At 72.5% G+C, this 51,542-nt stretch carries 46 protein-coding genes; 31 read left to right on the forward strand and 15 right to left on the reverse strand.

From position 1 onward, the window contains the following. A partial coding sequence (locus FXF52_RS26235) for an RNA-guided endonuclease TnpB family protein (protein WP_222870688.1) occupies positions 1 to 389 on the forward strand: 389 nt, incomplete at its 5' end. Positions 390 to 524: 135 nt separating this feature from the next. Here FXF52_RS26235 and FXF52_RS26240 read toward each other — a convergent pair. Continuing rightward, the gene (locus FXF52_RS26240) at positions 525 to 995 is read right to left on the reverse strand and encodes a hypothetical protein (RefSeq protein WP_148801003.1); all 471 of its coding nucleotides are present in this window, start codon (positions 993 to 995) and stop codon (positions 525 to 527) included. A gap of 91 nt (positions 996 to 1,086) precedes the next feature. Here FXF52_RS26240 and FXF52_RS26245 point away from each other — a divergent pair, with 91 nt between their 5' ends. Beyond that, complete coding sequence (locus tag FXF52_RS26245; protein ID WP_222870689.1) at positions 1,087 to 1,467, forward strand: hypothetical protein; 381 nt, start codon at positions 1,087 to 1,089, stop codon at positions 1,465 to 1,467. 12 nt (positions 1,468 to 1,479) lie between these two features. Here the strand turns inward: FXF52_RS26245 and FXF52_RS26250 are convergent, their stop codons facing one another. Then, positions 1,480 to 1,899, reverse strand: coding sequence for a hypothetical protein (locus FXF52_RS26250; protein ID WP_148801004.1), 420 nt, complete (start codon positions 1,897 to 1,899; stop codon positions 1,480 to 1,482). After that, a complete protein-coding gene (locus FXF52_RS26255; protein ID WP_148801005.1) occupies positions 1,896 to 2,081 on the reverse strand; it encodes a hypothetical protein in 186 nt (61 codons plus the stop codon). The genes FXF52_RS26250 and FXF52_RS26255 overlap by 4 nt, the downstream gene beginning before the upstream one ends. A gap of 250 nt (positions 2,082 to 2,331) precedes the next feature. Between FXF52_RS26255 and FXF52_RS26260 the strand changes: the two genes are divergently transcribed. The 3 genes from FXF52_RS26260 to FXF52_RS26270 all read left to right on the forward strand — a co-directional run bounded on the left by FXF52_RS26260 (position 2,332) and on the right by FXF52_RS26270 (position 13,753). Then, positions 2,332 to 5,139 (forward strand): family 78 glycoside hydrolase catalytic domain, encoded by a 2,808-nt coding sequence (locus FXF52_RS26260; RefSeq protein WP_222870690.1) that lies wholly within the window; start codon positions 2,332 to 2,334, stop codon positions 5,137 to 5,139. 81 nt (positions 5,140 to 5,220) lie between these two features. Beyond that, complete coding sequence (locus FXF52_RS26265; RefSeq protein ID WP_187413703.1) at positions 5,221 to 9,882, forward strand: family 78 glycoside hydrolase catalytic domain; 4,662 nt, start codon at positions 5,221 to 5,223, stop codon at positions 9,880 to 9,882. 22 nt (positions 9,883 to 9,904) lie between these two features. Continuing rightward, positions 9,905 to 13,753 carry a family 78 glycoside hydrolase catalytic domain gene (locus FXF52_RS26270; protein ID WP_222870691.1) on the forward strand — a complete coding sequence of 1,283 codons (3,849 nt, stop codon included), beginning with the start codon at positions 9,905 to 9,907 and terminating at the stop codon, positions 13,751 to 13,753. A gap of 66 nt (positions 13,754 to 13,819) precedes the next feature. On the opposite strand, the gene FXF52_RS26275 is transcribed toward FXF52_RS26270, so the two are convergent. Then, entirely contained in the window at positions 13,820 to 14,848 is a 1,029-nt protein-coding gene (locus FXF52_RS26275) for a LacI family DNA-binding transcriptional regulator (RefSeq protein ID WP_148801006.1), read from the reverse strand. Positions 14,849 to 15,174: 326 nt separating this feature from the next. On the opposite strand from FXF52_RS26275, the gene FXF52_RS26280 reads away from it, so the two are divergent. The 12 genes from FXF52_RS26280 (at position 15,175) to FXF52_RS26335 (ending at position 28,570) form a co-directional block, all read left to right on the forward strand. Continuing rightward, the gene (locus tag FXF52_RS26280) at positions 15,175 to 16,698 is read left to right on the forward strand and encodes a sugar ABC transporter ATP-binding protein (protein WP_148801007.1); all 1,524 of its coding nucleotides are present in this window, start codon (positions 15,175 to 15,177) and stop codon (positions 16,696 to 16,698) included. A 76-nt stretch (positions 16,699 to 16,774) separates the two neighbouring features. Continuing rightward, entirely contained in the window at positions 16,775 to 17,836 is a 1,062-nt protein-coding gene (locus tag FXF52_RS26285) for an ABC transporter permease (protein WP_148801008.1), read from the forward strand. Next, on the forward strand, positions 17,826 to 18,887 hold the full coding sequence (locus FXF52_RS26290; RefSeq protein ID WP_148801009.1) for an ABC transporter permease: 1,062 nt from the start codon (positions 17,826 to 17,828) through the stop codon (positions 18,885 to 18,887). Before FXF52_RS26285 ends, FXF52_RS26290 begins: the two co-directional genes overlap by 11 nt. Positions 18,888 to 18,922: 35 nt before the next feature. Continuing rightward, positions 18,923 to 20,005, forward strand: coding sequence for a rhamnose ABC transporter substrate-binding protein (rhaS, locus tag FXF52_RS26295; RefSeq protein ID WP_148801010.1), 1,083 nt, complete (start codon positions 18,923 to 18,925; stop codon positions 20,003 to 20,005). Positions 20,006 to 20,411: 406 nt separating this feature from the next. Beyond that, positions 20,412 to 20,765 (forward strand): L-rhamnose mutarotase, encoded by a 354-nt coding sequence (locus FXF52_RS26300; protein ID WP_148801011.1) that lies wholly within the window; start codon positions 20,412 to 20,414, stop codon positions 20,763 to 20,765. Beyond that, positions 20,762 to 21,943, forward strand: a complete 1,182-nt coding sequence (gene rhaI, locus FXF52_RS26305; RefSeq protein WP_148801012.1) for an L-rhamnose isomerase — start codon at positions 20,762 to 20,764, stop codon at positions 21,941 to 21,943. The genes FXF52_RS26300 and rhaI overlap by 4 nt, the downstream gene beginning before the upstream one ends. Positions 21,944 to 21,979: 36 nt before the next feature. Continuing rightward, positions 21,980 to 24,013: a bifunctional aldolase/short-chain dehydrogenase gene (locus FXF52_RS26310; protein WP_148801013.1), complete on the forward strand. Its 2,034-nt coding sequence runs from the start codon at positions 21,980 to 21,982 to the stop codon at positions 24,011 to 24,013. A 17-nt stretch (positions 24,014 to 24,030) separates the two neighbouring features. Further along, positions 24,031 to 24,249 carry a LuxR C-terminal-related transcriptional regulator gene (locus FXF52_RS26315; RefSeq protein WP_148801014.1) on the forward strand — a complete coding sequence of 73 codons (219 nt, stop codon included), beginning with the start codon at positions 24,031 to 24,033 and terminating at the stop codon, positions 24,247 to 24,249. A gap of 76 nt (positions 24,250 to 24,325) precedes the next feature. Next, positions 24,326 to 25,756 carry a rhamnulokinase family protein gene (locus FXF52_RS26320; protein WP_255472362.1) on the forward strand — a complete coding sequence of 477 codons (1,431 nt, stop codon included), beginning with the start codon at positions 24,326 to 24,328 and terminating at the stop codon, positions 25,754 to 25,756. 2 nt (positions 25,757 to 25,758) lie between these two features. Then, positions 25,759 to 26,532 carry a (Fe-S)-binding protein gene (locus FXF52_RS26325; RefSeq protein WP_148801015.1) on the forward strand — a complete coding sequence of 258 codons (774 nt, stop codon included), beginning with the start codon at positions 25,759 to 25,761 and terminating at the stop codon, positions 26,530 to 26,532. Between the two features lie 17 nt (positions 26,533 to 26,549). Continuing rightward, the gene (locus FXF52_RS26330) at positions 26,550 to 27,950 is read left to right on the forward strand and encodes a lactate utilization protein B (RefSeq protein WP_148801043.1); all 1,401 of its coding nucleotides are present in this window, start codon (positions 26,550 to 26,552) and stop codon (positions 27,948 to 27,950) included. After that, positions 27,947 to 28,570, forward strand: coding sequence for an LUD domain-containing protein (locus tag FXF52_RS26335; protein WP_148801016.1), 624 nt, complete (start codon positions 27,947 to 27,949; stop codon positions 28,568 to 28,570). The genes FXF52_RS26330 and FXF52_RS26335 overlap by 4 nt, the downstream gene beginning before the upstream one ends. A gap of 10 nt (positions 28,571 to 28,580) precedes the next feature. On the opposite strand, the gene FXF52_RS26340 is transcribed toward FXF52_RS26335, so the two are convergent. Continuing rightward, positions 28,581 to 29,510, reverse strand: coding sequence for an ion transporter (locus tag FXF52_RS26340; protein ID WP_255472364.1), 930 nt, complete (start codon positions 29,508 to 29,510; stop codon positions 28,581 to 28,583). A gap of 283 nt (positions 29,511 to 29,793) precedes the next feature. On the opposite strand from FXF52_RS26340, the gene FXF52_RS26345 reads away from it, so the two are divergent. Continuing rightward, entirely contained in the window at positions 29,794 to 30,150 is a 357-nt protein-coding gene (locus FXF52_RS26345) for a hypothetical protein (RefSeq protein ID WP_148801018.1), read from the forward strand. A gap of 100 nt (positions 30,151 to 30,250) precedes the next feature. Here FXF52_RS26345 and FXF52_RS26350 read toward each other — a convergent pair whose 3' ends face one another. Genes FXF52_RS26350 through FXF52_RS26365 form a run of 4 tightly spaced genes read right to left on the reverse strand, consistent with a single transcriptional unit; the run spans position 30,251 to position 31,962 of the window. Continuing rightward, the gene (locus FXF52_RS26350) at positions 30,251 to 30,559 is read right to left on the reverse strand and encodes a BON domain-containing protein (protein ID WP_187413704.1); all 309 of its coding nucleotides are present in this window, start codon (positions 30,557 to 30,559) and stop codon (positions 30,251 to 30,253) included. Next, a complete protein-coding gene (locus FXF52_RS26355) occupies positions 30,553 to 31,164 on the reverse strand; it encodes an STAS domain-containing protein (protein WP_148801019.1) in 612 nt (203 codons plus the stop codon). Before FXF52_RS26355 ends, FXF52_RS26350 begins: the two co-directional genes overlap by 7 nt. Further along, on the reverse strand, positions 31,161 to 31,520 hold the full coding sequence (locus tag FXF52_RS26360; RefSeq protein ID WP_187413705.1) for a GlsB/YeaQ/YmgE family stress response membrane protein: 360 nt from the start codon (positions 31,518 to 31,520) through the stop codon (positions 31,161 to 31,163). The genes FXF52_RS26355 and FXF52_RS26360 overlap by 4 nt, the downstream gene beginning before the upstream one ends. 19 nt (positions 31,521 to 31,539) lie before the next feature. Then, complete coding sequence (locus FXF52_RS26365) at positions 31,540 to 31,962, reverse strand: STAS domain-containing protein (protein ID WP_148801020.1); 423 nt, start codon at positions 31,960 to 31,962, stop codon at positions 31,540 to 31,542. A 152-nt stretch (positions 31,963 to 32,114) separates the two neighbouring features. Between FXF52_RS26365 and FXF52_RS26370 the strand changes: the two genes are divergently transcribed. From FXF52_RS26370 to FXF52_RS26385, 4 genes are all read left to right on the forward strand, one after another. Continuing rightward, a complete protein-coding gene (locus tag FXF52_RS26370) occupies positions 32,115 to 32,789 on the forward strand; it encodes a response regulator transcription factor (RefSeq protein ID WP_148801021.1) in 675 nt (224 codons plus the stop codon). Next, complete coding sequence (locus FXF52_RS26375; RefSeq protein WP_148801022.1) at positions 32,786 to 34,138, forward strand: cell wall metabolism sensor histidine kinase WalK; 1,353 nt, start codon at positions 32,786 to 32,788, stop codon at positions 34,136 to 34,138. The genes FXF52_RS26370 and FXF52_RS26375 overlap by 4 nt, the downstream gene beginning before the upstream one ends. Further along, a complete protein-coding gene (locus FXF52_RS26380; RefSeq protein ID WP_148801045.1) occupies positions 34,138 to 34,698 on the forward strand; it encodes a GerMN domain-containing protein in 561 nt (186 codons plus the stop codon). The genes FXF52_RS26375 and FXF52_RS26380 overlap by 1 nt, the downstream gene beginning before the upstream one ends. Positions 34,699 to 35,372: 674 nt before the next feature. Next, positions 35,373 to 36,959 (forward strand): DHA2 family efflux MFS transporter permease subunit, encoded by a 1,587-nt coding sequence (locus FXF52_RS26385; protein ID WP_148801023.1) that lies wholly within the window; start codon positions 35,373 to 35,375, stop codon positions 36,957 to 36,959. A 305-nt stretch (positions 36,960 to 37,264) separates the two neighbouring features. Here the strand turns inward: FXF52_RS26385 and FXF52_RS26390 are convergent, their stop codons facing one another. Together FXF52_RS26390 and FXF52_RS26395 are read right to left on the reverse strand one after the other, a co-directional pair. Next, on the reverse strand, positions 37,265 to 37,921 hold the full coding sequence (locus FXF52_RS26390) for a TMEM175 family protein (protein WP_148801024.1): 657 nt from the start codon (positions 37,919 to 37,921) through the stop codon (positions 37,265 to 37,267). A 173-nt stretch (positions 37,922 to 38,094) separates the two neighbouring features. Beyond that, the gene (locus tag FXF52_RS26395; protein ID WP_148801025.1) at positions 38,095 to 38,610 is read right to left on the reverse strand and encodes a DinB family protein; all 516 of its coding nucleotides are present in this window, start codon (positions 38,608 to 38,610) and stop codon (positions 38,095 to 38,097) included. Positions 38,611 to 38,848: 238 nt separating this feature from the next. On the opposite strand from FXF52_RS26395, the gene FXF52_RS26400 reads away from it, so the two are divergent. Further along, complete coding sequence (locus tag FXF52_RS26400) at positions 38,849 to 39,682, forward strand: alpha/beta fold hydrolase (protein WP_148801026.1); 834 nt, start codon at positions 38,849 to 38,851, stop codon at positions 39,680 to 39,682. 45 nt (positions 39,683 to 39,727) lie between these two features. Here FXF52_RS26400 and FXF52_RS26405 read toward each other — a convergent pair whose 3' ends face one another. Continuing rightward, positions 39,728 to 40,624, reverse strand: a complete 897-nt coding sequence (locus FXF52_RS26405) for a MarR family winged helix-turn-helix transcriptional regulator (RefSeq protein WP_148801027.1) — start codon at positions 40,622 to 40,624, stop codon at positions 39,728 to 39,730. A 128-nt stretch (positions 40,625 to 40,752) separates the two neighbouring features. Here FXF52_RS26405 and FXF52_RS26410 point away from each other — a divergent pair, with 128 nt between their 5' ends. After that, positions 40,753 to 41,646, forward strand: a complete 894-nt coding sequence (locus tag FXF52_RS26410; protein ID WP_148801028.1) for a sigma-70 family RNA polymerase sigma factor — start codon at positions 40,753 to 40,755, stop codon at positions 41,644 to 41,646. Between the two features lie 70 nt (positions 41,647 to 41,716). Here the strand turns inward: FXF52_RS26410 and FXF52_RS26415 are convergent, their stop codons facing one another. Both FXF52_RS26415 and FXF52_RS26420 read right to left on the reverse strand, forming a co-directional pair. Next, entirely contained in the window at positions 41,717 to 42,076 is a 360-nt protein-coding gene (locus FXF52_RS26415; RefSeq protein WP_148801029.1) for an ankyrin repeat domain-containing protein, read from the reverse strand. 290 nt (positions 42,077 to 42,366) lie between these two features. Continuing rightward, complete coding sequence (locus FXF52_RS26420) at positions 42,367 to 43,569, reverse strand: cytochrome P450 (protein ID WP_148801030.1); 1,203 nt, start codon at positions 43,567 to 43,569, stop codon at positions 42,367 to 42,369. Between the two features lie 165 nt (positions 43,570 to 43,734). On the opposite strand from FXF52_RS26420, the gene FXF52_RS26425 reads away from it, so the two are divergent. From FXF52_RS26425 to FXF52_RS26440, 4 genes are all read left to right on the forward strand, one after another. After that, complete coding sequence (locus FXF52_RS26425; protein ID WP_148801031.1) at positions 43,735 to 44,988, forward strand: hypothetical protein; 1,254 nt, start codon at positions 43,735 to 43,737, stop codon at positions 44,986 to 44,988. Between the two features lie 197 nt (positions 44,989 to 45,185). Continuing rightward, entirely contained in the window at positions 45,186 to 45,602 is a 417-nt protein-coding gene (locus tag FXF52_RS26430; protein ID WP_148801032.1) for a GntR family transcriptional regulator, read from the forward strand. Positions 45,603 to 45,613: 11 nt separating this feature from the next. Next, on the forward strand, positions 45,614 to 46,504 hold the full coding sequence (locus FXF52_RS26435) for an ABC transporter ATP-binding protein (protein WP_148801033.1): 891 nt from the start codon (positions 45,614 to 45,616) through the stop codon (positions 46,502 to 46,504). Continuing rightward, positions 46,501 to 47,490, forward strand: coding sequence for a transporter (locus FXF52_RS26440; protein WP_148801034.1), 990 nt, complete (start codon positions 46,501 to 46,503; stop codon positions 47,488 to 47,490). Before FXF52_RS26435 ends, FXF52_RS26440 begins: the two co-directional genes overlap by 4 nt. A gap of 82 nt (positions 47,491 to 47,572) precedes the next feature. Here the strand turns inward: FXF52_RS26440 and FXF52_RS26445 are convergent, their stop codons facing one another. Continuing rightward, positions 47,573 to 48,790, reverse strand: a complete 1,218-nt coding sequence (locus tag FXF52_RS26445; protein ID WP_255472365.1) for a YncE family protein — start codon at positions 48,788 to 48,790, stop codon at positions 47,573 to 47,575. 127 nt (positions 48,791 to 48,917) lie between these two features. On the opposite strand from FXF52_RS26445, the gene FXF52_RS26450 reads away from it, so the two are divergent. The 3 genes from FXF52_RS26450 (at position 48,918) to FXF52_RS26460 (ending at position 51,415) form a co-directional block, all read left to right on the forward strand. Further along, positions 48,918 to 49,478 (forward strand): RNA polymerase sigma factor, encoded by a 561-nt coding sequence (locus FXF52_RS26450; RefSeq protein ID WP_255472366.1) that lies wholly within the window; start codon positions 48,918 to 48,920, stop codon positions 49,476 to 49,478. After that, a complete protein-coding gene (locus FXF52_RS26455) occupies positions 49,471 to 50,190 on the forward strand; it encodes a hypothetical protein (RefSeq protein ID WP_148801036.1) in 720 nt (239 codons plus the stop codon). Before FXF52_RS26450 ends, FXF52_RS26455 begins: the two co-directional genes overlap by 8 nt. Before the next feature lie 193 nt (positions 50,191 to 50,383). Continuing rightward, positions 50,384 to 51,415 carry a M14 family zinc carboxypeptidase gene (locus FXF52_RS26460; protein ID WP_148801037.1) on the forward strand — a complete coding sequence of 344 codons (1,032 nt, stop codon included), beginning with the start codon at positions 50,384 to 50,386 and terminating at the stop codon, positions 51,413 to 51,415. The last annotated feature ends 127 nt before the right edge of the window (positions 51,416 to 51,542 follow it).

Below are 51,542 nucleotides of genomic sequence, written 5' to 3' on the forward strand. Positions count from 1 at the left end.
CGCGCATTCACGCCCGGATCGCTGACCGGCGTCGGGATCATTTGCACCAGCTGACCACTCGGCTCGTCCGTGAGACCCAAACGGTCGCGATCGAAGACCTCAGCGTGCGCAACATGCTCCGCAACCGCCGCCTGGCCCGCGTCATCTCCGACGCGGCCTGGTCCGAGCTGCGGAGCATGCTGGAGTACAAAGCCCAGTGGTACGGGCGGAAGGTCATCCCCGTCAACCGGTGGCTGCCCACGTCCAAAACCTGCTCCGGGTGCGGTTGGATCAACACCACCCTCGCCCTCAACGAGCGCTCCTGGACGTGCCCGGGTTGCGGGGCCGAGCACGACCGGGACATCAACGCCGCCAAGAACATCCTCGCCGCCGGGCTGGCGGAGAGGTAAAACGCCTGTGGAGCTGACAGAAGACCTCAAGGGAAAATCCTCCCGGAAAGGCAGCCGGCAATGAAACAGGAAACCTCACGGGCGACCGTGAGAATCCCGGCCCCTTCAGGGCCGGGAGGATGTCAACGCTTCCGGTCAGCCGACTGAGCGAAGATACCGGCCGGCGGCGACGAAGTCCTCGATGAGCGCGCTCACGGCGTCGCGGTGCCGCCGCAACTCCTCATGGCTGTCCGCGTCCGGGATGGCACTCGTGCCCTCGATGATCTCGCCCGCCGCAGCGGTCAGCCGGACGTCGTCCAGCAGCAGGCGCAGGTGGTAGTAGGTGCGCCACAACGCGGTGCGGTGCGCGTAGAAGTCGTCGGCGGCGGCGATGGTCTTGTCCTTGCGGCGTTCCTCGCGGCGGTGCCAGAGGTCGTTTCCGGAGCGACGCAGCTCCGTCGCGGCTGCCGCGACGTCCCGGCACGCCACCAGCTGCTCCTGACGCAGCTGCTCCGTCCGGGCCTGGGCGTGGCGGCGGTCCGCACCCCGCTGCGCCAACCCGTGACTGACGATGGCACCGGCCAACGTGCCCAGCACCGCGATGACGCTCGTCCACACCGGCTGCATCCGTCGATCGGATCATGGCGGCCGGCCGCGGTCCAGACCGCACCGCTCTGGAAGACTTTCGCCCTCTGCTGTCTGCGGCCCGGTGTCATGCGTGGAGCGCCTGATGGATTTCCCTGAACCACTGACCGACGAGGCACTTGCCCAGATCGAGGAGCTTGCCGCGGCGGCGACTCCGGGACCCTGGCACGTACGTCTACTCGACGATGACGACGCCATGAATCTGGTCGCGGTCAGCACAGTCGCCGACACCGGACGCGGCGAACGCTGGCCAGATTTCGACCATTCCGAGATCGTCGCCGCCACCCTCGTGCAGCAACCGCGCTACGTCGATGTCGCGGACGAACGCTGGGACGAGAACGCGCTCTTCATCGCCAGCGCACGTCGTGACGTCCCTCGCCTCATCGCCGAGATCCGACGGCTCCGCCACCTGCTCGCCGAGGAACCGGGGTGTCACGGCTGTGGCGGGAGGTGACATCTCACCGCATCAACAACAGTCGCCGTCAATGATCGCCGAGATGTTCTTCGTCTGGAGCCGCTGTGCCAGCAGCGCGAGCTCAGTCCGGGTGCCCTCGATGCCGGTGGTGACCGCGCGTTGAGCGGCCGCCGTCGCCTCCGGTAACGAGGCGCCGGCTTCGCGGAACACCTTCAACAACGCCACCCGGCTGTGTGTCGGCGTTCCCTCGACGGTGAGGCGTGCCAGTCCACGCTGAGCGATCAAGGCCTCGCGGATTTCGGCGGGCGTGTCGTCCCAGCCGCACGTCACCCAGGCCGCACCGCAGTGGGGGCAGTGACACTCGTCGGCCCAGTGCAGCCGGTCACCGACGATGCGCTGCGTCAGCTCGCCGGTCAGCTCTGCCCCGCAATCGTCACACGGACGGGCGACGCTCACATCGTCGGAGATCATGGCTGCCCGGGTTGGGCGGAGCCGACAGGCCGGTGGGCGGGGCGGCTGGTCGACACTGAATCGGTCGTCACGAGTTCGGCGAGGAGGGGGCGCAGCCAGCTGGCGCCGACCATGGCGAGAGCCTCCTCGGCCAGGTGCAGCAGCCGCTGCCGGACCACGTCGCGCTCCTCCACCGAGAACATCCGGACACGCTACCGTCGGGCTGCGCTGGACCGACAGGTCGCGCCGCCGTGGGCGCGTGTCGGTCCGGAGATCGTCGCCTCGTCGAACGTAGCCGAGGTGTGTCCGGCGTGGCTCGAACGATTCAACGGAACCGGCGGCACGAGGGGCTGCTGGACCTGCGCCGTGGCCGGATCCGGCCATGATGGATGTCTTCACAGGAGGGACACGAACACGTAGCCTGCCTGAAACGATTCATGGCCGGAGGCAGGCGTGGCACCTCAGACTCCCGGATCCCCACTGCTCGCCAGGCGCCGGACGGCGCTGATCGTGGCGGCGGCGACCGTCGTGGCGACCGTCGTCGCCGGGGCCCCACCAGCCGTGGCCGCCCGCGGCCACGCCCCGGACGCCCCCACCGCGCTGACCGTCGACGACCGGACCCGCCCGCTCAACGTCGAGGGCGCCCCGCGCTTCGGCTGGCTGCCGCAGGACGCCGACCCGGGGGAGACCCAGACGGCCTACCGGATCACCGTCGGCGAGGTCGGCGGCGACCTGGTGTGGGACTCCGGCAAGGTCGCCTCCGACCAGCAGTCCTACGTGCCCTACGGCGGGCCCGCTCTGCGCGCCGGCGCGGCGTACCGGTGGACGGTGCGCACCTGGGACCGCACCGACCAGCCGTCCCCGCCCGCCACCGGCGTCTTCGAGACCGGCATCTCCGACAGCCAGTGGGAGGGCGCCGCCTGGATCCGCCGCACCACCACCGAGGCCGACGACTACACCCTTGCTCGCACCGAGGTGCGTCCCACCGCCAGCCCGGTGGTCCGGGCCCGCGCCTACACCGCCGCCGACCACACCTACGAGCTGTACCTCAACGGCATCCGCGCCGACCGGGGCACCTCCTTCGGCTACCCGGGCGAGGACTACTACCAGGCCGCGGACGTCACCGACCTGGTGACCGCCGGCGAGCCGTTGGCCATCGGCGTGCGCTACCACTGGTACGGCAGCGGCCAGGGTCGCCCCGCCGGCGCCCGTGGGCTGCTCATGAAGCTGGTGGTCGAGCACGCCGACGGCACCCCGGAGGTGTTCGTCACCGACGGATCGTGGCGGGTCGCCCGGGACACCCAGTTCGTCGCGAACGCCGAGCGCCGCAACGGCGAGGGCGACCGGGTCGAGCGGCAGGACGCCCGCGCCGAGGTGATCGGCTGGATGCGACCCGGCTACGACGACAGCGTTGCCCCGTTCACCGCCGCCGAGGTGGTCGGTCAGCATCCCCACGCCGCGTACCCGCACCTGATCGGGCAGGAGACCCGGCTGGCCGAGACCACGGTGGCCCCGGTCGCGCTGCGTACCGCCGGCGACGGCACGGTGGTCGCGGACTTCGGGGTGGTCATCCCGGCCCGCCCGGCCGTCCGGTTCGACGCCGGCGTGGCTGGTCGCACGGTCACCGTGCGGGCCGGCTACACCCTCACCGACACCGGCCGGGTCGCCACGTCCACCCTGCAGTCGCAGGGCACCAACATGAGCTTCCCGTACCTGCAGAAGGACGGCCCGCAGCAGTTCCGGGCCTTCACCCACCTCGGGTTCCGCTACCTGGAAATCCCGGACGCGGGTGAGGACATCGCGCTCGACGACGTTTCCGCAGTGGTGGTGCACACCGACGTGCCCGCCGGCGGGGAGGCCAGCTTCACCAGCTCGGACGCCACCCTCGACGCGGTGTGGACGATGATGAAGCGGTCCGCGCTCTATTCGGTGCAGGAGGGCTTCGTCGACACGCCCACTCGGGAGAAGGGGCAGTTCCTCGGCGACGCCGCCAACATCTCCTACGCCACGATGGGCGCCTTCGGCGAGCGCGACGCCACCCAGCAGGCCATCCGCGAGTTTCTCCGCTCCGCCGCCCGCTATTGGAACACCGGCAACGACCGGGGCCGCTACAACGCTGTCTACCCCAACGGCGACGGCAAGCGGGACATCCCCGACTACTCGCTGATGTTCGTCGACTGGGTGTGGCGGTACTGGACCGAGACCGGCGACCGGGCGTTGCTGGCCGAGGCGTACCCGGCGATCCGGGACACCGCTGACTACGTGCTGCGCCACATCCCGGCCACCGGCCCGACCGCCGGCCTGGTCACCGAACTGGCCGGCGGCAGCGGCGCCTACCGCTACGGCATCATCGACTGGCCGGAGCCCGGCCGGTTCGGGTACGACATGTCCGCCGCCGCCCGTACCACCATCAACGCCCAGGGCGTGGACGTGCTGCGCACCACCGCCCGGATGGCCGAGGCGCTCGGCCGGCCCGCCGCCGAGGTCGCCTCCTACGACGGCCAGGCCGCCGACCTCGCCGCGGCGATGAACGCCAAGCTGCGCCGCGCCGACGGCAGCTACGTCGACGGGTTGTCGGCCACCGGCGCGCAGAGCGGCCATGCCGGCCAGCACGCCACCTCGTACGCGATCGCCCACGGCGTGGCCCCGGAGGCCGACCTGCCGGCGCTCGCCGACCACCTCGCGGCGATGGGCATGAAGCAGGGACCGATGACCGCCCACTGGCTGCTGCGGGCGCTTGCCGACGCCGGCCGGCCCGACGCGGTGCTGCGGCTGATGACCAACCCCGACGACCTGGGCTGGGCGAACATCCTTGCCCAGGGCGGTACCTTCACCTGGGAGGCCTGGACCCTCGACGCGGGCACCAACTTCAGCCAGTCCCACGGCTGGGGCGCGCAGGCCGTGGTCGACGTGCAGGAGACGCTGCTCGGCGTCCGCACCGCCGCCCCGGGCGCCGCCGTGGTCGAGGTGGCGCCGCCCGCTGTCGGGCTCGACCACGCGTCCGGCGTGGTGCCCACCCAGCGCGGCGCGGTGCGGCTCGACTGGCGGCGTACCGGCGCCGGCCTGCTGGTCGACCTCGAGGTGCCGGTCAACGTCACCGCCCGGGTGGCGCTACCGCTCACCGACGGCAGGTCCTACCGGGCCGCCGGTCCGAGCAAGGCCACCTTCATCGGTATCGAGAACGGCCGCGTCGTGTTCGAGGTGGGCTCCGGCCGGTCCAGCTTCCGCCCGGTCGCCGAGTCGGCCGCCCAGCCCCGCTGACCCCCCGTTGCGGGCCGCCCACCGGCCCGCCCGTCCCCCCAACGACGTCGGTGCGGACCGCCGCACAGAAGGGCGAGAACCATGAAGCTCACGACGCGGCGCCGACCCGTGCTCACCGCGGTGGTCGCGCTGCTGCTCGGGCTGACCCCGGCGGTGGTGCCGGCCGGCCCGGCGGTCGCCGCCGCACCGGAGGCCCCTCAGCTGGCGGTGGCCGGCCTGACCACCGAGCGGGCGACCGACCCGGTCGGCCTCGACGTGGCGCAGCCCCGCCTCGGCTGGCGGATCGAATCCGCCGCCCGGGGCGTGCTCCAGGAGTCCTACCAGGTCCGCGTCGCCACCAGCCAGGCCCGCCTCGACGACGCCGACGTCTGGGACAGTGGCCGGGTCACCTCCCGGCGCAGCAGCCTCGTCCCGTACGCCGGCCCGGCGCTGCAACCGCGCACCCGCTACCTGTGGCAGGTCCGGGTGTGGGACACCGCGGGCCGCGCCTCCGGATGGAGCGCGCCCGCCTCGTGGGAGACCGGCGTCGGTGGCGCCGCGGGCTGGCGGGCCGACTGGATCGGGCTGCCCTCGCCCACCGAGTCGTGGCGGGACTACACCGTGCAGACCACGGTGCGGCTCGAGCGGGACGCGGCCGGGATCTACCTGCGCGCCCACGGCCCGACCAACGCCTACATGTGGCAGTTCTCCATCACCGGCGGCACCGCGAAGCTGCGCCCGCACGTGCGGGTCAACGGCGCCTGGACGGTGCTCAAGGAGGTGCCGCTCGGCGCGGTCGTGCCGGCCGACAAGCTGACCACCCCGCACACCCTGCGCATCACCTTGGCCGGCGACACCATCACCACCTGGGTCGACGGCACCCAGGTCGACGTCACCCGCGACACCCGGCACCAGGGCGGCTCGGTCGGCCTGCGCACCGACGGAGCGGAGACCGGCGTCTTCTCCGACTTCTCCGTGACCAGCGGCGAGGACACCCTCTTCGCGGCCGCGCTCACCGACGGCGAGAACCCGTTCGGCGGCGGCACCCTCACGTCGAGCGGGCTGCGGGTCACCGGCAGCACCGAGGCCATGCTCACCGCGCTGGACGCGAACCCGCTGCTGCGCCGGGGCTTCCGGGTCGACGGCGAGGTGGCCCGCGCCCGGATCTACGCCACCGCCCTCGGCGTCTACCAGCTGTCGGTCAACGGTCAGCGGGTCGGCGACCACGAGTTGGCGCCCGGCTGGACCGACTACGGCAAGCGGGTGCAGTACCAGACGTACGACGCGACCCGCCAGCTCCGCCAGGGCGACAACGCGCTCGGTGCCATGCTCGGTGACGGCTGGTACTCCGGCACCATCGCCTCCTTCGGCACCGACCACTACGGCTCCCGCCCGCACCTGGGCGCACAACTGGTCATCGACTACGCCGACGGGCGCACCGAGACCGTCCGCACCGACGGCTCCTGGCGCGCCACGCCCGGGCCGTTCCTGCTGAGCGACCTGATCCACGGCGAGACCTACGACGCGCGCCGGCTGCCGGCCGGCTGGGACCGGCCCGGCTTCGACGACGCCGGCTGGTCACCCGCCACCGTCGACGACCCCGGTGCGACCGGCCCGGTCGTCGCCCAGGCCGACCCGCCCGTGCGGGTGGTGCAGGAGCTGCCGGCCCGGGCGTTGACCCAGCCCACCCCCGGCACGTGGATCTTCGACCTCGGCCAGAACATGGTGGGCAAGGTGCGGCTGAAGGTCGACGGGCCGGCCGGCACCACCGTGCGGATCCGGCACGCCGAGGTGCTCAACCCCGACGGCACCGCCTACACCGCCAACCTGCGCTCGGCCCGGGCCACCGACCACTACACCCTGCGCGGCGGCGGCGCCGAGGTCTACGAGCCCACGTTCACCTTCCACGGCTTCCGCTACGTCGAGCTGACCGGCTACCCGGGCACCCCCGACCTGTCGACGGTCACCGGCCTGGTCATGCACACCGACGGGGAGCTGACCAGCGAGTTCGAGACCTCCAACGCGATGGTCAACCAGCTGCACAGCAACATCACCTGGGGGCAGCGCGGCAACTTCCTGTCCATCCCCACCGACACCCCCGCCCGCGACGAGCGGCTCGGCTGGACCGGCGACATCAACGTCTTCGCCGAGACCGCGACGTTCAACATGGACAGCCTGACGTTCCTCAGCAAGTGGCTGCAGGACCTGCGCGACGGCCAGTCGGCCAACGGGGCGTACCCGGACGTGGCGCCGCGCGCCTGCTGCGGCGACGGGGCGACCGGCTGGGGCGACGCCGGCATCACCGTCCCGTACACGCTCTGGCAGCGCTACGGGGACACCCGGGTGGTCGAGGAGCACTACGCGTCGATGGTGCGCTACGCGTCCTGGCTGCAGAGCACCAGCTCCGGCAACCGGCGCACCAACGCCGGCCCGTACCTCGACTGGCTGAACCTGGACGACCCGACGCCCGCCGGTGTCATCGGCACCGCCTACTACGCGCACAGCATCCGGTTGCTGGGGGAGATGGCCGCCGCCATCGGCCGGGACGCCGACGCGGCCCGCTACGCGGCGCTGGCCAAGAACATCGCCAAGGCCTTCGTCGACACGTACGTCGCCGCCGACGGCACCGTCCAGGGCGACAGCCAGACCGGGTACGTGCTGGCCATCGGCATGAACCTGCTGCCCGAGCCGCTGCGCGGCAAGGCCGCCGACAAGCTGGTGGACAACGTCCGCCGGCACGACTGGCACCTGTCCACCGGCTTCCTCGGCACCCCGGACCTGCTGCCGGCGCTCAGCGACACCGGCCACCTCGACGTCGCCTACCGGCTGCTGCTCAACGACACCTACCCGTCCTGGGGCTACGAGATCGCCAGGGGCGCGACCACGGTCTGGGAGCGGTGGAACTCGATCATGCCGGACGGCAGCTTCGGCGACGTGTCGATGAACTCGTTCAACCACTACGCCTACGGCGCCGTCGGTGACTGGATGTACCGCACCGTCGCCGGTATCCAGCCCGACTCCGGCAACCCCGGCTACACCCACCTCACCTTCGCGCCCCAGCCCGGCGGGGGCCTCACCTCGGCCCGCGCCTCGTACCGGGCGGCACAGGGCGTGATCGGCAGCGACTGGAACCGCGACGCCCGGGGTGACCTGCGGCTGAAGGTCACCGTCCCGGCGAACGTCACGGCGACCGTGCGCATCCCGGCACCCGGACGGCACGCGGTCACCGAGGGCGGCCGGCCGGCGGATCAGGCCGACAGCGTGCGGTTCGTCCGGATGGACGGCTCGACCGCCGTCTACGAGATCGGCTCCGGCTCCTACTCCTTCGCCGTCGACCGGGTGCTGGGCGACCTGGGCGACACCGCCGACACCGTGCAGGCGCTGTCGACGCTGACCGACGAGCGCGCCGACGACCTGGGCCGGCCGGTGGTCGCGCACCTGCGCGCCCAGCTCGGGAAGCTCGCCGACGAGACGACTGCGGCGCGGACCGCGTACCTGGCCGGCGACAGCGCTGCCGCCGTCGGCGAGGTGCACCACGCCCTGGCCACCGCGGCCGACCTGGACCGGTGGCTGCGTACCCAGGTCGGCGTCGGCCGGGTCGCCGCGGCCCACGCCGACCGGTTCACCGCGCTGCTCACTCAGGTCGACCAGCGGCTCTCCGCGGCGTCGTCGACCCTGGTCGGCGCGGTGGTCAAGCTCGACCTGCCGGTGGGGGAGCGGTTGCCCGGCGACGTCGTCCACGCCACCGTCGTCGTCACGAATGGCGGCAGCACACCGATGACCGGGGTGACCTCCACCCTCCGCGCGCCTGGCGGCTGGGCGGTGACGCCGGTCGGCGACCGCCCCGGCACCGTCGCCCCGGGCACCAGCGTCAGTCACCGCTACGACCTGCGGGTCCCCGCGGACCAGTCGCCGGCGTCGGTCTCCCTCGACGGGTCGGCCAGCTACCGACACCAGGACGGCACGGCCACCCTGCCCGTCGCCGGCACGATCACCACCGCACCCGCCGTGCTCATCGAGTCGGCCTCCGCCACCCCCACCGCCGTGACGCCCGGCGCCACCACGACGGTCAGCGCCGTGCTGCGCAACCGGGCCACCGTGCCGATGACCGGGCAGCTCACCACCACGGCCCCCGACGGCTGGCGGGTGCCCTCCGCCACCGCCCGGTACGACCTCGCACCTGGCGCGCAGACCACGGTGTCGACCGTCCTCACCGCACCGGTGGCGGTGACCGAAGGACCGGCCGCGATCACCGTGGCCACCGGCGACACCGACGCCGAACGGCGCGCACTCGCGGTCCCGGTCCGGTTCACCAACCCGCCGGCCGGCGCGTACGACCACGTCGACCTCGGCGACGCGGCGTCGGAACAGGCGCACCACCTGACCGCCTCGGCCCACTCGGGCACCAACACCGAGGCCGGGCTGACCCGCCGCTACACCAACGTCAGCTACCCCGACGGCTGGTTCGAGTTCGACCTCGCCGTCGCACCCGGCGCACCGTTCGTGCTGCGCGCCGTCGAGACGTACGACCAGGCGCAGCTGAAGGACTACGAGATCGTCGTCGACGGGGTGGTGGCGCACACCCGCTCCTTCCGGCGCACCGCGGGCGGGGCCGGCACGGTCAGCTACCAGTTCGTCGTCGACCTGCCCGACGCGACCCGCGACGGGGTGGTGCGGGTGCGCTTCCGCGACAGCGGCGACGGCTACGACCCGTCGATCGCCGACGTCTGGTCGGCACCCCTGCCCGCCGGCTCGCCGTCCTGACCGACATCGAGGAGTAGATCCCATGGCCCAGACACCACCGGTCCCGCCACAGGGGACCGAGCTCAGCCGCCGATCCCTGCTCGGTTGGGGCGTCGCCGGCGCGGGAGCCGTCGCGCTCGGCGCGGGCACCGCCGCGCCGGCGGCGGCCGCCCCGCCCCCGGGCGCCGGCGCCGGTCCCCTCTCGGTCGGCCGCCCCCGCACCGAGTACGCCGACCAGCTCCTCGGCACCGACGTCACGCAGCCCCGCTTCTCCTGGACCGGCACCGCCCCCGGCCACGGCACCACGCAGAGCGCGTACCAGGTGCTGGTGGCCACCCGCGCCGACCGGCTCACCCCGGACGCGGCCGACGTCTGGGACTCCGGCCGGGTGGCGTCCGCGCGCGCCGTCGGCGTGCCGTACGCCGGCCCGGCGCTGGCCCCGCGCACCCGCTACCACTGGACGGTGCGGCTGTGGGACGGCGCCGGCCGGGAGACCGGGTGGAGCACGCCGACCTGGTTCGAGACCGGTCTGCTAGACGAGGGCTTCGGCGCGGCGAAGTGGGTCGGCGCGCAGCCGGACGTCGCGCAGGCCCCGCTCGACTTCGCCGGGGCGTCGTGGATCTGGTCGCCCGGGGCCAGCGCCAGCAACGCCCCGGCCGGCACCCGCTGGTTCCGGGGCCGGCTCGCGGTGCCCGCCGGGGTCGAGATCGCCGCCGCGCACCTCGTCGTCACCGCCGACGACGACTACACCGCCTACCTCGACGGGCGGCAGGTGCTGTACGCGCCGCAGCAGAGCGATGGCTGGAAGAGCGCCGAGCTCGCCGACGTCACCGAACTGGCGCGCGCCGCCGCCGGGCGCGCGCTCACCCTGGCCGTGGTGGCCACCAACCGGCCCGGCCCGTCGGTGAACCCGGCCGGCCTGCTGGCCAAGCTGGTGCTGGTGACCGCCGCCGGGGAGCGGCTCGTGCTGGTCACCGACGGCGCCTGGCGCAGCACGGACACCGAGCAGCCGGGCTGGCAGGAGGCCGGGTACGACGACGCCGGCTGGGCCGGCGTGGCCGTGCTCGCCCCGTACGGGCAGGGGCCGTGGGGCGGCAACGTCACCGTGCCCCAGCCCCGGTCCCTGGACCTGGCCGGCACGTCGTGGGTCTGGGGTCCGGGCGCGACGGTGAACAACGCGCCGGCCGGCCCGCGCTGGTTCCGCGGCCGGCTGGCCCTGCCCGCGGGGCTCGACGTGACCTCCGCCCGGCTGATCATGAGCGCCGACGACGACTTCACCGCGTACCTGGCCGGCCGGCTCACGCTGTCGGCGCCCCAGCAGACCGACGGCTGGCGCACCGCCCGGGTCGCGGACGTCACCGAACTGGCCCGCCAGGCCGTCGGCGGTGACCTGGTGCTCGCCGCGATCGCCACCAACCGGCCCGGCGCGTCGGTCAACCCCGGCGGCCTCATCGCGAAGCTCGTCGTACGCACCGCAGACAGCCGGGAACTGGTGCTGGTCACCGACGCCGGCTGGCGGACCACCGGCACCGTCGAGTCCGGCTGGGAGCAGCCGGGCCACGACGACTCGGGCTGGACGCCGGTGGTGGTGCTCGCCCCGTACGGGCAGGGACCGTGGGGCAGCGGCGTCGAGCCGGCCGTGGAGGAGCGGCCCGCCCCGCTGCTGCGGTGCGCGTTCCGGCTGACCAAGCCGGTGGCCCGCGCTCGGCTGTACGCCAGCGGCCTCGCCTACCAGGTGCTGCACGTCAACGGCGAGCGGGTCGGCACCGCCGTGCTGGACCCCGGGTTCACCGACTACGACGACACCGTCCTGTACGTGACGCACGACGTCACCGACCTGCTCGCCGAGGGTCAGAACGTCCTCGGCGCCGAGCTGGGCCGCGGCTTCTACGGCATGACCACCCGCAACGTGTGGCGCTGGCAGCAGCCGCCCTGGCACGGCGAGCCCCGGCTGCTCGCCCGCCTCGTGGTGGAGCACCCGGACGGGTCGCGCACCGAGATCGTCAGCGACGACGCCTGGCGGATCACCGCCGGCCCCACCCTGTCCAACTCCCTGTACGCGGGGGAGACCTACGACGCCCGGCAGGAGCCGGCGGGCTGGTCGACGGCCGGGTTCGACGACTCCGGCTGGGATCGGGCCAGCGTGCTGGACGCCCCGGCCGGCGCCCTGCGCGCCCAGGAGCACGAGCCGATCCGGGTGGTCGAGTCCGTCGCCCCGGTCGCCCTCACCTCGCCGCGTGCCGGTGTCTGGGTGGCCGACTTCGGCCGCACCACCGCCGGCTGGGTGCGGCTGCGCGTCACCGCCCCGGCCGGCACCACGATCCGCATCCTCTACGGCGAGAAGCTGCGCGCCGACGGCACCGTCGAGGCGTCCAACGGCAACGTGCAGAGCGCCCGGTTCCAGCAGGACGAGTACGTCGCCCGGGGCGGCGGCGAGGAGGTGTGGGAGCCGCAGTTCTCGTACAAGGGCTTCCGCTACGTGCAGCTCGACGGGCTGCCCGCGGCGGCCACCACCGGCACCGTCACCATGCGGGTGGTGCACTCCGATGTCCGCGACGTCGGCGAGTTCCGGTGCAGCGAGCCACTGTTCGAGCAGTTCGAGCGGATGATGCGCCGTACGGTGCGCAACAACCTGCACGGCATCCCCACCGACACCCCGATGTACGAGAAGAACGGCTGGACCGGTGACGCGCAGGTGGCCGCGCCCACCATGGCGGGCCTGCTCGACCTGTCCCGGTTCTTCACCAAGTGGCTCGGCGACCTGCGCGACAGCCAGGTCTCCTCGGGGCAGGTGCCGGTGATCGTGCCCAGCGGCGGCTGGGGCTACCAGGAGCTCGCCCCGGCGCCGGAGTGGACGACGGTCTACCCGTTCGTGCTGCGCGAGATGCACCGCTGGTACGGCGACGACCGGTTGCTGCACCAGCACTGGCAGCCGGTGGTCGACTATCTGGAGTGGGAGCTGGGCCGGCTGCGCGACGGGCTGGCGGTGACCGCGCTCGGGGACTATCTGTCGCCGGGCACCGGCGGCAACCCGCCGGAGGACACCCGGCTCACCGCGACCGCGTACCTGCACCGGGCGCTGGTGGCCACGGCCGAGGTCGGCGAGCTGACCGGGCAGGACGCGCAGGCCGCCCGGTTCCGGACCGCCGCGGCCGGGCTTCGGAACCGGCTGAACGAGACGTTCCTCGACCGTACGCGCGGGCTGTACCGCACCGACCGGGACCCCGGCTACCGGCAGACCTCCAACGCGGTGCCGCTGGCGTTCGGGCTGGTGCCCGACGACCTGGTGGGGAGGGTGGTGGACAACCTGGTCGCCGACATCCGCGAGCGGGGCTGGCACCTCAACACCGGCTGCCTCGGCACCAGCGTCCTGCTGCCGGTGCTGACCGAGCACGGCCACGCCGACGTGGCGGCCCGGGTGGCCCGGCAGCGGACCTACCCGAGCTGGGGCTACTGGGTGGACAACGGCGCCGACACCATGTGGGAGATGTGGCCGACGTCCACCCGCTCGCGCCAGCACTACTTCCACGGCACGGTCGTGCAGTGGCTGTACGAGCACGTGGCCGGCCTGCGGGGTGTCGCCGACGGCTGGGCGCGCATCGTGGTGCGGCCGGACGCCCGCGTCGAGGTGTCCGCCGCGTCGGCGGCGGTGGAGACGGTCCGCGGCCGGGCGTCGTCGGCCTGGCGGCTCCAGGACGGCCAGTTCGAGCTGACCGTGCAGGTGCCGGTGGGGGCCACCGCCGAGGTGCACGTGCCCGCGGCACGGGCCGAGGACGTCGAGGCGTCACCGGGCGGGCTGGTGACCGCCCGGCGGATGGTGGGTGGCTACCTGGTGCACACGGTGGGCGCGGGCACCTGGCGGTTCGTCAGCAGTTCCGCGCCGACCGCCTGAGGACGGCGACGGCGCCGGTCGCGCGGGGGAGCGCGGGCCGGCGCCGTCGCGCGTGTGCGGGCCGGGTCAGCGCCGGGCGCGCCGGGTCTGCTCGCTGGAGCGGCGGACGACCAGCTCCGGCTGGAACACCACGTGCCGGTGCTGGTGCGTCTCGCCGGACTGCGCCTCCTCCAGCAGCAGCTGGGCCGCGGTGCGGCCGAGCTGCTCGCGGGGTTGCCGCACCGACGACAGCGGCACCGCCGCCGCGCCGGCGAACTCGATGTCGTCGTAGCCGACGATGGCCACGTCGGCGGGCACCCGCAGGCCGCGCGCGGTGACCTCCTGCAGCACGCCGAGCGCGATCAGGTCGTTGGCGCAGAAGACGGCGGTGGGCCGCTGCCGGGTGGGCAGGGCCAGCAGGTCCTCGGCGGCGCGGCGTCCGGCGGCGACGGTCAGGCTGCTGGTGGTCGCCACCCGCAGTTCGGCGCCGCCGCGCTCCTCCAGCGCGGCCGCGGCCCCGGCGTGCCGTTCGGCGACCTGGGCGATGGAGAACGGGCCGCCGAGGTACGCGATGCGGCGGTGGCCCTGGTCCAGCAGATGGTCCATGGCCAGCCGGCCGCCGAGCACGTCGTCGACGGCCACCGAGCAGCGGCTGGCCCGGCCCGAACCACGGTCGACGAGCACCACCGGGATGCCCCGGTCGATGAGCTTGTCCAGGTTGGGTTGGGGGCCGTGGCCGACCGGGGTGATGAGCACCCCACGGACCCGCTGCTCCTCCAGCAGCTCCAGGTGCCGGCGTTCCCGGGCGCTGTCCTCGCCGCTGTTGCACACGACGAGCATCGCGCCGGCCTCCTCGACCACCTGCTCGGCGCCGCGCACCACGTCGGTGAAGAACGGGTTGGCCACGTCCAGCACCACGATGGCGACGGTCCGGCTGTGCCCGGCGCGCAGCTGGCGGGCGGAGTCGTTGCGGACGTAGCCGAGTTCGGTGATGGCGTCGAGCACCCGCTGCCGGGTGGCGGGGGCGACCGTGTCGGGCCGGTTGAGCACGTTGCTCACCGTGCCGAGGGAAACGCCGGCGTGCCGGGCCACCTCCTTGATGTTCGCCGCTGCCATGGCTCCCCTGATGATCGGTGCGGTGGGTGGTTGCGGCCCGCGGTCGGGTGCGGGCGCCGCGGTCGCGATGCTGCCGCGGCCGTACGGGGCGCGCGGCCGGAACGGGCCGGCCGGGCGATGACGGGCAGTCTATAGCGTCTAAAACGTTTCATCCAGTCGGCCGACCTGGCCGGCGCGCCTCCGTCGCAGCCGCAGAAGGCGTTGCTGCGCCTGCTGATCCCCTCTGCGCGAAACAGCCGAGAAATCGCCGGGAAACTCTTGACGGTCACGAATGCCGGCCCCTACCGTCCATGCACAACCCGTGAAACGATTCAGGAGGGGATCGGATGAGCCCCGGCGCACCGGGCGCGGAGAGCGCTCCGCTGCTGGAACTGGACGGCGTGACGAAGTCCTTCGGGGCCGTCGCCGCGCTGCGGGGAGTGCACCTGGCGCTGCACCCCGGAGAGGCCCACGCCCTGGTCGGAGAGAACGGGGCCGGCAAGTCCACCCTGGTGAAAACCCTCGCCGGGGCCCACGCCCCGGACTCCGGCCGAATGACCCTCGACGGCCGGCCGCTGCAGCTGCGCGGCCCCGCCGACGCCCGCGCCGCCGGCATCGCCGTCATCTACCAGGAGCCGACCCTGTTCCCGGACCTCACGGTCGCGGAGAACATCTTCATGGGCCGGCAACCGCTGCGCGGCCTGCGCCGCATCGACACCCGGGCGATGAACCGCGACGCCGAGCGGCTGTTCGAACGCCTCGGCGTCCGGATCGACCCCGCCCGCCCCGCGCGCGGACTGTCCATCGCCGACCAGCAGCTCGTCGAGATCGCCAAGGCGCTCTCCTTCGACGCCCGCGTGCTGATCATGGACGAGCCCACCGCCGCGCTCTCCGGCGTCGAGGTGGAACGCCTCTTCGCGGTCGCCCGGTCGCTGTGCGAGCGCGGCGCGGCCGTGCTGTTCATCTCGCACCGCTTCGACGAGGTCTTCGACCTGTGCCAGCGGATCACCGTGCTGCGCGACGGCGCCTGGGTCTCCAGCGACCGCACCGCCGACCTCACCGTCGACGAGGTGGTGCGGCGCATGGTCGGCCGTGAGGTGTCCTCGCTCTACCCGAAACAGGACGCACCACTGCGCGACACCCTGCTGGAGGTACGCGGGCTCAGCCGCGCCGGCGTCTTCTCCGACGTGTCCTTCTCCGTCCGAGGTGGCGAGATCGTCGCCCTGGCCGGGCTGGTCGGCGCCGGACGCAGCGAGGTGGCCCGTGCCGTCTTCGGCGTCGACCGCTACGACACCGGCGAGGTCCGCGTCGCCGGCCGCGTCCTCCCACCCGGCAACCCGGGCAAGGCGATCGCCGCCGGCATGGCCCTGGTGCCCGAGGACCGCCGCCAGCAGGGCCTGGTCATGGAGCTGTCGGTGGAGCGCAACGCCACCCTGGCCCGCCGCCGCGCGCTGAGCCGGCTGGGCCTGCTCCTCGGTGGCGCCGAGCGGGCCGAGGCCCGCCGCTGGACCCGCCGGCTGCAGGTCAAGACCGCCCGGCTCGCCGCGCCGGTGGCCACCCTGTCCGGCGGCAACCAGCAGAAGGTCGTGCTCGCCAAGTGGCTCGCCACCGAGCCCCGCATCCTGATCATCGACGAACCCACCCGCGGCATCGACGTCGGCACCAAGGCCGAGGTCCACCGGCTGCTGTCCGAACTGGCCGGCGAGGGGCTGGCCATCCTGATGATCAGCAGCGAGCTGCCCGAAGTGCTCGGCATGGCCGACCGGGTCCTCGTCATGCACGAGGGGCGCGTGGTCCGCGAGCTGCCCCGCGGCGAGGCCGACGAGACCTCCGTGATGTACGCCGCCACCGGCCAAGGAGCGACGGCATGAGCGAGCGTCAGCGAGCGAATCATCAGCACAGTGCCGTGGTGCCTCATGACGGCACGGAGCGAAGCGGAGTGCCGGCATGAGCCTCACCGATACCGGCGCGAGCGTGCAGGCCGCGGACAACCCGCCACCCGGCCCCGGCCGGGCACGGCGCGGCCTCACCGAGCGGCTGCTCGCCGTCCGCGAACTCAGCCTGCTGATCGCCCTCGCCGCGCTGATCCTGGTCACCACGCTGCGCAACGACCGGTTCCTGAGCGGGCAGAGCATCAAGGACCTGCTGCTCGGCTGCGCCATCCTGGTGATCCTCGCGGTCGGCCAGACCCTGGTGATCGTCACCCGCAACGTCGACCTGTCCGTCGGATCGATCCTCGGGCTGGTCGCCTTCGCCACCGGCGAACTCTTCCTCGCCGCACCCGGCACCCCCTGGCCGCTCGCCCTCCTGCTCGGCGTCGCGCTCGGCGCGGTCTGCGGGGTGGTCAACGGCGGCCTGATCGCGGTGGCCAAGGTCCCGGCCCTGGTCATCACCCTCGGCACCCTCTACGCCTTCCGCGGCGTCGACTACTACTGGGCGGCCGGCCGGCAGATCAACGCCGCCGACATGCCCCGGTCGTTCCTGCGCCTGGGCAACCAGACGGTGCTCGGCGTACCCGTGCTCTTCCTGGTCGCGCTCATCGTGGTCGCCGCCGTCGGGTTCTACCTGCGCTCCTACCGCAGCGGCCGGGAGTTGTACGCCATCGGCTCCGAGCCGGCCGCCGCCCGGCTGTCCGGCATTCCGGTCGGCCGGCGGGTCTTCGCGGTCTTCGTCGCCAACGGCGCGCTCGCCGGTCTGGCCGGCGTGCTCTACGCCGCCCGGTTCGGCACCCTCGACGCGGCCGCCGGCACCGGCCTGGAACTGCAGGTCGTCGCCGCCGCGGTGGTCGGCGGGGTGGCCATCTTCGGCGGCAGCGGCAGCGCGTACGGCGCGGCGCTCGGCGCCGTCCTGCTCACCACCATCGGCAGCTCGCTGGCCGTCCTGCGCATCGACCCGTTCTGGCAGCAGGCCGTGGTCGGCGCGCTCATCCTCGCCGCCATCGGCCTGGACCGGCTCCTGGCCCTCCGGATGGCGGCCCGGCTCCGAGGGAGAAGCGCCCATGGCGCATGACAGCCTGTATGCCGCACCGCCGTCCCTCGCGGACACCGAGCCGGAGGCGGGCCGCCTGGCGGGCCTGCGCGGCGCGCTCGGCTCCTGGGACGCGGCGATCGTGGCCGCCCTGGTGGTGGCCGTACTGCTGGCCGGCCTGTCGGTGCCGAACTTCGCCACCGGCCGCAACGCCCAGTTCCTGCTGCTCGACCTGGTGCCGCTGGCCCTGCTGGCGCTGCCCATGACGCTGATCGTCATCACCGGCGAGATCGACCTGTCGGTGGCCAGCATGGTCGGCCTGTGCAGCACCCTGATGGGGCAGCTGTGGTTGTCCAGCGGGCTGTCGCTGGAGCTGATCTGCGTGCTGGTGGTGCTGCTCGGCGCCGCGCTCGGCGCGGTCAACGGCCTGTTCGTCACCGGGTTCGGGCTGCCGTCGCTGGCCGTGACCATCGGCACCCTCGCCCTGTACCGGGGGCTGTCCTTCGTGGTGCTCGGCGACCAGGCGGTGGCCGACTTCCCGGCCAGCTGGACGGCCGCCGCGGTGCAGACCCTCCCGGGCACGTCGATCCCCGCCGCCGTCGTCCCGGTGCTGCTGCTGGCGGTGGTGTTCGGCATCGTGCTGCACGCCACTCCGGTCGGCCGGGCGCTGTACGCGATGGGCAACAACGACGAGGCCGCCACGTTCGCCGGCGTGTCGGTGCCCCGGACCAAGTTCTGGCTGTTCGTGGTCTCCGGGGCGGTGTGCGGCCTGGTCGGCGTCTTCTGGACCCTGCGCTACGCCAGCGCCCGCGGCGACAACGCCACCGGCCTGGAGCTCACCGTGGTGACCGCGGTGCTGCTCGGCGGCGTGTCCATCTTCGGCGGTCGCGGTGGGCTGCTCGGCGTGGTGGCCGGCGTCCTGCTCCTCGGTGTCCTGCGCAACGCCCTGCAGCTCGCCGACGTCGACGCCAACGCGCTGACCATCGTCACCGGGACCCTGCTCATCGTCTCCGTGGTACTGCCCAACGCCGTCGCGGACGTCCGCGCCCGGCTGCACCGCCGACGGCAACGCGCGCGCCTCACCGCGTCGTGACCGTCTCCGCACCCCACCTCCCTGGAAGGATAACGATGTCCACGTACAGACGGCTCCGCGCCGGGGCCACCGCCCTCACCCTCGCCACGCTGCTGCTCGGCTCCGCCGCCTGCGGCGGCACCACGCGGGAGAACTCCGGCACCGACAGCGGTGCCGGCGCGCAGGCCAGCGGCGCCGCCAACCCGGACGCCAAGCTCAAGGAGGGCCTCAAGATCGCCTTCCTGCCCAAGCAGGTGAACAACCCTTACTTCACCACCAGCGACAACGGTGGCAAGGACGCGGTCACCGAGATCAAGGGCGAGTTCAAGGAGGTCGGCCCCTCCGAGGCCAGCGCCTCGTCCCAGGTCAGCTACATCAACACCCTGTCCCAGCAGGGCATGGACGTGATCGTCACCTCGGCCAACGACCCCAACGCCATCTGCGGCGCGCTGAACCAGGCGAAGGCCGCCGGCGCCAAGATCGTGACCTTCGACTCGGACACCAAGCCGGAGTGCCGCCAGATCTTCGTCAACCAGGTGACCGCCGAAGGCATCGCGGAGAGCCAGGTCAAGCTCATCTCCCAGCAGATCGGCGGCGAGGGCGAGATCGCCATCCTGTCCGCCACCGCCAACGCGACCAACCAGAACGCCTGGATCGCGCTGATGAAGGAGGAGCTGAAGAAGCCCGAGTACAGCAAGATCAAGCTGGTCACGGTGGCCTACGGCAACGACGACGACCAGAAGTCCTTCCAGGAGACCCAGGGCCTGCTGCAGTCGTACCCCAACCTGAAGGGCATCATCTCCCCGACCACGGTCGGCGTGGCCGCCGCCGCCCGCTACCTCAGCGGATCGCAGTACAAGGGCAAGGTCAAGCTGACCGGCCTGGGCACCCCCAACCAGATGCGCGAGTACGTCAAGGACGGCACAGTCGACGCGTTCGCCCTCTGGAACCCCGCCGACCTCGGCTACCTCGCCGCGTACGCCGGCGCGGCGCTCGCCTCGGGCCAGATCACCGGCGCCGAGGGCGACAAGTTCACAGCCGGCAAGCTCGGCGAGTTCGCCGTCGGCAAGGACGGGGTCGTCGTCCTCGGCCCGCCCACCGTGTTCGACAAGAACAACATCGACCAGTTCCAGTTCTGACCGCCGCAGGTGGGTGCCGGCGCCGGCCGCGCCGGCATCACCCGAGGGCGCCGACGGGAGGACTGACTAGTAGTCGGTTTCTCGACTACAGCTAGACACAACTGGACAGCGCGAGTAGGTTCTTCGCGGTCGGAAGGTTTCCGGCAACACCAAGAGGTTCTTGGTGACGGCCCGTCAAGGGCCTGGAGTTGACATGTCGAGGCTTCGGCTGAGGCATCACCGAGGATTCGGGCTACTCCAGGAATCGGCGGCGTCGTAGTCATCTCCGCTGGTAGCGGCAGATGACCGTTTGGCTGAGACTGCCCAGCCTGGACTTCAGCCACACCCTCACAAGGTGGTGGCGAAGAGCGAATTGTCCTACTCGTGCTAACTGACCAACAGTGAGCAACGAGAAGGAAGCAGAACCATGCCCCGCATCTGCTTCACCCTGCAGGTCGACCCGGCCCGCCTCGACGAGTACCGCGCCCGGCACGAGCGGGTCTGGCCGGAGGTGCTCGCCGCCCTGGCCGACAGCGGCTGGCGCGACTATTCGCTGTTCCTCCGCGAGGACGGCCTGGTCGTGGGGTTCCTGGTGACCGACGACTTCGCGGCGGCCCAGGCCGCCATGCAGGCCCGCGACGTCAACGCCCGCTGGCAGGCGGAGATGGCGTCCTTCTTCCTCGACCTCGACCAGGGCACGGCCGACCGGTCGATGCGGCCGCTGGTCGAGGTCTTCCACCTCGAGGCGCAGCTCGCCGCCCAGACGGGAGATTCACGATGAGCCAGTCCGACGCGCAGACCCGCGACCGGGTCAAGCAGGCCCTGCGCACCCAGCGCATCGAAACCCCGTCCTGGGCGTACGCGAACTCCGGCACCCGGTTCAAGGTCTTCGCGCAGGAGGGTGTGCCGCGCAACCCGTACGAGAAGATCGCCGACGCGGCGGTGGTGCACCGGCTCACCGGGGTGGCGCCGACGGTGGCCCTGCACATCCCGTGGGACCGGGTCGACGACTACGCCGACCTGGCGAAGTACGCCGCGGACCAGGGCGTCGCCCTCGGCGCGATCAACGCCAACGTGTTCCAGGACAACGACTACAAGCTCGGCAGCGTCACCAACCCGGATCCGGGGGTGCGCCGAAAGGCGATCGACCACCTGCTCGAGTGCGTGGACATCATGGACCGCACCGGCTCCCGCGACCTCAAGCTCTGGTTCTCCGACGGCACCAACTATCCCGGCCAGGACGACATCCGCGCCCGGCAGGACCGGCTCGCCGCCGCGCTGCGCGAGACGTACGACCGGCTCGGCGACCACCAGCGGCTGCGGCTGGAGTACAAGCTGTTCGAGCCGGCCTTCTACACCACCGACGTGCCGGACTGGGGCACCGCGTACGCGCACTGCCTGGAACTCGGGGAGAAGGCGCAGGTCGTCATCGACACCGGGCACCACGCGCCCAGCACGAACATCGAGTTCATCGTGGCGTTCCTGCTGCGGGCCGGAAAGCTCGGGGCGTTCGACTTCAACTCCCGCTTCTACGCCGACGACGACCTGATGGTCGGCGCCGCGGACCCGTTCCAGCTGTTCCGCATCATGTACGAGATCGTCCGCGGCGACGCGCTGCGCCCGGAGGCCGGGATCGCGTTCATGCTCGACCAGTGCCACAACATCGAGCCGAAGATCCCCGCGATCATCCGCTCGGTGCTGAACGTGCAGGAGGCGACCGCCAAGGCACTGCTCGTCGACGCCGACGCGCTCGCCGCCGCCCAGCAGGCCGGCGACGTGCTCGGCGCCAACGCGGTGCTGATGGACGCCTACCACACCGACGTGCGGCCGCTGCTCGCCGAGCTGCGCACCGAGCTGGGCCTGGACCCGGATCCGATGGGCGCGTACGCCCGCTCCGGCTACTTCGACAAGATCCGCGCCGAACGTGTCGGCGGCCAGCAGGCCGGCTGGGGCGCCTGACCACCACCGAGAACGCACACAGGAGACGTGACGACGATGCATTCCGAGGTTCAGGCGCTGATCGCCCGCAGCAACCGGCTCGGCGCCGACCCGAGCACCACCAACTACGCCGGCGGCAACACCTCGTCCAAGGGCGAGACCACCGACCCGGTGACCGGCGGCCCGGCCGAGCTGCTCTGGGTCAAGGGCTCCGGCGGCGATCTCGGCACCCTCACCGAGGCCGGCCTGGCCGTGCTCCGGCTCGACCGGCTGCGCGCCCTCGTCGACGTCTACCCCGGCGTCGAGCGGGAGGACGAGATGGTGGCCGCGTTCGACTACTGTCTGCACGGCCGCGGCGGCGCCGCCCCGTCGATCGACACCGCCATGCACGGCCTGGTCGACGCCGCCCACGTCGACCACCTGCACCCCGACGCCGGCATCGCGATCGCCACCGCCGCCGACGGCCCCGAGCTGGCCAAGGAGATCTTCGGCGACCGGGTGCTGTGGATCCCGTGGCGGCGACCCGGCTTCCAGCTCGGCCTCGACATCGCCGCCGTCGCGAAGGCGAACCCGCAGGCGATCGGCGTCATCCTCGGCGGGCACGGCATCACCGCCTGGGGCGCGACCAGCGAGGAGTGCGAACGCCACTCGCGGGAGATCATCCGCACCGCCCAGGCGTACCTGGACGAGCACGGCCGGGCCGAGCCGTTCGGCCCGCTGATCCCCGGGTACGAGCCGCTGCCGACCGAGGAGCGGCGGGCCCGCGCGGCGGCGCTCGCGCCGGTCCTGCGGGGCCTGGCGTCGACCGACCGCCCTCAGGTGGGCCACTTCACCGACAGTGACGTGGTGCTCGACTTCGTCGCCCGCGAGCGGCATCCCGCCCTCGCGGCGCTCGGCACCTCCTGCCCGGACCACTTCCTGCGCACCAAGGTCCGCCCGCTGGTGCTCGACCTGCCACCGGCCGCCCCGCTGGCCGACGCGGTCGCCCGGCTGAAGGAGCTGCACGCCGCCTACCGGGACGACTACCGCGCCTACTACGAGCGGCACGCCACCGGCGACAGCCCGCCGATGCGCGGCGCCGACCCGGCGATCGTCCTCGTGCCGGGCGTGGGCATGTTCAGCTTCGGCGCCAACAAGCAGACCGCCCGCGTCGCCGGGGAGTTCTACGTCAACGCCATCAACGTCATGCGCGGCGCGGAGGCCGTGTCCCGGTACGCCCCGATCGACGAGGCCGAGAAGTTCCGCATCGAGTACTGGGCCCTCGAAGAGGCCAAGCTGGCCCGGATGCCCAAGCCGAAGCCGCTCGCCACCCGGATCGCCCTGGTCACCGGCGCCGGCTCCGGCATCGGCCGGGCCATCGCGCACCGCCTCGCCGGCGAGGGCGCCTGCGTGGTCGTCACCGACCGGGACACCGCCGCCGCCGAGACGGTCGCCGCCGAGCTGGGCGGCCCGGACGTCGCGGTGGCCGTACCGCTGGACGTCACCGACGCCGGCGCGGTGGCCGCCGCGGTCCGCGCGGCGGTCCTCGCCTTCGGCGGCCTGGATCTGGTGGTCAACAACGCCGGACTGTCGCTGTCCAAGTCGCTGCTGGAGACCACCGAGGCGGATTGGGACGTGCAGCACGACGTCATGGCCAAGGGCTCCTTCCTGGTCTCCCGGGAGGCCGCCCGGGTCCTCATCGACCAGCAGATGGGCGGCGACATCGTCTACATCGCCAGCAAGAACTCCCTGTTCGCCGGCCCGAACAACGTCGCCTACGGCGCTGCCAAGGCAGACCAGGCGCACCAGGTGCGGCTGCTCGCCGCCGAACTCGGCGGCCACGGCATCCGGGTCAACGGCGTCAACCCGGACGGGGTGGTGCGCGGCTCCGGCATCTTCGCCGCCGGTTGGGGCGCCCAGCGCGCCGCCGTCTACGGCGTGCCGGAGGAGAAGCTGGGCGAGTTCTACGCCCAGCGCACCCTGCTCAAGCGGGAGGTGCTGCCCGAGCACGTGGCCAACGCCGTCTTCGTGCTCACCGGCGGCGACCTGTCGCACACGACGGGTCTGCACGTTCCCGTGGACGCCGGCGTCGCCGCGGCCTTCCTCCGCTGAGTCGGCCCGGTGCGGGGATGAGGACCAAGATGCTCGCGGAGAATCCGGTGTTGGACGAGGCGGACCTGAGGCTGCTGCGGTTGCTGGCGACGGGTGTGCCGCTGGAGACGGTGGCGCGGCGGTCGGGGCTGTCCGAACGGACCGTGCGCCGCCGGATCCGGGCCATCTGCGACCGGCTCGGCGTCACCGCCCCGATCCAGGCGGTGGTGTGGGCGGCCCGGCGGGGGCTGCTGTGAGCGAGCGGAGCGAGCGAACCATCAGGCTCAGCAGCGGGGCGCCTCGCGCCGCCGCGGAGCGAAGCGGAGCGGCGGCGTGAGCAGCGTCCAGCTCGCCGCCGTCGATCTCGGCGCGTCCAGCGGCCGGGTCATGCTGGGCCACGTCGGGCCGGGTCGACTGGACCTCACCGAGGTGCACCGGTTCCCCAACGAACCCGTGCGCCTCGGCGACACCCTGCACTGGGACGTCCTCGCGCTCTACCGGGGCGTCCTCGACGGCCTGCGGGCGGCGGGCCCGGTGACCAGCCTCGGCGTCGACTCCTGGGCCGTCGACTACGGGCTGCTCGACGCCTCCGGGGCGTTGCTCGGCAACCCGGTGCACTACCGGGACGCCCGCACCGACGGGGTCGCCGAGCGGGTGACCAAGCAGCTCGGCGCCGAGCGGCTCTACCGCACCACCGGGCTGCAGCAGCTGCCCTTCAACACCCTCTACCAGCTCGTCGCGGCGGCCGGCAGCCCGCAGCTGGCCGCCGCGCGGCGGCTGCTGCTGATCCCCGATCTCATCGCGTACTGGCTCACCGGTGAGGTCACCGCCGAGATCACCAACGCCTCCACCACCCAGCTGTACGACCTGCGTCGCCGGGCCTGGGCCACCGACCTGATGGCCGACGCGGGCATCCCCGCCTATCTGTTCCCGCCGCTGCGGGAGCCGGGCACCCGGATCGGCCCGGTCCGGCCCGGCCTGGGCCTGCCCGGCACCCCCGACGTGGTCGCGGTCGGCTCCCACGACACCGCCTCCGCCGTGGTGGGCGTGCCGGCGACGGGGACGTCCTTCGCCTACATCTCCTGCGGCACCTGGTCGCTGGTCGGCGTCGAACTCGACGCCCCGGTGCTCAGCGAGGCGAGCCGGCAGGCCAACTTCACCAACGAGTCCGGCCTCGACGGGACGATCCGCTACCTGCGCAACGTGATGGGCCTGTGGCTGCTGCAGGAATCGGTGCGTACCTGGGGCGGCATCGACCTGCCCGACCTGCTGCGCCGGGCGGCCCGGGAACCGGCCTTCCGCTCGGTCGTCGACCCCGACGACCCGAGGTTCCTGCCGCCCGGTGACATGCCCGCGCGCATCGCCGAGGCCTGCCGGCGGGCCGGCGAGCCGGTCCCCACCAGCCCGGCCGCGACCGTCCGCTGCATCGTCGACAGCCTGGCCCTGGCCCACCGGCGGGCGGTACGCCAGGCGCAGCAGCTGTCCGGCCGGCACGTCGACGCCGTGCACGTGGTCGGCGGCGGCGCCCGCAACGACCTGCTGTGCCAGTTGACCGCCGACGCCTGCGGCCTGCCGGTGTTCGCCGGGCCGGTCGAGGCCGCCGCGCTCGGTAACATCCTGGTGCAGGCCCGTGCCGCCGGTGTGCTCGCCGGCGACCTGGCGGCGCTGCGGGCCGTCCTGCGCGACACTCAGCACATCGTGCGGTACGAGCCGCGCGGCGACGAGGCGGCGTGGCGGGCCGCCGAGGACCGGATGGGCGGTTGAGGATGCGGATCGCGCTGTTCGTCACCTGCCTCGCCGACACGCTCTTCCCCGAGGCGGCGAAGGCGACGGTGCGGTTGTTGGAGCGCCTCGGCCACGAGGTGGTCTTCCCGGCGGACCAGACCTGTTGCGGGCAGATGCACGTCAACACCGGTTATCCGGATGACGCGCTGCGGCTGGTCCGCCGGCACGTCCGCGTCTTCGCCCCGTACGACGTGGTGGTCGCCCCCTCCGGTTCGTGCGTCGGTTCGGTCCGGCACCAGCACGCCATGGTGGCCCGCCGGGCGGGGGACGAGCGGCTGGCCAGCCGGGCCGAGGAGGTCGCGTCGCGCACGTGCGAGCTGTCGGAGCTGCTGGTGGACGTGCTGGGGGTGACCGACGTGGGGGCATACTTCCCGCACCGGGTGACGTACCACCCGACGTGCCACTCGCTGCGGATGATCCGGGTGGGCGACAAGCCGCTGCGCCTGCTGCGGGAGGTCCGCGGGCTGGAGTTGGTGGAGCTGCCGCAGGCGGAGCAGTGCTGCGGGTTCGGGGGCACCTTCGCGGTGAAGAACGCCGACACCTCCACGGCGATGCTGGCGGACAAGATGCGCAACGTCCTCGCCACCCGCGCGGAGGTGTGCACGGCGGGGGACTCCTCGTGTCTGATGCACATCGGCGGCGGGCTGTCCCGGCTCAGAGCCGGCGTGCGCACCGTGCACCTGGCGGAGATCCTGGCCAGCACGGAGGGCGCCGAGACGGCGGGGGAGCGGGACCGGTTGGAGGTGGGGTCGTGACGCGCACGTTCCTGGGCATGCCGGCCACCGCGCCGCGCGGGGTGGGCAATCTGCGCGGGGAGGAGTCCTTCCCGGCGGCGGCCCGCCGGGCGCTGGGGGACGCGCAGCTGCGCCGTAACCTGCGGCACGCCACCACCACGATCCGCGCCAAGTCGGGTGCCGTGATCGGCGAGCTGCCCGACTGGGAGCAGCTGCGCGCCGCCGGCTCCGCGATCAAGGCCGACGTCATGGCCCGCCTGCCGGAACTGCTGGAGCAGCTCGAATCCGCGGTCATCGCGGCCGGCGGCACCGTGCACTGGGCGGCCGACGCGGTCGAGGCGAACCGGATCGTCACCGACCTGGTCCGGGCCGCCGGCGCCGAGCGGGTGATGAAGGTCAAGTCGATGGCCACCCAGGAGATCGGCCTGAACGAGGCCCTCGAAGCAGCGGGGATCGAACCGGTGGAGACCGACCTGGCGGAGCTGATCGTGCAGCTCGGCCGGGACCGGCCCAGCCACATCCTGGTGCCGGCGATCCACCGCAACCGGGCGGAGATCCGGGAGATCTTCCTGCGCGAGATGCCGGGCGTCGACCCCGCGCTCACCGACGAGCCGGCGGCCCTCGCGGCCGCGGCCCGCCGGCACCTGCGCGAGACGTTCCTCAGCACCCGGGTGGCCGTCTCCGGGGCGAACTTCGCCGTCGCGGAGACCGGCACCCTGGCGGTGGTCGAGTCCGAGGGTAACGGCCGGATGTGCCTCACCCTGCCGGAGACCCTGATCACCGTGATGGGCGTCGAGAAGATCATCCCCAGCTGGGCGGACCTCGAGGTGTTCCTGCAACTGCTGCCCCGGGCGTCGACCGGGGAGCGGATGAACCCCTACACGTCGATGTGGACCGGCGTCACCCCAGGCGACGGGCCGCAGCAGGTGCACCTGGTGCTGCTGGACAACGGCCGCAGCGCGGTGCTCGCCGACGCCGTCGGCCGGCAGGCGCTGCACTGCATCCGCTGCTCCGCCTGCCTCAACGTGTGCCCCGTGTACGAGCGCACCGGCGGCCACGCGTACGGGTCGGTCTATCCGGGGCCGATCGGGGCGGTGCTGTCCCCGCAGCTGACCGGGGTGCCGGACAACGCCTCCCTGCCGTACGCGTCGTCGCTCTGCGGGGCCTGCTACGACGCCTGCCCCGTGAAGATCAACATTCCGGAGCTGCTGGTGCACCTGCGCGGCCAGGCCCCCCACCCGGCCACCGAGGCGGCCGCGATGGGCGCCGCCGCGTACACCATGGACCATCCCCGGCTGTACGCGGCCGCGCAGCGCGCCGCGGGCCTGGCGCGGCTGGCTGGCCGCGCGCTGCTACCTCCGCTGAACGGCTGGACCGCCAGCCGTGACCTGCCGGCCGCGCCACCGCAGACCTTCCGGCAGTGGTGGGCCGAGCGATGAACTCACGCGAGATCGTCCTCGGCCGGCTGCGGGCCGCCCTCGGTGACCGGCCGGCGCCGCCGGCCGCGGTGCCCCGCGACTACCGGCCGGCCGGCGCTCTCGGCGTCGACCTCGACCTGCTGGTGCACCGGCTCACCGACTACCGGGCCACCGTGCACCGGTGCCCGGAGGCCGACGTCGCGCAGGTCGTCGACGAGGTCCTCGGCGGCCGGCGCGTCGTGGTCCCGCCCGGGCTGCCCCGGCACTGGCTGCCCGCCACGGTCGCCGCGGTGACCGACCAGAACCTCACCGCGGAGCAGATCGCCGCCGTGGACGGGGTGGTCACCGCGGCGGCCGTGGCCGTCGCCGAGACCGGCACCATCGTGCTCGACGCCGCGCCGGACCAGGGGCGGCGGGTCATCAGCCTCCTGCCCGACGTGCACGTCTGCGTGCTGCGCGCCGACCAGGTGGTCGCCACCGTGCCGGACGCCGTGGCCCGGGTCGCTCCGGGTCGCCCGCTGACCTGGATCAGCGGGCCCTCCGCCACCAGCGACATCGAACTCAACCGGGTCGAGGGCGTCCACGGCCCCCGGCAACTCCACGTGGTCCTCGTCCCGGATGGGCAGGCCGGTCACGGCTGACGAGCCGCCATCACCGGTCCCGGGCACCCGCCTTCGGCTGTCCGTCGTCGCGGTCGATCCGTAGCTCGCGTTCCAGTTCGGCGACCAGCGTCCGCAGGTCGTCGAGCCGCTGGCTGATCATGATCCGGTCGATCTCGTCCGGTACGCCGTCGCGGTCCTCGTCCACCGCTATCCGCGCGGTCATCTCCAGCCGGCGGGCCTCCTCCATCGAGTTGACGATCACCGCGATCAGGATGTTCACCAGCAGGTTGGCGGTGATGAGCACGAAGCTGACGTAGTAGACCAGGGTCCACGGCGACACCGCCATGCCCTGCTCGATCAGGTCGGGCAGCGTCTCCAGGGACAGCAGCACGAACAGGGTCAGCGCGGCCCGGCCGATCGTGCCGTAGTCCTCGGGATACGCCTCCTTGAAGATGAGCCAGCCGGCCATCCCGTACACGTACAGCGTCACCAGGGCGAGGGCGAGGAATCCACCGACGCCGGGAAGGCTGCGCAGCAGGGCCGTCACGATGGTGCGCAGCCCGGGCGAGAAGCGCACCAGGCGCACCACCCGGGCGATGCGGATCACCCGCAGCCCCGCCGACTCGCCATGCAGGCCGGGGATGAACGCCGCGGCGGTGACGGCGAAGTCGAAGATGTTCCACCCGCGCCGGAAGAAGTCCTGCGGGCGGCGGCCGTGGGCCAGCACCCGGATGGCGATCTCGACGATGAACACCGTGCGGAAGCACCATTCCAACGCCCGGAGCAGCGTCCCGAGCGACCCCGGGTGCGGGTAGGTCTCGACGCCGAGCACCACCGCGTTCGCGCCGATGACGACGACGATCGCCACCTCGAACCAGCGGGACTCCTCCACGCCGGCGCACCAGCGGGCCAGTCGCGACAGTCGCGACGCGGACGCGGGCGGGACCGGCCCCTGCCGGGGTAGGCGTCGTCTGCTCACCACATCACCTTCGCCGCGCGCGCTGCGGCCGCTGCCGCGGCTGACGGTCCTCCGGCCTCCCGGTTGTCCCTTTCGGACGGCACGCCACCCTGCCACCGGTGACGTGCCGCGGCGTCCACGAGGCGCGGCGGAGAGATCATCGGCACAGCGTACGAGCGCCCACGCTCCTCGATGTACCTGCCTGCGGCGCATCGGTAAGGGCTTTCACCACCGCCACTGGATATGCGAATTCTCATCGGGTCCACGGCACTTCCTGCGGTTGCACGCCGGACCGTTCGAGGTCGTGCAGGGCACCACCCTGGCGCCCGGCACCTCCGGCACGGTCACCGTCCGCTTCCCCCGCGACCTGCCGAACGGCCCATGGCAGGCGGAGGTACGCCTGCAGAGCGGCCTGGTGAAGAAGACCGCGACCAGCCGGGTGACCTTCCCCGAGCCGGGGCAGGTCGGCACCGCCCGCCCCACCGACACCGGCCCGGACAGCCCCTGGCTGCTCGGTGGGATGTCACTGGCGGCCGGCCTGGTCATCCTCGTCGGACTGGCCATCGTCGCCCGGCCGGACCGGAGGAGGGCGCTCGGTCGTGCGCTCACGGCACTGCGCCCGGCCGCGTCGTCGCGGCGCACCGGAAGCCCCACGTCGTAACCGGCCCCGCTGGTCGAGCCGCCGATCAAGGGCGGCGGCTCGACCGACGTGATGGACGCCAGCCCGCCCCGAATGTCCGGCCGGCCCGCACGCTTCTGGGTCAGCGGTGACCCCGTCGCTGGCCGTACAGCTGCAACGCGTTGCAGACGTCGACGACGCCGGGGACCTCCCACGCCAGTTCGCCCGCCGCCCGGCGGGTCTCCACGTTCGCCACCATCCCGGCGAGAATCACCACCCGGTTCTGCACGGTGATGGTGATCTGCTGGCGCCGGGTGATCCACTCGATGCTCAGCCGTTGCGCCACCAGCGCGGCGAGGCGAAGGTCCTCGCTCTCCTGCTCCGATTCCTCGTTCGTCGACCGGAACGAGTTGTCGTCGGGGAACGGCGGAAATGGCCAGGGCATCACCACGGCGGCTCCTTGACTGTCGATGGGGTAACGGGCTCGGGGCCCACCGACGCGGCGGTCGCCGACGCGGGGTGGCCCAGTTCGTGCAGGGCGGCCGCCCGGCTCTCGTAGACCGGGAAGACGTCGTCCAGCCGCATCGTGTGCAGCACGGTGAGGACGAACCGGGTGGGCGCCACCAGACAGAGCGCGGCGGAGCGGTGCCTGGCCTCCTGGTGGGCCCGGACCAGCAGGCCGAGCCCCGCCGGGTCGACAAGCTCCACCTCGCTGAGATCAACGAGGACGCGGTCACCGAGGTCGATCGCCTCCGCCAGTGCCCGTCGCACCGCCTCCGCCGGATCGGCGTCCCGCGGGGCCGGTTCGGCAGCGACCTCGTCGAGGTAGTCGATGCCCAGGCCGGTGGTCGACCTGCCGCTGCCCGTCTCGGCAGCGATGCTGCACCGGGGGCAGTGGTGCGGGCCGGAGGCGAAGGGTGAACCGACCCAACCGTTGTCGAACACCAGCGTCCAGACGACCTCTGCATCGGGCAGGACGTTGGCCGCCGCGGTGACCGTGTCACCGCAGTCGTCACAGATCAGAGTCATCAGGTGATCGGCCGGTACGACCGTCATGGCCTATCCTCTCGTTCTCTCCGCTCACAGGCGGCGTCACGGGGCGCCGGCGCCGCGGTGGCAGCGCGGATCACCGGTTCGTACCCGTCTCGCGGGGATTGCCGTTCGGCGGTGACCACGGCGAGGAACACCGCGACACCGGCGAAGCCCGACTGCGCGACCAGCCGCAGGACCGTGAGCTCGGCCAGATCGGCGCCGAGGAGGCGGATGACGACCGAGCCGAGCAGCGCGGCGGCCACGCCGAGCGCGACCGTCAGCCAGACCGGAGCCGCTCTGCGCCCCGGCACGAGGAGCCGACCGGCCAGGCCGACAGCAAGCCCGATCGCGAGTCCGCTGATGAGCGCACTGCCACTCACGGTTGCCTCCTCGCCGGCCTCAGGAACGCACGGCGACCTTCGCCCGTCCTTGCGCGACCGGAACCCCCGCCGGGCGCTGCCCGGTCGGGTTCTGGTCGACCACCTCCGGGCGGGCCCGCCCGGAGGTGTCGAGGATCGGCAGGACCTGGTCCAGCCGGGCCATTTCCAGAATTCGACGGATGCGCGGGTTCGGGTCGCGGAGCTTGAGCGTGCCCTGCCGGCGGGTCATCCGCCGGTGCAGGTCGAGCAGCAGCCCGATGCCCGCCGCGTCGACGTGCCGGCATCCGGACAGGTCGATCACCACCGCGCCAGGTCGCAGGGACAGGATTCGGTCGAGGACGTGACTGACCTCGGACAGGCGCGCCCGGTCCAGTTCCTCGGTGATCTCCACCTCCACCAGCGGCACGGTGCAGTCCGGCGGAGGTGGTTGGGGCCCGGTCATGTCTCCTGCTCCCGTGCGCGTCGTCCGGTTCGTTCACCAGGCTGGGCGGCGACCGTGGCGGTGAGTCCGCGTTTTCATGACAGTTGTGTGACAAAACCCGGGAACGGCTGACACGGTTGGGCCCCGGCCACCCGCCCGGGGATGATGCCCGTATGACGGCCGTACTGGTGATCGAGGACGACGACCGGATCCGGCTCGCGCTGCTGCTCGCCTTGGAGGAGGAGGGCTACACCGCGTACGGCGCGGCGACCGCGGAGGAGGGACTGCGGCGGCAGCGGGAGAACCGGGCCGACAACGTCCTCGTCGATCTGATGCTGCCGGGACTCGACGGCTTCGAGTGCATCCGGCAGATGCGCCGCGACGACGACGTGCCCATCGTGGTCGTCAGCGCGCGGGACGACACCCACGACATCGTCGCCGCGCTGGAGGCGGGCGCCGACGACTACCTCGTGAAGCCAGTGGCGATCAAGGAACTGTCGGCTCGGCTGCGGGCCCTGCGCCGGCGGGGACGGACGCTCGTGGCGCCGGTCCCCGCGCAGGTCTTCGGTGACCTGGAGATCAGCCCGGACGCTGGCGAGGTACGCCGCGCAGGCCAGCGGGTCGCCGTGACCCGCACCGAGTTCCGGCTGCTCTGTGAACTGGCCGAGCACGCCGGTCGGGTGCTGTCCCGGCAGCAGTTGCTGCAGCGGGTCTGGGGATACGACACCGGCGACGAGCGGCTGGTCGACGTGCACGTGGGCCGGCTGCGGCAGAAGATCGAGGCCGACCCGGCGAACCCGCGGCACCTGGTCACGCTGCGCGGCCTCGGCTACAAGCTGCAGCGATGACCCGCCTCGGACTCCGGGCCCGGGTCACCGCCGCCTTCGCCGTCGGCGCGTCGCTGCTCGCGGCGTCCATGGCCTTGTTCTCCTACGACCTGACCCGCCGGTCGCTGCTCGACGAGCGGGAACGGGCGGCGGTGCGGGTCGCCTACTTCGACGCGGCGGTGGTGCGGACCGGGCTGGACACCGACGCCCCCGACGTGGTGGAGGTGCTGCGCTCGCTGGACACCGGCAGCATCCGCCGCCCGCTGCTCCACTTCAACGGCCGCTGGTACGGCCGCTCGGCGGACATCGGCGCGAGTTCGATCCCCGGCGAGCTGCAACAGCTGGTCCGCTCCGGGGAGGCGGGCGTGCAGCGGGTACGCCTCGACGGCCAGCCCACCCTGCTCGTCGGAGTCCCGTTGTCGGCGACCACCAGCTACTACGAGCTCACCTCACTGCGCGAGGTGGAGCAGACCTTCCAGGTGATGGCGCTGACCCTCACCGCGGTCGGCATCATGGTGGCCGGCGCCGGCGCCGCCCTCGGCTGGTATGCCACCCGCCACAGCCTGCGACCGCTGACCGCCGTGGCGGACGTCGCCGAGCGGATCGCCGCCGGTGACTTCACCACCCGGCTCGACCCCGCCACCGACCCGGACCTGAACCGCCTCTCCACCTCGTTCAACCACATGGTCGACCAGCTGGTCCGACGGATCGAGCGGGACCGCCGGTTCGCCGCCGACGTCAGCCACGAGCTGCGGTCGCCGCTGCAGACCCTGGCCGCCGCCGCGGACGTGCTCACCCGCCGTCGCGGCCATCACGACGAGCGCACCGCCACCGCGGCCGGTCTGGTCGCCGACGAGGTCGCGCGGTTCCAGCGGCTGGTCGACGACCTGATGCAGCTGGCCCGTACCGAGCGGCCCGCGCAGCGCGAGTCCGTCGACGTGGCGGCGCTGGCCGGCGAGGCGTGCCGCAACCGCTGCCTGCCCGAGGATCTGGTCAGCATCCCGCCCGGCACGCCGAGCCGGTGGCTGGTCGACCGGCGCCGGGTGGCGCAGATCCTGTTGAACCTGCTGGACAACGCCGTCCGCTACGGCGGCGGCCCGGTCGCCGTGCACCTTCGGGTGCGGGACGGCACCGGGGTCATCGAGGTCGACGACGAAGGCCCGGGCGTACCGGCGCAGGACCGCGAGATCATTTTCGACCGCTTCGTCCGCGGCCGTGCCGCCCACGCCCGCGCGGACACCAACGGCACCGGTCTCGGCCTCGCGCTGGTCGCCCAACACGCCGCCGCGCACGGCGGCCGGGCGAGCGTGACGGACCGGCCGCGCGGCGGCGCGCGGTTCCGGGTGGAGTTGCCGGGGAGCCTGCCGTGATCCGGTCGTCGCGCGCACTGCTGCTCGTCGTGGTCCTGCTCGCGGGGTGCGGGGTGCCCGTCGACGAGTTCCCCCGCCCGGTGCAGGCGCCGCGCGGCCGGCCGCCCGCGCCGGTGACCGGCAGCCCGACCGGATCGGCGGGCCGGGTGGACGAGACCCTCTGCTTCGTCCGCGACGACCGGCTGAACCCGACGGTACGCCGGGTCGACGCGCTGCCCCCGGTCGACGTCCATCTGCAGCACCTGCTGGCCGGACCGTCGAGCACGGAGCGGGACAGCGGCCTGACCAGCGCGTTGCCGGGCACCGTCGGGGTGACCGGGGCCCGGGTGAACGGCCGGCTCGCCGAGGTCGACATCGAGGAAGCCGTCGACGAGACGGGTCGCAGCGACGAGATCCTCGCCTTCGGTCAGATCGTCTGCACGCTCACCAGGCGGCAGGACGTGGACGCGGTGTCCTTCCAGCGGGCGGGGCGGCCGTTGGACGTGCCCCGCGCGGACGGTTCCCTGTCTCGACAGCCGCTCACCGCCGCCGACTACCTGCCGCTCACCCGGCAGCGGTGACCCGCCCCGGGACGACCCGACCAGCGGAGCCGCCGGCCGGCCGCCGTGCGGACGGTGGCGGCGGACCGGCGGCACGGGACGGCGCGGGTAACCGACGAACCGCCCGCTGTGCTGAGGATCACGGCGGCGGTGTGGCCTCGGAACCCGGCGGGACACGGGCAGGCCCAGGGCGATTCCACCCGCCTTCCGCCCCGCGACATCGGCGGCGGGCGGAGACCTGACGCGCAGCGCCCGCCGGGGCCCCGCGACCGCGTGCGTCCCCCCGGCCGGGCCTGCCTGCGGCAACTGGGTCGAGGTTGCCGGCAACTGCGCGAACATTAGCCCTGACCAGCGCGGTTTGCCGCCGATGCGCGTGCACCGAAACGACCCGACAAGGCCTGGCGTCGATGTCTCACCGCCGGCGCCGAGCACGAGACGGCGGGTCCGCCGTGGTGCGGTGCCGGCCTGAGACGGGGCGTCCGACCCGGGGGCGCAGCGACGCGTGGGGCGTGGGCTCGGCCGACGGCCGGCGCTGACCGGGTCAACCAGTGTGGGTGGTCACGGAGAATCCGAGCGCGAATTGTCGCCCGCACTCGCTACTGTGCCAGCGGACGTCGCCCCTCCTCGTGACATCCCGTGCTCGCCAGCGCGGTGCCGCCACCGCCCCCGATCAACACGAACCCAGGAGACTGTTAGTGACCCAGCAACCCCCCGCGACATCGGACAAGCTCGACGCCGCGGTCCTCAAGGTGGCGGGAGTCGTCGTTCTCGGTGCGATCATGTCGATCCTCGACGTCACGGTCGTCAGCGTCGCGCTGCCGACGTTCCAGAACGAGTTCGACGCCTCCTACGCCCGAGTCGCGTGGACCATGACCGCCTACACGCTCGCGCTGGCCACGGTGATCCCGCTCAGCGGATGGGCCGCGGACCGGTTCGGCACCAAGCGCCTCTACATGATCGCGCTGGCGCTGTTCACGATCGGGTCCGGACTGTGCGCCACCGCCGACTCGATCTCGGAACTGGTCTTCTACCGCGTCCTCCAGGGCCTCGGCGGTGGCATGCTCATGCCGCTCGGCATGACGATCATGACCAAGGCCGCCGGTCCGCACCGGATCGGTCGCCTGATGGCCGTCCTCGGCATCCCGATGCTGCTCGGGCCGATCGGCGGTCCGATCCTCGGCGGCTGGCTGATCGACACAGCGAGCTGGCACTGGCTCTTCCTGATCAACCTGCCGATCCGCGTCATCGCGCTCGTCTACGCGCAGCTGGCGCTGCCGAAGGACAACCCCGAGCCGTCCGAGTCGTTCGACTTCCTCGGCATGCTGATGCTGTCGCCGGGGCTCGCCCTGCTCCTCTACGGCATCTCCTCGCTCCCCGAGGCCGGCACGATCGCCGAGACCAAGGTGTGGGCGCCGATGCTCGTCGGCGCCGCGCTCGTGGTGAGCTTCATCGTCTACTCGTTCAAACCCAAGCACCCGCTGGTCGACCTGCGGCTGTTCGCCAACCGCAACCTGACCATCGCGTCGGTGACCATGTTCGTGTTCATCATCGCGTTCATGGGCGCCGGCCTGCTGTTCCCGAGCTACTTCCTGCAGATCCGCGGTGAGTCGACGCTGACCGCCGGGCTGCTGATGGCGCCGCAGGGCATCGGCGCGATGCTCACCATGCCGGTCGCCGGCATGCTGGCCGACCGGGTGCCCGTGGGCCGCACGGTGCCGTTCGCGCTGGTGCTCATCGCCGCCGGGTTCCTCACCTTCACCCAGGTCGACCCACACACCTCATACTGGCTGCTCGGCGGTTCGCTGTTCGTGATGGGTCTGGGCATGGGCGGCACGATGATGCCGATCATGACCTCAGCGTTGAAGACGCTGCAGGCCCAGGAGGTGGCCCGCGGCTCCACGCTGGTCAACATCCTCCAGCAGATCGGCGGGTCCGTGGGCGCCGCGGTGATGTCGGTGATCCTCACCAGCGAGTTGAACGGCTCCCGGGAAATCCCCGGTGCGGTGGACCCCAACAGCGGCAAGCCGATCACCGAGGCCGGGCTGGCCATCACGGCGCAGCTGCGGCCGGAGCTCCTCCGGGAGTTCCCGGTGCCCGCACAGCTCATCGAGCGCGGGCTGGACTTCGCCGCCAGTTCCTTCGCCACCACGTTCTGGGTCGGGTTCGCGCTGGTGCTGACCACGTTCATCCCGGCCGCGTTCCTGCCTCGCCGGCGCAAGCCGTCGCACCTGCTCGACGGACAGCAGACCGAGCAGACGCCGGCGCCCGTCGTCATCCACTGATCCGCCGTCGGGCCCGATCCAAGCTGCGGCCGGGGCGGCCAGGGACTCCTGGCGGCCCCGGCCGTCTCGCTGCCCGGCAGACGACGATCTGCGGTACGGCTTGCCCCGGCCGCTCGGCGCGGTGGTGGCGTGGCCGTTAGGGCGATGCCAGCACGTACCGGGGGCGCACGGTCGCACCGACCGGCTGATCGGGGATGGCCTCCAAAGCCGCGCCCGGCCCGCCGGAGGGCCTCCTTCGCCTTCTCCACGTCGCTGCCGGCTGATCGTGCCGGGACGGGACCGCCTGCCCGGGCCTGCCGTGGCCTTCAGCCGCCGGCCGACCTGCTGAGCCGGGCGGCCGCGAACTGCGCCACCGGCACGAGGAGGATCAGCAGCAGCCCGGCGGTCGGCGAGACGACCGCGGCCAGGGTCCCGGCCGCGAAGACCACGCACAGCGCCACGGGCGGCAGCAGCGCCGGGGCCGTCTCCGGACCCGCTGACGTACGCAGTTGGGGTCGGCGACCGATCCACCAGGTCTGCGCGAGCGCAAGAAGGCTGATGGCCAGCATGTTGGCGACATAGAAGGCCGCGGAGTCGGCGCGCAGGCGGGTCTCCACGAACAGCCGCGCGGTGGGAAACGGCAGGAAGGCCACCAGCATGATCCAGATCGTGTTCAGCACGACGAGGACCTCGTCGTAGTCGACGAGCCGTTCGTACAGTTGTCGGTGCGTCCGCCAGAACAACGCGATGACCAGGAACGACACGGCGAAGGAGAGAATGTCGCCGAGGTGCTGCTGGACCAGGTCGGCCACCGACTGCCGGGCGGTGCTCTGGTCGGCGAAGTTGACCAGGGGCAGCGCCAGCAGCGTCAGGGCGATCGCCACGGCCGCGTCGGTGAAACTGACGATTCGTTGCAGCGTGTTCCGGCGCTGGTGACCGTCCACGGACTGCCGTCGACCGGCTTCGGCGGGCTCCTGGTGCATGCCCTGATTCTGGCGAATCCGGCATATCCCTCGGGCCGGCCTCGGCGAACCCGCCGCGCGCTCCCGGCCCGCCCGTCGATCTCCGGTCCGGCCGGGCGGGCGGCTGGCCCAGCCGGATCCGGACCGACCGGGTCTCGGCGAGGTCACCGCCGGGTCGCGGGCGGGGGAGCGGCTCAGAGCTCGCCGGCGACCGGGGACCGGGCGGCCCGGCGGATGTCGAGCAGGTGGTGCTCCCCCTCATGGATGGTGTGCTGGCCCAGCCATAGCAGCGTCCGGGACTGCGGCTGCGGCCAGGGGTAGACGCCCGCGCGGGCCAGCTCCGACGGGCCGAGCACCCCGAACCGGGCCGCCAGATCGTCGGCCGCCGCCGCCAACTCGTCGAGCACCACCGCCGGGTCCTGCTCGTTGTACGCGTCGGCGACGGCACGTTCGTCGCGCCCCATCGGCGTGAACTCCGGCGCCTCGACGGTGAGGGCCAGCGCCAGTCGTTCACCCTGCACGCGGAGCACGTCACGCACGTGGCAGGTGTATTCCAGCGGCGACCACACACCAGGGGCGGGTCGCCGGCGCAGGTCCAGCACCTCGCTCAGCGCAGCCGCGTACCGCGCCCGCAACTCGCGCAGCAGTCGCGGCAGCTCCTGGCCGGACACGCTCGCATAGGCGAATGTGCACTCATCGCACCGCTCCACCGGCCCAGCGTATCGGCGCCTCCCGCCACCGGGCAGATGCGCGGGGTGCGGGCGGCGGGTCGTGGGCCCACGCCGTCGACGGTCGCGGACAGCGCGTGGTGTCGCTGCCCTCACGCCCGGCGATGCCTGCGTAAGGTGAGATGGCCGCCCGCGCCGGAAGGCCGTCAACGGCCTCTCCGAGCCTGCCGGGCGGACGGACCTCCGCACCGCACCCAGCACTCAGGACGGAAGGATCACCGTGACCGCCACCGAATGGACCACCGAGGCCAAGGGCGCCGGCCAGTACGCAGAAGTCAACGGCGTCAACCTCTACTACGAGACGCACGGGTCCGGCCGGCCACTGATCCTGCTGCACGGCGGCCTCGGGTCGGGCGAGATGTTCGGACCGGCCCTCACCGCGCTGGCCACGCGCCACCAGGTCATCGCCGTCGACCTGCAGGGGCACGGCCGGACCGCGGACATCGACCGGCCCCTCGACATCTGGTTCATGGCCGACGACATCGCAGCGCTCATCGACCACCTCGAGCTGGAGAAGCCGGACCTGGTCGGCTACTCGCTCGGCGGTGGGGTGGCGCTGCGTGCCGCGGCGCGGTATCCGGACAAGCTGGGCCGGGTTGTCGCGGCCTCGGCGCACATCCGCTCCGACGCGATCTACCCGGAGATGCGGGCGCAGCAGGGGCAGGTGAGCGCCGCCGCCGCCGACTTCATGAAGGACACGCCGATGTACCAGCTCTACCAGCGGGTGGCGCCGCGCCCCGAGGACTTCCCTCGGCTGCTGGACAAGATCGGCGAGGCCATGGCGCAGGGCTTCGACCTCACCGAGGACATCCGCGGTCTCCAGGTGCCGACGATGATCGTCGCCGCCGATGCCGACATGGCACCGCCGAGCCACTACGTCGAGGTCTTCAACCTGCTCGACGGCGGCCTGCGCGACGGCGGCTGGGCGGGCGAGGGCCGGCCGAAGGGCGGCCACGCCCTCGCGATCCTGCCCGGCCTGACCCACTACAACATCTTCAGTTCGCCCCTGTTCGCCGAGGCCACCCTCGCGTTCCTCGACGATCAGCAGCGCTGACGGGCAGCCGCTCGCTGGGTATGGCGGGCGGCCAACCCGGTTCGCCTACGGCGCGAGGCACTTCTCGAACCAGTGGTGGGCGTAGTGCTCGGTGTTGTACGGCGCGATCTCGCGGTAGCCGGCGGCCCGGTACAGCGCTATCGCCTCGGTGAGGTTGCGATTGGTGTCCAGCCGGACGGCGGCCCAGCCGCGCTCGGCGGCGTAGCGTTCCAGCTCGCCCAGCAGCCGCCGCCCGAGCCCGAGCCCGCGCACCGCGTCGGCCACCCAGACCCGCTTGATCTCGGCGGGCGCGTCGCGGTGGAGCTTCACCGCGCCGCAGCCGACGGGCTCGTCGTTGAGCGTGGCGAGCAGGAACACGCCCGCGGGTGGGACGAGCTCGTCGTCGTGGACGGCATTGCTCAGGGCCGGGTCGAACCCGTCATCGAACCGTCGCGCGACCTCCCGGGCGTAGGCCCGTACGCACGCCCGGGCCCGCGGGTCGCTCGGCGGGCACGGCGTGATGATCACCATCGACGCGACGAGCAGCCGCTCGACCTCGGCCATCGCCGCGACGAGCCGCTGGCGGCGGTGCGCGGGCAGCGGCTCGAGGATGGACCAGGCGAACTCGTCGGAGCGCTTGTCGAGCTCCGTCCACTCGGCCCGGCCGGTCTCGGTGAGCGCGGCGGCCCGTACCCGCCCGTCGCCACCGATCTGGTCGGCCGGCCCCACGGTGACGAGGCCGTCGCCCTCGAGGGTGCGCAGGAGCCGGCTCAGGTAGCCCGAGTCCAGGCCGAGCCGCGCGCGCAGCGCGGCGACCTCGGCGCCGCCGGGACCGATCTCCCACAGCAGACGCGCCTGCGCGAGGGGACGCCCGCGAGCCATGTACTCGTCGTCGAGCGCGCCCACCCGCTGGGTCACTGTCCGGTTGAACCGCCGTACGGCGGCGATGAGCTCCGCATCCATATGTCTGACCTTAGTCAGGCATACCTGGGGTCGCCAGACTGAAACAATGTGAGCCGGGCCAGACGTGTCACATTCGCCATGCCTGAGGGTTCGTCTCTCTGAGCCCTGGCGATGGAATGGTGTGACCGATGGATGAGAATGAGCGGCTGGCCGCGCGTTTCGAGCAGCACCGACCCCGCCTGCGGGCGGTGGCTTATCGAATGCTCGGCTCGCTGGCTGACGCGGACGACGCTGTTCAGGATGCCTGGCTGCGGCTGAGCCGGTCCGACGCGGACCAGATCGACAACCTCGGCGGATGGTTGACCACCGTCGTGGCCCGGGAGTGCCTGCATATTTTGCGCTCCCGCCGACGCCGCCGGGAGGATCCGTTGGCCGCGCACCTGCCCGACCTGGTTGTCATCCCGGACGGGGACCTCGACCCCGAGCAGGAGGCGTTGCTGGCCGACTCGGTGAGCTTGGCCCTGCTCGTCGTGCTCGACCAGCTCACTCCTGCTGAGCGGTTGGCGTTCGTGCTGCACGACATGTTCGACCTGCCCTTCGAGGAGATCGCCGGCATTGCGGGCCGCACCCCGGCCGCCGCGCGGCAACTCGCCAGCCGGGCACGGCGCCGGGTGCACGATGCCGAGATCCCATCACCCGATCCGGATCTGGCGCGCCAGCGGCAGGCCGTCCGTGCCTTCTACGCGGCTGCGTGGACCGGCGACTTCGACGCCCTCGTCCAGGTCCTCGCCCCCGACGTCGTCCTGCGCACCGACTTCGGCACCACCCGGCCGCCAACCGTCGTCCGCGGCGCGCCAGCCGTGGCCAAGCAGGCCCGCGCCCCACGTGGTGGCCAACTGCGCCCCGCCCTGGTCAACGGCGCGATCGGAACGTTGATCACCCGCGACGGGCGGCCGTTCTCTGTCATGGCCTACACCGTCGCGGGCGACAAGATCGTCAGGATCGACGTTGTCCGTGACCCCGACCGCGTCCACCGCCTCGCGTCCGCCCTCCTCAACCGGACGGAGCGAACAGGGCGGTGAACGCGGAGCGGGATGGCGACCGAGCCATCCTTCGACGAGCCGGGGGCTGATGCCGCGTAGCGGCGCGGCATCAGGCCAGGGACTCGAGATATTTCTGGGTTTCCGGCTTCTTGAAGTACTGCGCCCAGCCCGCCGGCTGCGCGTTGAACCCGGGTTCGCGGGCGGTGTGGTCGGCACCGTGCTCGACCAGCAGGCGCGCGATCGACAGCTCGCCAGCAGCCGCCGCATAGTGCAAGGCGGTGGCACCGGCGGCGGTGACACCGTTGACGCCGAAGCCAAGATCGATCAGCAGCCGGACCGCTGACCAGTTGCGCGCCTCGGCCATCCGCGTAACCAGGTCTGCGTGCCGTTCGCGCAGCCCGGGGTCGGCGGCCAGCATCGACCGCATCGTCGCTTCGTCGGCCGCCTCGACGGCTTCTTCAAACTGCATCGTGTCCTCCTCGCGTGTTTGCACTCGTACTATGAGCCCAGCCGACGAGCCGATGTGACAGGGCGAGGTGCTCGAACGGCTGCTGCCTGACGAAAGCCGCCTGGCCCGGCGAACTAGCCGAACCACGGCGCTTTTTGACGACTGGAAGCCGCCGGCACCGCCGCTCCCAAACGCCTCCAGCTCAGCCTGCCGACCACGTAAGATGCCCAGCCTGGCTACTCAGCGCTACATGGCACCTGGTCGCAGCCTCCTTGCGACACGAAATCCCTCGTCTTCGCGGTGCGGCCAGGTCAGCCGGTGGTGACCGGCAGCGTGGCGTAGCCGCGCAGCACCAGGCGGTCGCGGCGTTCGCCCGGGGCGGCCAGGTTCAGCCGGGGCAGCATGGTTAGCAGCAGCGGGAACGCGACCTGCGCCTCCAGCCGGGCCAGCGGCGCGCCGAGGCAGTAATGGGCGCCGCCGCCGAACGAGATGGGCTGAATGTTCGGACGGTCCGGGTCGAACCGGTGCGGGTCGGGGTAGCGCGCCGGGTCGCGGTTGGCGGCACCGAGCAGCATGGTCAGCTCCGCGCCGCCGGCGAGCCGGAGCCCGTCGTCGAGATCCAGCGGGCCGGTCGTGAACCGGGTGGTGAGCTGCACCGGGGAGTCGTACCGCAGGATCTCCTCGACGAATGCCGGCGCGAGGTGCGGGTCGGCGCGTAACCGGTCCGCCTGCCTGGGATGCTCCAACAGGATCTGGATGCCGGTGCCGAGCAGGTTGGTGGTGCTCTCGAAGCCGGCGACCAGCAGCAGCACCAGGTTGGCGAGCAGTTCCTCGCCGGTCAGCCCGGCACCGGCGGTGTCGTCGTGCACGGCGACGAGCGCGCTGGTCAGGTCCTCCTGCGGGGCACGCCGGCGTTGCTTGATCAGGTCGACGAAGTAGGCCTCGAGTTCCCGGCCCGCTACGTCGGCCAGCCGCATCTCCTCGTCCGTGCTGATCGGCTCCAGCACCACGGTCAAGTCGGCGGCGTGCTGCCGGAACCACAGCTGGTCCGCCTCGGGGATGCCGAGCAGCGCGCAGATCACGCCGATCGGCAGCGGGTACGCGAACGCGCTCATGAAATCCGTGCTGGCCGGCATCGCCTTGATCAGGTCCTCGACCTGTCCGGCGATGACGTCGCGCATCGCGGCGACCCGGCGGGCGGTGAAGGTGGCCGCGGCCGCCCGGCGCACCCGGGTATGGTCCGGCGGATTGGTCTGCAGCATGGACAGCACTACCGAGGCGACCCCACGGTTCTGCCGCCAGTCCGGCCAGAAGCCGTCGTACGCGGCGGCGTCCGCAATGCGCAGACTCGGATCACGCAGCAGGCGGCTGGTAAGCGCGTGGGTGGTGACGAACCAGCGGCCGTCCAACGCCTGGAAGATCGGTGAGTGCGCCCGGATCGCGTCGTAGGCAGGGTACGGATCGAGGCGTCCCTCCGGCAGGAACAGCGATGCCAGCGCCGTCTGACAATCCATCCTGTGTCTCCCCTGCAGACGGGTGCGGTGTCTTGCATCATGCCCGGCGCCGTCCATGGGCCGCGTTCAGCCGTCGGACGGCCGAGGCAGCAGACCCGTTGCACCAGTCGGCCGGTCGGGCGCGGGCGGGAGCGCACGCGGGCGTACGTGAGCGAAGCTGGACACATGGGCTCCCGGATGCGGAACTGGATGCAGCAACGGGCGTTGGCGGCAATCGGCCCGACCGGAAGCCGACTGTCGCGGTGGGCCACCACCCGGCTCTGCGAGCGCCTGCGGACGGACGACGATGAGGATCTCCTCGACGCCGTGGTAGGCATCGCGTGCCTCTCGGCTGATGGGTGGGCGGCGGACGAGGCGATGCACGCTCTCGACGCACGCTGCGACGATCCCCGGTTCCTGCAGCGGGTCCTCGTCTCGATGCTTGAGGCGAGGATGGTCCCGGGCGGCTGGCACCGGGTGACTCGGCGGGCGGCGGCCCTGCTGATGGCGCCCGCCCCGACCACGGCAGGACCTCCGGTGACCCGGCTGGCGTGGTATCTGGACGGGCCTGCCGTGCCCGCGACGCGGCCGGGCCGGTACGAGGTGGCGTCGTGGCTGGTGCAGGCGACCCTGTATGTGGTCGACGACCCGCTCCGGCGCACGCTCGTCGACCTGCTCCGGGCGACCGGCCAGCCCGACCTGCTCCGGGCGCTCCAGGCGGAGTTCTACCGCCTGGTTGGCAAGGCCCGCAGGTACGGGTCGGCGACCTCCGGCAACGAGGTGACCCGGGCCAGCCTGTGGCACGGCACCCGGCCGGCCCCGCTGACCGGGATCGTGCTCGCCAACCCGCACCTGCCTCTGGAGGTCACCGACACCCCGCAGCCGGACGATCGACCGCCCTACGAGGCGGTGGTTTCCCGGGTGCTCATCGCCATCCTGAAGGGACGCCCCGATCCCCTTCCCGCCACGGCGAGCGAGCAGGTCGCGAGCCTGGTGGTCACCGCGCTGCTGTTCGGGGTGGACCTGTGGGCGCCACCGGACTTCGTGGACGCCTGCCAGCGGGCCCTGCGGGCTGTGCCGCCGGGGCCGGTCCGGGAAGCGCTGTGCGATCGGGCGGCCCTGTTCGGGGTGGCCGAGGCGCGGGCCGCCGTCGTCGACGCTGGCCTGCTGCCCGCGGACGAACGGAAGCAGCCGGCCTTCCTGTTCCTCACCGGGCAGTGGGCGGCGTACGACCGGTTGGACCCGGACGGCAGCCGGCTGCGGGCCTGGTGCGCGAAGCAGGCGGCGCAGCCCTCGTGGCCGTTCCGCCGGCGATTCGAGGAGGTCGCGGCGGCCGCGGGCCGGGCCAGCCCATTCCCCGCGATACCGAGGCCGTCGAGCGGCAGCCGGCGGTCGATCGGCAGTTGGGTCACCGATTACGGCGTGGGCGGCCACTTCTGACCGCTTCCGCCGGCCCCTCACGGCGCTGCCGCGCGCCGACGCCGTGCCCGGCGCGCCGCCAACGGTGCCGGTAAGCCGGCGCGGCCGGACCAACACGCGGGCGTGACACGCCAAGGTTGCCCTTGACAGCGGCTGTTTTCCCGATGATGCTGCCCACTAGTCCTACTGTCGTAGGACAATAGAGAGGATCGTCTCGAGTGATCGAGTTCGTGCTGGACAGTCGGTCGAAGGTGAACACCTACCTGCAGCTCGTGCAGCAGGTGAAACAGGCGCTCCGGGTCGGCCTGCTGGCCCCAGGCGACCAGTTGCCGAAGGTGCGTGACGTCGCGCAGTCGTTGGCGATCAACCCGAACACGGTGCTCAAGGCGTACCGCGAACTGGAGATCGAGGGCCTGGTCGCCGGGCGGCCGGGGGTCGGCACGTTCGTCGAGCGCAGCCTGGCCGGCGCGTCCCTGCCCAACCAGGCGGAGCTGCGCGAGGACCTGGTGGCCTGGCTGCACCGGGCGCAGGCGGCCGGGCTCACGCCCGAGGACGTCATCGCCCTGGTGGAGACCACCCTGCGGGCCGCCCTCGCCGACGACGCACCACACAAGGAACCCGCGCGAGCGGAATGAGAGGACAGCCGATGGATGTGGCTCTGCAGGCCGACCAGCTCGGCAAGAGGTACGGGAGCACCTGGGCGCTGCGAGACTGCTCGCTGCAGCTGCCGGTCGGGCGCATCGCCGCCCTGGTCGGCCCGAACGGGGCGGGCAAGAGCACCCTGCTGCACCTGGCCGTGGGCCTGCTCCGGCCCGACGCCGGCGCGGTGCGGGTGTTCGGCGAAGCGCCGTACGACAACACGAAGATCCTGGCCGACATCGGGTTCGTCGCCCAGGACACCCCGCTGTACCGGGACTTCACCGCCGCGGAACTGGTCACCGCCGGTGAGAAGCTGAACCGGCGGTGGGACACGGCGCTGGCCCGCACCCGGCTGGCCCAGCTGGGCATCCCGCCGGACCGGCCGGTCGGCAAACTCTCCGGCGGGCAGCGCGCCCAGGTGGCGCTCGCGCTCGCGCTGGCCAAACGGCCCCGGCTGCTGCTGCTCGACGAGCCGGTCGCCAGCCTGGACCCGCTGGCCCGGCGGGAGTTCCTCCAGTCGCTGATGGGCAGCGTCGCCGACGCCGGCACCACCGTCCTGCTCTCGTCGCATCTGCTGGCCGACCTGGAGCGGGTCTGCGACTACCTGATCGTGCTGCACGCCGCCCGGGTGCAACTCGCCGGCGCGGCCGATGACCTGGTGGCCGAGCACCGGCAACTTGTCGGCCCCCGACACGACGGCGGCCCGATCGGCGGCGTCGCCGCGGTGGTCCGGGCCAGCCACACCGACCGGCAGTCCACCCTGCTGGTCCGCACCGACGGGCCGATCAACGATCCCTCCTGGACCGTCCGGGACGTCGGCCTGGAGGACGTCATCCTCGCCTACCTGGCCGACGGCGACCCGGCCGCGAGCCACACCGCATGGGGGGTGCCGGCATGATCTGGCTGGCCTGGCGGCAACACCGCAGACAAGCACTGTTCACCCTCCTCGGGTTCGCGGCGCTCGCCGCCCTGATGATCCCCATCGGCCTGTCCATGCGGCACACGTTCACCGAGCTTGGGCTGCCGGATTGTGTCCGCCAGCTGGCCGACGCCGGCGTCGCCCGAAGCACCCAGGACTCCTGCAACGCGGCGTTCCACCGCTTCACCACCCGGTACGGCAGCTTGAACCTGGTCGCCGTCCTGCTGCTCGTGCTGCCGATGCTGGTCGGGCTGTTCTGGGGCGCCCCGCTGGTCGCCCGCGAGGTGGAGCACGGCACCCACCGGTTCGTCTGGACCCAGGGGGTGGGCCGCACGCACTGGGCGCTGGTCAAGTTCGGGCTGGTCGGCGCCGCCACGGTGATCGCCGCGGTCTGCTACGGGCTGGGCATGTCCTGGTGGGTCAGCCCGCTGACCCAGGCCGCGCAGCAGGGCCGCCTCGGCGTCATCGTCTTCGACCTGCAGGGGATCGTCCCGATCGGCTACACCCTCTTCGCCGTGGCGCTCGGCATCTTCGCCGGCACCGTCTGGCGCAAGATGCTCCCGGCCATGGCCGTCACCCTCGTCGGGTTCGTCGGCGTACGGGCGGCCATGGCGACGCTGGCCAGACCGCACTACCAGCCCGCCGAGACCCTCACCTTTCCGATCGTCGGGGCGGACGGGCCGAGGATGGACCGCGGCGACTGGATCCTCGCCAGCGGCGTCCGCAACGCTGACGGAAAGATGGTGCTGGCCGACTCCCAGATCGTCTGCCCGCCAGGGACGAAGGGACCGGACGGCCGGGCCTGCGGCGCCGAGCTGGGCCTCGGGCCGGGCGCCTACAACTGGCAGCTGTATCAGCCGGCGGACCGGTTCTGGCTGTTCCAGAGCATCGAGACGGGCATCTTCGTGGCCCTCGCCGTGATCCTGCTCTATCTCGCCATCCGCATGATCCGCCGCATCGCCTGAGGCACACACCAGCGGTGATCGCCGGTCCCTGCGGGGGCCGGCGATCACGCCTGTCGCGCACCCTTGTGCCCGGCGTGGCCGGTCAGCCGCGTCCGGCCAGGCCACGCACGGCGACCAGCCCGGGTACGGCGACGCGCCCCAGCTCGCGGCCGGTGGCGGGATCGTGCCAGCTCACCGCCCCGGTCTGGCCCACGTACAGCCGCCTGCCGTCGGGGCCCAACACGAGGCCGGTGACCGCCTCGCGGACCGGCCACTCAGCGGCCGGTCCGAGACGCGCCAGGTCCAGGCTCCGCACCACCGTGCCGGCGCCGAGGAACAGCCTCTCACCGTCGGCGGCGGCGTGCCCCGTGCCGGTGGCCCGGGCCACCGGCACGGTGCGGCGTACCGTCAGCTCCTCGGTGTCGATCTCCGCGACGGTGCCCGACGTGACGTCGGCGACGAAGAGCCGGCCCCCGTCGGGGCTGACCGCCATGGCGTGGCCGCTCGTGGGCGCCTCCCCGAACGGATGCGGCAGGTCCACGCAGTACGCCCACCGCGCGCTGAGGCTCAGTGTGTGGACGAACGCGTGTGCGTTGCCCGGCCGCCCGCTGACCAGGTCGCGGGTGTGCTGGTGGTCGGGTTGATGGGTGTAGAGGGTGTAGAGGGTGCCGCGGTTCGGTGCCAGTACGGCCTGGCGCCCATCGCCGCGCATCTCCTCCTCGGCGCCCGGCGGGATCGCCGCCTTGGTCCGGGTGTAGAGCGGACCGGCGGCCTTCGTGGCGAGATCGACGAGGCGGACCCGGTAGCGGTCCGGCGCCTTCGCCGGAAGCCATTCGAGGACGAAGAGTCCGGCGAGATCCGCGGTGAACGTCTCCGGCACGAAGTTGCCCCGCAGCTCCAGCTGGTGCCGCACCCCGGTGACGTCGGCGATCAGCACCGGGGTCACCTCCCGCCCCTGCGGGCGTCCCTGCGCCGCGTTCAGCGGGTGCGCGGTGAGCGCCACCAGCGTGCCGGTGGCCGAGACGGCCTGCGGCAGCCAGCGCCCGGGCAGCCGGACCCGGGGTGAGGTGCCGCCGGTGGTGGTGTCGACCCGCCAGAAGGCGGTGTCCGCGCCGTCGGGCGCGGTGGCGTAGATCGCCGAGCCGTCGGCGGTGGCGACGGAGCGCGGGATCGACCGTCGGTCGGCGCCCCGCAGCACGCCGAGCCCGTGGTCGAGCTCGACGAGCAGGGCGTCGGGAATCGGGACGGCGGTCGCCGCGTCCCGAGCGGGGTCGCAGCCGACGAGCGTGGCGGCGCCGGTGCCGGCCAGCACGGCCAGCATGCTGCGACGCGAGATCCTTGTCGTTGCCATCATGCCCGGGTGACACCGCCGGGCCCGCCGCAGTTCCACCGCAACGGGGATGGAACCCGCACGGCGTGGGCGGTGTCATCAAGGGTGATCGGGGAGGTTGGCACTGGACGACGGAGAGCTTGTCACCCGCGCTCGGGCTGGTGACCTGGAGGCGTACGAACTCCTGGTCGCCCGGCACACCGCTTCCGCGTACCGGACGGCGGTGCTGCTCGGCGCCGGTCCGGACGCCGAGGACGTCATCCAGGAGGCGTTCGTGAAGGGATACCGCAATCTCGCTCGCTATCGGGGCGAGTCCTCCTTCCGGTCCTGGCTCCTCGCGATCGTCGGCAACGAGACGCGCAACCTGCACCGGTCGCGCAGCCGGCGGGACGGCCTCGTCCTGCGGGCCGCGGAGGCGAACCCGGAGCCGCAGGTCGCCGAGGACACCTCGATCGGCGCCGTCCTCGCCGGCGAACGGCGCGACATGCTGGTGCAGGCCCTACGCCGGTTACCGGTGAAGGACCGCGAGGTGATCGTCTGCCGGTTCTTCCTCGACCTCAGCGAGGACGAGACCGTGACGATGCTGGGCTGGCCCCGAGGCACCGTGAAGTCGCGGACCTCGCGGGCCCTGGCCAAGCTGCGCGGCCTGCTCAGCGTCGAGGAGGTCCACCGTGGATGACCTCGAACGGGAGCTGCGCGAGCTGTCCGCCTGGCTCGACACACCCGACCCACCCGACGTGACCGCCCGGGTACGCGCCCGCCTCGCCGAACCCGCGCCCCGGCGACGCCGGTGGCGCTACTACCTCGCCGCGGCGCTGGTCGCCCTGCTCGTCGCCCTGCTCCCGCCGGGACGGGCCGCCCTCGCCGACGCCGTGGCGGGGCTGCTGCGCTTCGCGGGCATCACCATCACCACATCGCCCACACCGACCCTGCCCACGGGTGACCCGTCGCCGCTGCCCTCGCAGCAGGCCGCCGCGCTCGACGAAGCGCAGCGGATGGTGCAGTTCCCGATCCGCGTGCCGGCCAAGCTGGGCCCGCCCGAGCAGGTGCTGATCGCCGATCCCGACAGCACCGGCAGGTATCGCGTGGCCACGCTGCTCTACCGCGGCGGCGCCCTGCGCGTCGACGCCTTCGACGGCGGGCTCGACCCGGTGTTCCAGAAGCAGGCCAGCGGGCCGGCCGTCGAATGGGTCCAGGTCAACGGCGACTTCGCCGTCTGGGTCGCCGGCCCGCACGCGCTGGCCTACGTGGACCGCACGGGCACGCCCCGGGTGGCGACGGCACGGCTCGCCGCGTCGACCCTGATCTGGGAGGAGGCGGGCGTGAGCTACCGGCTCGAAGGTGACCTCGCCCAGGCCGACGCGATCGAGATCGCGAGCTCGCTGCGGTAGGGGACCCGACTCGGCGGGCGCCTCCCGGCATGTCCATGCCCGTACGGCCGAGGTCTCCAAGGCCGTCCGGCAATACCCTGCTACCCCGCTCGAACGGGAAAGACAAGACTTGTCCACTGTGGCGGACCCGGGATACGAAGTCGTCAAGCCATCAGCCACTGTGACTCGCCTCTTTCTGATCGGAGGAGCATCGATGCGTAGAACCCTCGCGGCGCTCGCCACGGCCGGTCTGCTCACCACCGTCCTGACCGGCGGTCCGCCGGCCTCCGCGAGCCCGGCACAGCTACCGGGCGGTCCATGCCTGCAGCCGAGCCAGAATGTGAGCCTGTCCAGCGTCGCCGGGTACGACGATGTCCGTCAGGTACTCGATCGGATCGAACGGACCAGCGGGGGACTGGTCAGGGTCGACTCGGCCGGGACCTCCGGCGAGGGGCGCGAGTTGCTGTACGCGACGGTCGGCAGCGGTCCCACGACCTTCTGGCTGCAGGCCAGGATCCACGGCAATGAGCTGCACAGTACCGAGGCGGTGCTCCAGATCCTCGATCACCTCGCCAGTGGGTTCCCGCAGGCACGCCTGATCCGCGAGAAGCTCACCGTCGTGGTGATCCCGATGTACAACCCCGACGGCTCCGAGGCGAACATCCGGCAGAGCACGACCCCCAACCGCATCGATCTCAACCGCGACTGGGAGAACTTCGCCCAGCCGGAGTCCGCCGCCTTCTGGCGACTGTGGCGCCAGGTCGCCCCGCAGTTCGCGCTCGACCTGCACCACATGGGCGAGGCGCCCGTGGTCAACGGCACCGACCAGCTCAACCAGTTCCAGATCGGCGCCCGGTCCATCGACCCGTCACGGATGACCGCCGAGCAGTGGCTCACGAACCGGCAGATGGCCATGGTGAGCGTCGACGCGCTCGACCGCTACGGACTCGCCAACGTCGCGCACTATCCGCTGATCGACATCACGAACGCCGTGCTCAGCCGCATGCTCATGGGCGGCACGGCACCGGCGGGTGAGCAGCCCGTGGCGCAGACACCCACCCGGGGTGCCATCTTCTACGAGGTACGCTCCGTCGGCCAGAAGAGCAACGGGCAGCTCGAGAACCTGTTCCGGATCCCGACCATGGCGGTTCTGCTGGCCGCTGCTGACGGATCCTTGATGTCGCACGACGTGTCCCAGTATGCCAACCTGCCGTTCGCCAGCCAGGTGCCGTGCGGCCAGGTCTGACCACGCCAGCGCCGCGGTGGGCACCCACGTCCGGTAAGGCCCACCGCGGCGCCAGGTACGGGTGCGCTGAAGGTGTGCTGTCATTGCGGCGCAGCGGCCACCGCAGCCAATCCCGGCTCAGGCACAC

Origin of the sequence: Micromonospora sp. MP36 (assembly GCF_008119785.1) — a bacterium.
Lineage (GTDB): Bacteria > Actinomycetota > Actinomycetes > Mycobacteriales > Micromonosporaceae > Micromonospora.

What these genes read in the sequence shown, in the direction of transcription:
- FXF52_RS26370 (WP_148801021.1), top strand. Translation starts at nt 32,115, where the DNA reads ATGACGGCCGTACTGGTGATCGAGGACGACGACCGGATCCGGCTCGCG.
- FXF52_RS26240 (WP_148801003.1), bottom strand. Translation starts at nt 995, where the DNA reads ATGCAGCCGGTGTGGACGAGCGTCATCGCGGTGCTGGGCACGTTGGCC.
- rhaS (WP_148801010.1), top strand. Translation starts at nt 18,923, where the DNA reads ATGTCCACGTACAGACGGCTCCGCGCCGGGGCCACCGCCCTCACCCTC.
- FXF52_RS26335 (WP_148801016.1), top strand. Translation starts at nt 27,947, where the DNA reads ATGAACTCACGCGAGATCGTCCTCGGCCGGCTGCGGGCCGCCCTCGGT.
- FXF52_RS26265 (WP_187413703.1), top strand. Translation starts at nt 5,221, where the DNA reads ATGAAGCTCACGACGCGGCGCCGACCCGTGCTCACCGCGGTGGTCGCG.
- FXF52_RS26270 (WP_222870691.1), top strand. Translation starts at nt 9,905, where the DNA reads ATGGCCCAGACACCACCGGTCCCGCCACAGGGGACCGAGCTCAGCCGC.
- FXF52_RS26285 (WP_148801008.1), top strand. Translation starts at nt 16,775, where the DNA reads ATGAGCCTCACCGATACCGGCGCGAGCGTGCAGGCCGCGGACAACCCG.
- FXF52_RS26315 (WP_148801014.1), top strand. Translation starts at nt 24,031, where the DNA reads ATGAGGACCAAGATGCTCGCGGAGAATCCGGTGTTGGACGAGGCGGAC.
- FXF52_RS26325 (WP_148801015.1), top strand. Translation starts at nt 25,759, where the DNA reads ATGCGGATCGCGCTGTTCGTCACCTGCCTCGCCGACACGCTCTTCCCC.
- FXF52_RS26420 (WP_148801030.1), bottom strand. Translation starts at nt 43,569, where the DNA reads ATGGATTGTCAGACGGCGCTGGCATCGCTGTTCCTGCCGGAGGGACGC.
- FXF52_RS26300 (WP_148801011.1), top strand. Translation starts at nt 20,412, where the DNA reads ATGCCCCGCATCTGCTTCACCCTGCAGGTCGACCCGGCCCGCCTCGAC.
- rhaI (WP_148801012.1), top strand. Translation starts at nt 20,762, where the DNA reads ATGAGCCAGTCCGACGCGCAGACCCGCGACCGGGTCAAGCAGGCCCTG.
- FXF52_RS26435 (WP_148801033.1), top strand. Translation starts at nt 45,614, where the DNA reads ATGGATGTGGCTCTGCAGGCCGACCAGCTCGGCAAGAGGTACGGGAGC.
- FXF52_RS26330 (WP_148801043.1), top strand. Translation starts at nt 26,550, where the DNA reads ATGCCGGCCACCGCGCCGCGCGGGGTGGGCAATCTGCGCGGGGAGGAG.
- FXF52_RS26280 (WP_148801007.1), top strand. Translation starts at nt 15,175, where the DNA reads ATGAGCCCCGGCGCACCGGGCGCGGAGAGCGCTCCGCTGCTGGAACTG.
- FXF52_RS26375 (WP_148801022.1), top strand. Translation starts at nt 32,786, where the DNA reads ATGACCCGCCTCGGACTCCGGGCCCGGGTCACCGCCGCCTTCGCCGTC.
- FXF52_RS26445 (WP_255472365.1), bottom strand. Translation starts at nt 48,790, where the DNA reads ATGCTGGCCGTGCTGGCCGGCACCGGCGCCGCCACGCTCGTCGGCTGC.
- FXF52_RS26355 (WP_148801019.1), bottom strand. Translation starts at nt 31,164, where the DNA reads ATGACGGTCGTACCGGCCGATCACCTGATGACTCTGATCTGTGACGAC.
- FXF52_RS26390 (WP_148801024.1), bottom strand. Translation starts at nt 37,921, where the DNA reads ATGCACCAGGAGCCCGCCGAAGCCGGTCGACGGCAGTCCGTGGACGGT.
- FXF52_RS26310 (WP_148801013.1), top strand. Translation starts at nt 21,980, where the DNA reads ATGCATTCCGAGGTTCAGGCGCTGATCGCCCGCAGCAACCGGCTCGGC.
- FXF52_RS26255 (WP_148801005.1), bottom strand. Translation starts at nt 2,081, where the DNA reads ATGTTCTCGGTGGAGGAGCGCGACGTGGTCCGGCAGCGGCTGCTGCAC.
- FXF52_RS26250 (WP_148801004.1), bottom strand. Translation starts at nt 1,899, where the DNA reads ATGATCTCCGACGATGTGAGCGTCGCCCGTCCGTGTGACGATTGCGGG.
- FXF52_RS26405 (WP_148801027.1), bottom strand. Translation starts at nt 40,624, where the DNA reads ATGGATGCGGAGCTCATCGCCGCCGTACGGCGGTTCAACCGGACAGTG.
- FXF52_RS26410 (WP_148801028.1), top strand. Translation starts at nt 40,753, where the DNA reads ATGGATGAGAATGAGCGGCTGGCCGCGCGTTTCGAGCAGCACCGACCC.
- FXF52_RS26290 (WP_148801009.1), top strand. Translation starts at nt 17,826, where the DNA reads ATGGCGCATGACAGCCTGTATGCCGCACCGCCGTCCCTCGCGGACACC.
- FXF52_RS26425 (WP_148801031.1), top strand. Translation starts at nt 43,735, where the DNA reads ATGGGCTCCCGGATGCGGAACTGGATGCAGCAACGGGCGTTGGCGGCA.
- FXF52_RS26365 (WP_148801020.1), bottom strand. Translation starts at nt 31,962, where the DNA reads ATGACCGGGCCCCAACCACCTCCGCCGGACTGCACCGTGCCGCTGGTG.
- FXF52_RS26415 (WP_148801029.1), bottom strand. Translation starts at nt 42,076, where the DNA reads ATGCAGTTTGAAGAAGCCGTCGAGGCGGCCGACGAAGCGACGATGCGG.
- FXF52_RS26440 (WP_148801034.1), top strand. Translation starts at nt 46,501, where the DNA reads ATGATCTGGCTGGCCTGGCGGCAACACCGCAGACAAGCACTGTTCACC.
- FXF52_RS26275 (WP_148801006.1), bottom strand. Translation starts at nt 14,848, where the DNA reads ATGGCAGCGGCGAACATCAAGGAGGTGGCCCGGCACGCCGGCGTTTCC.
- FXF52_RS26460 (WP_148801037.1), top strand. Translation starts at nt 50,384, where the DNA reads ATGCGTAGAACCCTCGCGGCGCTCGCCACGGCCGGTCTGCTCACCACC.